Raw genomic sequence first — 54,815 nt, 5'->3', positions numbered from 1 at the left:
CCTTGAGGCGCTCCGGCAGGCTGCCCTCGCCGCTCTTGATGGTGCCGGAAGCGATGTAGCGCAGCTTGGCGCCCTGCTTGTGGATGACGCCAAAGCCGGTGGTGCGCAAGCCGGGGTCGATGCCGAGAATAATCATTCCCGGATTGTAACCGGGAACATTGAATGCTGTATATAAAAACAGTGCGGCGGATGCGTCCGCCGCACTGTGCAAGCTACTCAGGTCTTAATGGCGGAAGTGGCGGGTGCCGGTGTACAGCATGACCACGCCGCGCTCGTCGGCGGCGTCGATCACTTCCTGGTCGCGCATCGAGCCGCCCGGATGGATCACGCAGGTCGCGCCGGCGTCGACCACCACGTCCAGGCCGTCGCGGAACGGGAAGAAGGCGTCCGACGCCACGACCGAACCGGTCAGCGACAGGCCGGCGTTCTGCGCCTTGATCGAAGCGATGCGGGCCGAGTCGATACGGCTCATCTGGCCGGCGCCCACGCCCAGGGTCATGTTGTTACCGCAGAAGACGATGGCGTTGGACTTGACGTACTTGGCCACGCGCCAGGCGAACATCAGGTCCTGCAACTGCTGCTGGGTAGGCTGCAGCTTGCTGACCACTTTCAGGTCGCCGATCAGCACGTTCTTGGAGTCGGCCGACTGCACCAGCAGGCCGCCGCCGACGCGCTTGAAGTCCATCGCGTTGACGCCGTTACCCAGTGGGATTTCCAGCAGGCGCACGTTCTGCTTGGCCGACAGGATCTGCTTGGCTTCGGCGGTGAAGGTCGGCGCGATCAGCACTTCGACGAACAGCTTGGCCAGCTCGGTCGCCGCGGCGGCGTCCACTTCGACGTTGAAGGCGATGATGCCGCCGAACGCCGAGGTCGGATCGGTCTGCAGCGCGCGCTTGTAGGCGTCGGCCGCGTTGGCGCCCAGCGCCACGCCGCACGGATTGGCGTGCTTGACGATCACGCAGGCGGCGCTCTGGTCGAAGCTGCCCATGCTCTTCACGCATTCCCATGCGGCGTCCGCATCGGCGATGTTGTTGAACGACAGTTCCTTGCCCTGCAGCTGGCGGTAGTTGGCCAGCGCGCCTTCGGTCGAGGTGACGTCGCGGTAGAACGCGGCCGACTGGTGCGGGTTTTCGCCGTAGCGCATGTCCTGCACTTTTTCAAACGCCACGTTCAGCGTGTTCGGATAGGTGTTGCGGCTGGCGTGGGCGCGGGTCGCGTCCAGGCTGGTCAGGTAGTTGGCGATGGCGCCGTCGTACTGCGCGGTGTGCGCGTAGACCTTGGTGGCCAGCTTGAAACGGGTATCGTAGCTGACGTAGCCTGGAGCGTTGTCGCTGGCCTTCATTTCAGCCAGCACCACGCCGTAGTCGGCCGGGTCGCAGATGACCACCACGTCCTTGTGGTTCTTGGCGGAGGAACGCAGCATGGCGGGGCCGCCGATGTCGATGTTCTCGATCGCGTCTTCCAGCGTGCAGGTGTCCTTGGCCACGGTGGCCTGGAACGGGTACAGGTTGACCACCACCATGTCGATGGTCGGGATGTTGTGCTCTTCCAACTTGGCCATGTGCTCAGGGAAATCGCGGCGGGCCAGGATGCCGCCGTGGACTTTCGGGTGCAGCGTCTTGACGCGGCCATCGAGCATCTCCGGGAAGCCGGTGTAGTCGGCCACTTCGGTCACGGCGACGCCGTTGTCGGCCAGCAGTTTGGCGGTGCCGCCGGTCGACAGGATGTTGACGCCCATGGCGGACAGCGCGCGGGCGAAGTCCAGCACACCGGTTTTGTCGGAGACGGAGATGAGAGCTTGTTTAATCATGGCTTGAGAGGGGCTAGTGGTTGAATATGAGGGGATGACGTATTCGGTATTGCGGGTGCGGCAACAGCGGCCGTCCCCAGCCACTCATGCCGGAAAAACGCGCGCTGTTACAGCAGGCCGTGTTCTTGCAGTTTTTTGCGCAAGGTATTGCGGTTGATGCCCAGCATCTGCGCGGCATGCGACTGGTTGCCGTCGGCGCGCGTCATGACCACTTCCAGGATCGGTTTCTCCACGGTCAGCACGACCATGTCGTAGATATTCGATGCCTGCTGCTCGCCCAGGTCGTTGAAGTAATCTTCAAGGCTCTTCTGGACTACTTCCTGGATGCTTTCTTTGCTCATTTTATATCGTTCGCTTTTAATCTGTTGACGCTGGTAAATCGCTGCGGGGCTTGTGACCCTGGCGCCTACCCTTCTGATCCGACTTTTTTAGGCTCTCTACGCCGCCTTACGCTGCTTCCAATTCTTCAGGGAGGCGGTATTGTAACCGCTCGCCGTAACTCCACTGGGATTCGAAAAATTGATCGACGGCAATCAGTTGTTCTTCGGTGGACTCCAGCAGGTTCATTTTCTGCCGGAATTCCTCGCCGCCCTGCAGGTCGCGCACATACCAGCCTATGTGTTTGCGCGCGGTGCGCACGCCCAGGAACTCGCCGTAGAAGGCGTAGTGGGCGCGCAGGTGTTCATCCATCAGGGCGCGCACTTCGTCCACATACGGCGCCGGCAGATGGCTGCCGGTGCGCAGGTAATGGTCGATCTCGCGGAAGATCCACGGGCGGCCCTGGGCGGCGCGGCCGACCATGACGGCGTCGGCGCCGGTGTAGTCGAGCACGAACCTGGCCTTCTCCGGCGTGGTGATGTCGCCGTTGGCCACCACCGGAATGGCAACCGAGCGCTTGACCGCCGCGATGGTGTCGTACTCGGCGTCGCCGGTGTAGCCGTCGGCGCGGGTGCGGCCGTGCAGGGTCAGCATGGCGATGCCGGCGTCCTCGGCGATGCGCGCGATGTTCAGCGCGTTTTTATTGGCGCGGTTCCAGCCGGTGCGGAATTTCAGCGTGACGGGCACGTCGACCGCGCCCACCACGGCGTCGAGGATCTGCTTGACCAACAGCTCGTCCTGCAACAAGGCCGAACCGCACCAGGCGTTGCAGACTTTCTTGACCGGACACCCCATGTTGATGTCGATGATCTGGGCGCCGCGCTCGACGTTGAAGCGGGCGCAGTCGGCCAGGTCCTTGGGATCGGCGCCGGCGATCTGCACCGCCTTCGGCTCCATCTCGCCGGTGTGGTCGGTACGGCGCGAACTTTTTTCGGTCGCCCACAAGCGCGGATTCGAGGCCGCCATTTCGGACACCGCATAGCCGGCTCCGAGCTGTTTGCACAGCTGGCGGAAGGGGCGATCGGTGACGCCGGCCATGGGGGCGACGAAAACGTTGTTGCGCAGTAAATGAGGGCCGATTTGCACTGGCGATACCTGGACGGGAAGAAGGAACCCTCTATTTTAACCGAAGGGCTGCTCAAATAATAAGCACTATTTTTTATGGATACGGCACATGTGCAGCCTTGCCGTTATGAACGAACATTTCCATGCATAAACTATAAGCACGGTCGTCAGATAATATCGTCCATCGCGGCCAGGCTCAGGTGGTCGACCTCGCCCCAGCTGGTGAGCGCCAACTTACCGTCGGCCCACGTGAAACGGTTGATGCTGGCGTTCTTGACCTGGAAATCGCGCGGACTGTCGAGCGACATGCCGACCGCCGCCCGGTAGGCGCACTCCAGCACGCCGCCGTGGGCGACGATGGCGATGGTGCGGCCGGGGTGGCGCTGCGCCCACTCGGCGATGCCGTCCGTGGAACGCTGGTAGAACTGGCGGAAGCTTTCCGCCTCCCGCTCGCCGGCCGGCATGACGGCGTCGATATCGCGCGCCTGCCACAACGCGTACTCGGCCGGGTATTGCTGCTCGATCTCGGCGTACAGCATGCCTTCGAACACGCCGTAGCAACGCTCGCGCAGCTGGTCGTCGGTCTGCACGTCCAGGCCGTCGTACTGGTCGGCCACGGCTTGCGCCGTCTGCATCGCCCGTTGCAGGTCGCTGGAGACCAGCACATCGACCTGCTCGGCGGCCAGCGCCTGCGCCAGCACGTTAGCCTGGCGGGCGCCCTCGTCGTTCAGCGGAATGTCGGTATGGCCTTGCAGGCGGCGCACGGCGTTCCAGGAAGTCTCGCCGTGGCGGATCAGCAAAATAATGGTGTTCTTCATGCAATCTTTTTTCTGGACCGGCGCGCCTGGGCGGCCAGGGCCGGGTTCAGGGTGTAGGTGCCGATCAATTGGGCTTCGTCGATGATGTGGCCGTGCAGGGCGTTCAGCAGGTCGGCGCAGCTGAAGCGCCCTTCCAGTTCCAGACGCGGTGTATCCAGCGCATAGAGCCGGAAAATATAGTGGTGCAGGCGCTCATCGTTAAACGGCGGACAGGGGCCATCATACCCGTAATAGTCGCCAGCCATGGCGGGGTCGGCCGAAAACCAGCCGCTGTAGTCGTTGACGCCCTGGCGCAGCGCCAGGCCGTCCAACGCCACGTCCGGGCCGGGCTTGCCGTGCGCGGTCACGCCGCGCGCCAGCGCGCCTTCCGCGATTGTTTGCAGGCCGAGCGGGATGTCGACCAGGCTCCAGTGGAAGAAGTCGCCGCGCGGCTGGCTGTCCGGCAGCGTGCAGCCGGCGCGGTTGACGTTGCTGGCGTCCTGCGGCGCGTCGCCGTCGATGCACAGCAGCGCCAGCGATTCGGTGCCGGCCGGCACGTCGCACCACGCCAGATGGGGGTTGCGGTTGGCGGACAGGACGACTTGCCCGTCCGCGTCCAGCGTGCCAAAGGCGTATTCAGCCGGAATGACGCCGCCATCGCGAAAACTGTCGCTCGAAAGTTTCATGCTCGTCTCCCAACCGCCTGTTTTATTTTGCGTTTGTTTGCAGCCAGAACGTCACCGGACCGTCATTGGTCAAGGTGACCTTCATGTCCGCGCCAAACTGGCCGGTTTCCACTACTTTATGCTTTTGGCGCGCCTGTTCAACAAAATAATTAAACAGGCGCAGACCGTCGGCCGGCGCCGCGGCCGGCGTGAACGAGGGCCGCGTGCCGGATTTGGTGTCGGCCGCCAGCGTGAACTGCGGCACCAGCAACAGGCCGCCCTCGACGTCGGTGACGCTGCGGTTCATCTTGCCGGCCTCGTCGGCGAACACCCGGTAGCCCAGCAATTTGGTCAGCAGCGCATCGGCTTCCTTCTCGGTGTCGCCGCGCTCGGCGCACACCAGCACCATCAGGCCGGCGTCGATGGCGCCGACGGTGGCGCCGTCGACCACCACGGTGGCGCCGTTGACGCGTTGCAGCAACCCTATCATGCGGTCAGCGTGACGCGCGCGAACTTGCGCTTGCCTACTTGCAGCACAAAGGTGCCGGCCTCGATCTTCACCGCCTTGTCGCTGACGACGGCGCCGTCGATGCGCACGCCGCCCTGGTCGATCATGCGGCCCGCTTCCGACACCGATGCGCACAGCCCAGCCGATTTCAGCAACTGCTGGATGCCGGCCGGCGCGCCCGGCAGCGTGATTTCCGCCACGTCGTCCGGAATCCCGCCTTTGGAGCGGTTGACGAAGTCGTTCAGCGCCTCTTCCGCCGCCGCCTGCGAATGGAAGCGGGCGACGATTTCCTGCGCCAGCGCCACTTTGGCGTCGCGCGGGTTGGCGCCGCCGTCGACGGTGGCCTTCAGCGCGGCCAGGTCGGCCAGCGAGCGGAACGACAGCAGTTCGTAATATTTCCACATCATCACGTCGGAAATACTCATGATCTTGGCGAACATGGTGTTGGCCGGCTCGGTGATGCCGATGTAGTTGTTCTTCGACTTGGACATCTTGTCGACGCCGTCCAGGCCTTCCAGCAGCGGCATCGTCAAAATGCACTGCGGTTCCTGGTCGTAGTCCTTCTGCAGCTCACGGCCAACAAGCAAGTTAAATTTCTGGTCTGTTCCACCTAACTCAAGGTCTGCCTTCAAAGCGACCGAATCGTAGCCTTGCATCAATGGATAGAGGAACTCATGGACCGCGATCGGAGTCCCACTCTTGAAGCGCTTGCTGAAATCGTCGCGCTCCATCATGCGGGCCACGGTGTAGTGCGAGGCCAGCTTGATCAGGCCGCGCGCGCCCAGCGGATCGCACCACTCGGAGTTGTAGCGGATTTCGGTCTTGGCCGGGTCCAGCACCAGCGAAGCCTGCTTGAAATAAGTCATGGCGTTCTGCTCGACCTGCTCGCGCGTCAGCGGCGGACGGGTGGCGTTGCGGCCGGACGGGTCGCCGATCATCGACGTGAAATCGCCGATCAGGAAGATCACCTGATGGCCCAGGTCTTGCAGCTGACGCATCTTATTCAACACAACGGTGTGGCCAAGGTGCAGGTCAGGTGCGGTAGGATCCAGGCCCAGCTTGATGCGCAGCGGCACGCCGCTTTGCTCGGAGCGCGCCAGCTTTTGGGCGAACTCGCTTTCAATCAGCAGCTCGTCGACACCGCGCTTGGTGATGGCGAGGGCCTCCAGTACGCTGTCGGTCAACGGCAGAACTTTCGAAGGGGCCGGCGATGTCGAAGAAGAGGTAGTCATAGTTTTTTGCGGTATATTTCAGAAAAAGGCAGGCAGCTTCAGGAGTTTGTTATAATCCTCGATCCATCAATCTTGCCGTACGAAAACGAACTTAAACAATAATTAGAAGAAATAAAACGTTCCTGAATAGTTCAAGCGGCAAATTTTAACTGATTGCATGAACCAAATACATAAATTCACGAGCTCACGCTTGTTCAGTCTGCTAGGTTCCACGCGCAAGGCGCGCATCATCAGCGCGTCCGCATTGTTTCTTGCGGTCTGTGCTTTTGGCGCCGCCGGCGTGGCTCCGCTCGCCCCTGACGCCTCCGACCTGCCGGTCAAATCGGTGCAGGAATCGGTCGCGCTGCCGGACCTCAGCTCGCAGATCTCCGCGCTGGAACAGCAATCCTCCAATGAACACTTCGTCCACGAAGAAAAAATCCGCGCCGGCGATACGCTGGCCGCGCTGCTGACCCGTCTGGGCATCGACGACGACGCGGCCGAGAACTTTATCAAAAAAGATAAAGTCGCGAAAGGCGTGATGCAGCTCAAGACCGGCAAGCGCGTACAGGCGCAGACCGACGACGAGGGCAATCTGCAATGGCTGCGCGCCGTGGTGGTGGATGGCAAGGACAATCCGGTCAAGAACATCAAGGTCACCCGCAAGGGCGACGGTTTTGTCGCGGAAGAAGAAGCGGCCAAGCTGGAACGCCGCGTGGAAATGCATGCGCGCACCATCAGCTCGACCTTGTATGCGGCCACCGATTCGAGCGAAGACGGCGCCAAGCTGCCGGACACCATCGTCAAGCAGATCGTCGAGATGTTCTCGACCAGCATCGACTTCCGCGGCGACCTGAAGCGCGGCGACCATTTCAATGTGGTCTACGAAACGTTCTGGCAGGATGGCGAGTTTGTGCGAGCGGGCCGCATCCTGGCGGGCGAGTTCACCAACAAGGGCACGACGTTCCAGTCGGTCTGGTTCGAAGATCCACAAAGCAAGCAAGGCGGCGGTTACTACAGCTTCGACGGCAAGTCCCTCAAGAAAGCCTTCCTCAAATCCCCGGTTGAATTCTCCCGTATTTCGTCTGGCTTCGCGATGCGCGTGCATCCGATTTCGGGCCAGTGGAAAGCCCACAAAGGCATCGACTTCCCGGCGCCGACCGGCACCCCGATCCGCGCCTCGGGCGATGGCGTGATCGATTTCGCCGGCACCCAGAACGGCTACGGCAACTTCGTCATGATCAAGCACTGGGCCAACTACACCACCGCCTACGCCCACATGAGCCGCTTTGCGCCTGGCCTCAAAAAAGGCAGCAAGGTCAGCCAGGGTGATGTGATCGGCTACGTCGGCACCACCGGCTGGTCGACCGGCGCGCACTTGCATTACGAATTCCGCGTCGGCGGCGAAGCCAAAGATCCAGGCACGCTGAACGTGCAAGCCCAGGCGCCGTTGACGGCAGCCGAGATGTCCCGCTTCAAGTCCTACGCTTCCGACATGTCGCACCGCTTCGCGCTGCTGCAGCCGGGCGGCTCCGGCGGCACCCGCGTCGCGGCGAAGTAAGATTTAATTCAGCTTCATCCAAACAGGTCGCGCCAGCGGCCTGTTTTTTTATGATCATGCGCCGTCAAGGACGCGTCTTCTGTGCGACAGCGCACGCCGACTCAGGCAGAATACGTTTTTGTATTTCTGGATGCAGCTATGTCTCTGTATATCGGTTTGATGTCCGGCACCAGCCTGGACGGCGTGGACGGCGCACTGGCGCGCTTCACCGGCGACGCCATCGACACGCTGGCGGCCGCCTACGTGCCCTTCCCGCCCGCCCTGCGCGCCGACCTGCTGGCCCTGCAGGCCGCCGGCCACAACGAGATCGAGCGCGAGGCGCTGGCTGCCAATCAACTGGCGCGGTTCTACGCCGAGTGCGTCAAGGCGCTGCTGGACGACGCCTCGCTGCAAGCGCAGGACGTGCGCGCGGTGGCGGTGCACGGGCAGACCATCCGCCACCGTCCCGAACTGGGCTTTACGCGCCAGACCAATAACCCCGCCCTGCTGGCCGAACTGTGCGGCATCGACGTGATCGCCGACTTCCGCAGCCGCGACATCGCCGCCGGCGGCCAGGGCGCGCCGCTGGTGCCGGCCTTCCACCAGGCCTTGTTCGGCAAGCCGGGGCAGACGCGGGTGGTAGCCAACATCGGCGGCATCTCGAATATCAGCGTGCTGACGGATGGCAAGGTAATCGGCTTCGACACCGGGCCGGGCAATGTGCTGATGGATGCGTGGATAGTGCGCCACCAGGGCAAGGAATTCGACCAGGACGGCGCCTGGGCGGCCAGCGGCAAGGAAATCCCCGGCCTGCTGGCGAATCTGCTGGCCGAGCCCTATTTCGCGCTGCCGGCGCCCAAGAGCACCGGCCGCGACCTGTTCCACATCAATTGGCTGGACCAGCATCTGGCGGCGTTCGCCGACGCCAGGCCGGAAGACGTACAACGCACGCTGACGCGCCTGACGGCCCTCACGCTGGCGCAGGCGGTCCAGGCCTATGGCGCGGGCACGGACGCGGTCTACGTCTGCGGTGGCGGCGCCTACAACGGCGTGCTGATGGATGAGCTGGGCGCGGCGCTGGGCCGGCAGGTGACGGTGGAATCGACGCAGGCGCTGGGCGTGGCGCCGAACCGGGTCGAGGCGATGGCCTTCGCCTGGCTGGGCTACCGCTACACCGAGCGGCTGGCGGGCAACCTGCCAAGCGTGACGGGCGCCTCGGGCGACCGCGTGCTCGGCGCGCTTTACCCGCGATAAAACAAAAACGGCGGCACAACCGGAGTTGTCCGCCGTTTATCGCAGCCGGCCAGGGCCGGCCGTGCGCGGTTATACCGAGAACGAAGAGCCGCAGCCGCAGGTCGAGGTGGCGGTCGGGTTCTTGATGACGAATTGCGCGCCTTCCAGGTCGTCCTTGTAGTCGATTTCCGCGCCGACCAGGTACTGGTAGCTCATCGAATCGATCAACAGCTGGACGCCGTTCTTGACCATGGTGGTGTCGTCTTCGTTGACGATTTCGTCAAACGTGAAGCCGTACTGGAAGCCGGAGCAGCCGCCACCCTGCACGAATACGCGCAGCTTCAGGTCTGGATTGCCCTCTTCCTCGATCAGTTGGGCGACCTTCTCGGCCGCGCTATCGGTGAAGATAATAGGCGACGGGATTACATCTAGCGATTCGGCGACAGCATTCATTTCAGACTCCTACGTGAAAACATTTGATCCATTATAGACCGTTGGTGTAATTTATGCTCCAGAGACCGCCAAAAGCGGCTCCACGCCGGAGCTGTCGCGATGGGTCAATGTGCCCAACACCTGCGCGCCGCCGTGCATTTCCAGTACTTTGTAACTGACATCCCCAATGATACGGGCACTCGGCTGGATTTCAAGCAAATCCGCGCTGAAAACACAACCCTGGACCTCGCCATTGACCACCAGGTGGTCGCAGCGTATCTCGCCTTCCACACGGGCATGCTCGGCAATGACCAGATAACTGGGATGTCCTGCCTCCGCGACAATATTACCGATGACCTCACCATCAATGCGCATGCCGCCGCGAAACAGCAAATTACCTTGCACGCGGGTGGCGGCGCCGATCAGGCTATCCATATCGATCATCTGCAACTTTCTGCTGGCGGAGTGGGCGGGAATTCCTAATCTACTATCCCCGCCCTGTTGCACTTTGATTTACGGCAGCAGCGCGATCTGGGTCAGGCCGGTGGTTTCCTCCAGGCCGAACATCAGGTTCATGCACTGCACCGCCTGGCCGGACGCGCCCTTGACCAGGTTGTCCTGCACCACCAGCACGATCACGGTGTTGCCGTTGTCCGGGCGATGCAGCGCCAGGCGCAGCATGTTGGAGCCGCGGGTGGAACGGGTTTCCGGATGCGAACCGAACGGCATCACGTCGACGAACGGCGAGTCCTTGTATTGCGCTTCGAACAGCGCTTGCAGCTCTTCATTGCTGACATCCTTGGTCAGGCGGCCGTACAAGGTCGAGTGCATGCCGCGTATCATCGGCACCAGGTGCGGCGTGAACACCAGGCCGACCTTGTCGGCGGTGAACTTCTGCAACTGCGCCGAGGTTTCCGGCGTGTGGCGGTGGCCGGCCACGCCGTAGGCCTTGAAGTTGTCGCTGGATTCAGAGAACAGCGTGCCGATCTCGGCCTTGCGGCCGGCGCCGGACACGCCCGACTTGCAGTCGGCGATCAGCGAGCCGGCATCGATCAGGCCGGCCTTCAGCAGCGGGTAGTAGCCCAGCTGCATGGTGGTCGGGTAGCAACCCGGATTGGCGACCAGGCGCGCGCCCTTGATGGCGTCGCGGTTCAGCTCGGCCAGGCCGTAGGCGGCTTCATCCAGCAGGCCTGGGCAGGTGTGCTCGATCTTGTACCATTTTTCAAAGACCGCCTTGTCCTTGATGCGGAAGTCCGCCGCCAGGTCGATCACCTTGACGCCGGCCGCCAGCAGCGCCGGCGCCTGGACCATGGCCACGCCGTGCGGGGTGGCGAAGAACACCACGTCGCACTTGCTCAGGTCGGCCTTGTCCGGCGACGAGAAGGCGATGTCCACGCGGCCGCGCAGCGAAGGGAACATATCGGCAACCGGCAAGCCATCTTCCTTGCGCGACGTGATAGCCGTCAGCTGCACATCAGGGTGGACTGCCAACAGTCGCAGCAATTCCACTCCGGTATATCCGGTGCCGCCGACGATGCCAACTTTGATCATGTTCTTTCCTTGAATGAGGTAATGCGTAGAGGGGACTGCCATTTTATCAGGCATATGCGACAGACGTGTTACGTGTACCAGATAGCAAAAAAGCCGCCCGACACAGGGCCGGCGGCTTTTTTGAGGATGCGCCGCAAGCAGCGCACCACAGCGTAAAAATTAACGCTTCGAGAATTGCTTTGCGCGACGTGCTTTGCGCAGACCAACTTTTTTACGTTCAACTTCACGTGCATCGCGGGTAACGAAGCCGGCGCGTGCCAGATCCGGTTTCAGCGCTGCATCGTAGTCGATCAGGGCGCGGGTGATGCCGTGACGCACAGCACCTGCCTGGCCGGACTCGCCGCCGCCGTGAACGTTGACTTTGATGTCAAAACGCTCGACGTTGCCGGTCAGTTCCAGTGGTTGACGAATAACCATCAGGCCGGTTTCGCGGGAGAAGTACTCAGCCGCTGGCTTGCCGTTAACGATGATTTGGCCAGTGCCAACTTTGATAAACACACGAGCTACTGCACTCTTGCGACGGCCGGTGCCGTAATTGTAGTTACCGATCATGTCAGTTCCTTAGATTTCGAGTGCTTTAGGTTGCTGAGCAGCGTGCGGGTGCGAACCTTCAGCGTACACTTTCAGCTTCTTGATCATTGCGTAGCCCAGTGGGCCCTTCGGCAGCATGCCCTTGACGGCTTTTTCCAGAGCACGGCCTGGGAAACGCTGTTGCATTTTCAGGAAGTTGGTCTCATAGATGCCACCTGGGTAGCCCGAGTGACGGTAGTAGGTCTTCTCGGTTGCTTTGGTGCCGGTCACGCGCAGTTTGCCTGCATTGACGATGACGATGAAATCGCCGGTATCGACGTGAGGAGTAAATTCTGGCTTGTGTTTGCCGCGCAGTCGGAGTGCCACTTCGCTGGCAACACGTCCGAGGACTTTGTCCGTCGCGTCAATCACGAACCAATCGCGCTGGACTTCATGGCCCTTAGCGGAAAAAGTTTTCATGTTGACTTCCTAAATAATAAAACACGCTCAAATGGTGGTTCCGCCATTGCTTCAGCGGACTCGGCCTTCTTATTTACTTTCCTGAGCGAACGGAAAGCCGACAAGTATAAGCGGGAAGCACCCGCCGAGTCAAGCCGCAATGCCGACAGAATCAGGCTCCGCTGCTCCATAACGGAAAACATTGACCACATTGAAAGTCGTGTCGGGCACGTACAGACGGCCGCGGTCGGCGTAAATGAAGTACGGCATCCAGACGCCGCCGGCGTCCGGGTACTTCTTGAACACGGAAATGCCGGTTTCGTAGGTCAGCGTGTGCTCGCCGATGCGGAACACTTTCAGCGCGCGGTTGACCAGGTCGTTGACGATCAGGCGCTCGCCGTCGATGCAGACGCTGGCCGGCAGCATGAATTTTTCGTAGTCAACGTTGACATCATCGCAATAGCCGAGCTGGCCGTAGCTCCACAGGCTGTTGCCCTCGCGGTCGAACACGCGCAGGCAGTTGTTGAACTGGTCGCAGACGAACAAGCGGTCCCGGTCATCGATGGCGATGTCGCAGGGCGTGAAATCGTCGTCCGACTGCCAGCGGAAATTTTTGCGGAACGCGACGTAGCCGGTCGGCTGGATCTGCCACATCGAGATGCGGTTGTTGAGCGAATCGGCGATGTAGATCTCGCCCTGGCCGTTGATGGCGATGCCCTGCGGCGCCTTCAGCGTGCCGTCGCCGCCTATGCCCTCGCGGCCGAACGGCATGCCGTAGTTGATCAGGTAGCCGGCCGGATTGAACTGGTACATCGTCACCGTGCACAGATTGAAGTTGGTGACGAACACGATCGGCGTGCCGGGACAGACCTGCCCCAGCGGCGGCGTGTGCGGGTAGTAGACGTCCATCGCCAGGTCGCCCGGCACGAAGAAGCCGCGCATAATGTCCTGCAACTGATGGTAGGAATCGCTCTCGGTATTGAAAGTCTTCATGCACCAGTTGCCGGAATCGATGTTCAGCGACGCGTTCGCCATGCGCGCCAGCGGATCGATGCCCATGTGCGTGCGGAACTGGTCGTACCAGTACTTGTAGATGCTGGTCGTCGCCCTGGCCCAGTAGTCGATCCAGTTGCCGCCGGCTAGCGGCTCGCGCGGCGCCATGCGGCGCTCGCGCTTGAAGCCGATCACCGACGTCATGCAATTGAATTGCGAGGTCGAGCGCAGCCGGTTCTGGAGGTTCTGGCCATCGCGCCGGTGGCCGACCGACTCCATCAGCAGCGCATCCTCCTCGCCTTGGACACGCGGAATGCGCACTTTAATCACGCTGGAGGCGAACGGCTCGCTGATGAAATACACGTCCGGCTCGCCTTCCGCTGCGCAGAGCTGGTACGGTCCGACGAACACCACATCCTCCAGCGCGCCGTAGACGAAATCGGACAGGCTGTGCACCGGCTCCAGCGTGTGGTTCCACAAGGGCAGCAGGCCGCCGACCACGCTGACCTTCCGGCCCTCCAGGTCGTACACCGTGATGGCGTTCTCGATATGCCCCGGCACGAACACGCGGTCGCCGATCACGCACACCGAACGCATCACATTGAACTTGCCGATGCCGGTCGGCTTGCCATGCTGGTGCAGCATCACCGCGTCATGCGGCGCCTGCACGCATTCGTCGACGATGGGCCAGTCGGTGCTGATCTTCAGCACTTCGTAGTGGCCGGTGTTGGCGAGGTAGAGATTGCCTTGCGCATCGCTGGCCAGCCCTTGCGGCCACAGCAATTCATGCCGGGCGCCCGGCCCGGCCACGTGGCGAAACTGGCTGATGAACTCGCCGTCCAGCGTGAACTTGACGCAGCGGCTGGCCAGGTCGTCGGCCGTGTGGAAGAACTCGTCGCAGACGTACAGGTAGTCGACGCCGTCGCGCTCGCGCACCACGGTGATGCCGTTCGGATCGGACAGCGGCAGGTAGTGGCCGTCGCCTTCGCCAAAGGCGTGGCTGAACCAGATCTCGTCTTCATCGTAGGCGAAGGCCACCACGCGGCCATGGCCCATGTCGGTGCAGTACATCAGCTGGTGGGTGGGATGGGGGCACAAATGGAAGGGCATCAGCAGGCGCGGCGCATCGGGCGTATCGTCGCCGGGGCCCTCGATCACATGCAACAGCTCGGACAAATCGGCGTTGAAGACCAGCACGCGGCTGTTGCCTGTATCGCACACCCACAGCCTGCCGAAACTATCGGCATGCACGCCGACCGGCGAATTGAGCGTGAAATCGTCGGCCAGCGGCCCCAGGGGCGTGGTGCCCGGCACGGTCAACTCACCATAGGAACAAAGGTATTTGATGGCCTGATTCATCGCAGCCTCCTTGATCTAAGTCATAAAGTATGCGAGTCGTTCGAGGTTGCCGCAAGTAAAAAAACCTCATGCAAGCCAGTCCGGCCGGACTCCTTTACAATATGCGCAACGCTTTTAACGGAGAGAATGATGGAATGCAAAGTCAGCTGGAATGGCCCGTCGGGCATGATTTTCTTGGCCCAGACCGGTTCCGGCCACATGGTCAACATGGATGGCGCGCCCGAGGGCGGCGGCCACAACCTGGCGCCGCGTCCGATGGAGATGGTGTTGCTGGGCACCGGCGGCTGCACGGCCTATGACGTGGTGCTGATCCTGAAGAAGGGCCGCGCCGACATCCGCGGCTGCGAGTGCACGCTGACCGCCGAGCGCGCGGACACGGAGCCGAAGGTGTTCACCAAGATTAACTTCCACTTCACCGTGACCGGCAAGGACTTGAAGCCTGAAGCGGTGGAACGGGCGATCACGCTGTCGCACGACAAGTACTGCTCGGCATCCATCATGCTCGGCAAGACCGCCGAGATCACCCACTCGTTCGAGATTATCGAAGTTTAGATGTAATACGCGGTGCTGGTCATGACCTTGCCCATCACCGCCATCACGGCCTGCACCGGGGCCGGCGTCTGCGAGGCGCCCAGCGCCTGCGCGGCGGCGCCGTGTTCGATCTCATCCTGCCGCATCTGCTCGACGATGGCGCGCGACTTGGCGTCCTGCGGCGGCAGCTGGTCCAGATGGCTGGCCAGATGCGCCTCCACCTGCCGCTCCGTCTCCACCACAAAACCCAGGCTGCGCGCATCGCCCAGCACCGCCGCCACCGTGCCCAGCGCATACGCGCCGGCATAGAACAGCGGATTGAGCACGCTGATATGCGAATTCAATTCGCCCAGCCGCTGCGCGGTCCAGGCCAGATGGTCTTCCTCTTCCCTGCCCGCCTGCTCGAACTGCGCGCGCATCTCTTCGGTCTTGGCGAAGCGGCTCTGCGAGTTGTACAGCGCCTGCGCGCACACCTCGCCCACATGGTTCACCCGCATCAAGCCGGCGCTGTGGCGGGTTTCCGCTTCGCTCATCTGAGCGTCGGCCGCGTGCAGCGCCGGCGTCGGCCGCGATGCCGAGGCGACGCCGGCCATCACGCGCAACGCCTTGTCGGCGCCGGCGATCAATCGGTCCAGCGGAGTGTGGTGATGTGCGGCCATAGGAAAACTCGAATTCGGACGAAAGCAATATTATAGAGGCGTCAGCCTCAGTTTGCCTCGGCCGCTTCGCGCAACTGGCGCTGGCGTTCGATGTAGTCGGCCACCGGACCGCGCACATCGATCTTGGAAATGTCTTTCGCCACGCTCAGGTTCAGGCCCAGCAGGAAGGGGATATTCTCGATCGGAACTTCCGGACAGTGTTCGGCAAACGCACGCAGGAAGCGCTTGGACTCCACCACCGGCACCACCTTCTCCCCGCTCATGTATTGCAGGATGCTAGTGATGCTGTGGCCCTTGCCGATGCTGTGATAGATGAAGCGGTTGAAGTCGCGGTCCAGCTTGGCGAAGTCCAGGGTTTCCTTGGTCATCAGGCCCGACAGGTAAAACAGGCCCAGCGCCACGCGAAAGAAGCCGGTGGACTCGCTACGGTCGACGCCACAATGGGTGACCGCCAGAATTTTTTCCTGCAATTGAGGATTCATTTTTTGTTGTGCTCCCATATCCGACTATAGCAAGACATTTGTGCAGCTAGTAGCTTGCGCGCGAGAATTTTTACATGCTACTCTTGAAATCTTTTTAACAAGGGGCAGAACAATGATCGAGGTCAGGGGTCTCGCCAAGCGTTTTCGCCTGTCGTCGCGTGGCGGCAAGCCGGCCCAGGCGCGCGATCCGCGCGACCACGACGGCTGGTTCCATGCGGTGCGCGATGTCAGCTTCCGCTGCGCGCCCGGTGAAGTGCTGGGCCTGCTTGGTCCCAACGGCGCCGGCAAGACCACCACCTTGCGCCTGCTGTCCACCGCACTGAAACCGGATGCAGGCAGCATACACGCCAACGGCGTCGATCTGCTCAGCGATCCGCTGGCGGCGCGCCAGCACATCGGTTTTTTATCCGGCACCACCGGCCTGTACGGCCGCCTGACCGCGCGCGAAAACGTCGAATACTTCGGCCGCCTGCACGGCATGAGCCCGCCCTACCTGAAGCGCCGCTGCGACGAGCTGTTCGAGCTGCTGCAGATGACCGAGTACGGCAACAAGCGCGCCGACCAGCTGTCCACCGGCATGAAGCAGAAATGCTCGATCGCCCGCACCGTGGTGCACGAGCCGCAGATCGTCATCCTCGACGAACCGACCACCGGCCTGGACGTGATGTCGGCCAAGATCCTGCTGGACTTCATCGCCAGCTACAAGGCGCTGCATGTGCCGCTGATCTTCTCCACCCACCACCTGCACGAAGTGGAAAAGTTGTGCGACCGCGTCTGCATCATCAACCACGGCAAGACCGCCTTCCACGGCACGGTCGGCGAGCTGCGCCACCTGGGCGGCAGCGCCGACCTGTACGACGCCTTCGTCGGCGTCATCAACCAGGAGCCCTGAGCCATGTGGATCATCTACCTCAAGGAGTTGCTGGAGCTGGCGCGCGACCGCCGCACCTTCTTCTTCACCGTGTTCATTCCGGTGTTCGCCATGCCGCTGATCTTCACCGGCTTCGGCTACGTCTCGTCGAGCATGTTCAAGCAGGCCAGCCAGGCCGAGATGACCTACTCCATCTTCGGCAAGGACCACGCGCCCAAGCTGGCCGAACGCTTCGCCAGGGAAAAAGGCTTCCGCGAAGTGGTGCTGGCCAGCCCGGCCGACATCAAGGCCGCCATCGGCGACGACCGCATCAAGTTCGCGCTGGTGATCCCGGCCGGCTTCGAAGCGAGCCTGGCCCAGCAGCAACAAGCGGTGATCGCGCTGCACTACAACAGCGCCGTCACGGTCGACCTGACGCGCAAGCGCGTGATGTCGGTGGTCGGCGGCCAGAACCGCCTGCTGCGCGAACAGGCGCTGTCCGCGCTCAGCCTCAACAAGGAGCAGCTGCGCTTCGCGCTCGACCCGATCACGCTGGAAGACCATTCCACCGCCGACAAGCGCGAGCAGATGGGCGCCGTGGTCGGCGGCATGCTGCCCTACATCCTGCTGATGGTGTGCCTGATGGCGGCCATGTATCCGGCGATCGACACCGGCGCCGGCGAGAAGGAGCGCGGCACCCTGGAAACCCTGCTGCTGGCGCCGGTCTCGCGCACCGCGCTGGTGATGGCCAAGTTCCTGATGCTGTTCACCGTCGGCCTGACCTCGGCACTGCTGATGATAGGCAGCCTGGGCATGCTGCTGACTTTCTTCGGCCCCATGATAGGCGGCGACCTGGTGCAGATGGTGCGCGCCATCGGCCTGCTCGACCTGGCCATGGTGGCGCTGATGCTGGTGCCCACCGCCGCCATCTTCGCCGCCATCCTGCTGTCGATCTCGGTCTACGCCAAGAGCTACAAGGAGGCGGCCGGCCTGATCTCGCCGCTGATCATCGTCACCGTGCTGCCGACGCTGGTGGCGTTGCTGCCCGGCGTCGAGCTGAACTGGAAATGGGCGATGGTGCCGATGACCAATGTCTCGCTGGCGATGAAGGAATTGGTGAAGGGCACGATGGACTACAGCATGTTCTGGGTCATCCTGCTGTCGACCACCTTGACCGCCGGCGCCCTGCTGGCCCTGTGCCGCTGGTGGTTCAACCGGGAGCAGGTTTTGTTTAGAAATTGAACAAGTTGTCTATTCAACTAACCCTGAATGGGGCCGCTGCGCGCCGCCGTCTGGTCGGCCTTTTCTGCACTCTGGCGCGCGGTTTCGGCCGCCTATCGCAATGGCGCCCCACATAGAGGGCAAATTCAATACAATGCCATCATGTGAAAAGTGTATGGCCGTGCAGAAACGCGGCGCAGGCACCGGCAGAATCATTCAGGAGTTAGCATGGAATTACGCATCAGCAACTTGTCTAAAACCTACGGCAATGGCGTCGTAGCGCTGGACAATATCTCGCTCACCATCCCGACCGGGATGTTCGGTTTGCTCGGGCCCAATGGCGCCGGCAAGTCGACGCTGATGCGCACGCTGGCGACCTTGCAGGAATGCGATTCCGGTTCGGTGTTCCTGGACGACATCGACGTGCTGGACGAAAAAGACGAAGTGCGCCGCCTGCTGGGCTACCTGCCACAGGACTTCGGCGTCTACCCGAAGGTGACCGCCTACGAGCTGCTCGACCATTTCGCCGTGCTCAAGGGCCTGTCCAACCGCAACCGCCGGCGCGAGGTGGTCGACGGCCTGCTGCAGCAAACCAATCTGTTCGACGTGCGCAACCAGCGCCTCGGCGGCTTCTCCGGCGGCATGCGCCAGCGCTTCGGCATCGCCCAGGCGCTGCTGGGCGACCCCAAGCTGATCATCGTCGACGAGCCGACCGCCGGCCTCGACCCGCAGGAACGGGTGCGCTTCCACAACCTGCTGTCCGACATCGGCGAAGACAAGACCGTGATCCTGTCGACCCACATCGTCAGCGACGTCGCCGACCTGTGCGCCAACATGGCCATCATCAACAAGGGCCACTTGCTGCTGTGCGGCCCGACCCAGGAATTGATCCACGAGGTGAGCGACAAGATCTGGGCCCGCTTCATCGACAAGCGCGACCTGCAATCGTTCCAGCTGCGCCACCCGGTCATCTCGTCGCGCCTGTTGTCCGGCCGCACCCTCATCCATGTCTACAGCGAGACCGATCCCGGCGACGGCTTTGAAGAAGCCATCGGCGACCTCGAAGATGTCTATTTCGCCACCATCGCCGGCCGCCACAGCGCTGCGGCCACCTGCGATTAAGGCGGCCTGATGTTTTCCATCGCCTACTTTGAAGCGCGCCAGCGCCTCAAGCTGCTGTCCACCTGGGTCTATTTCTTTGGTTTCCTGGCGCTGTCGCTGTTGTGGATGGCCGCCGCCGGCGGCGTCTTCAAGGGCGCCTCGGTCGCCTTCGGCAGCCAGCTGATCAACTCGCCCCGCTCGCTGATGTTCACCACCAGTGTGCTCGCCTCGCTGGGCGTGGTGGTCATGGCCGCCATGATGGGCCGCTCGGTGCAGCAGGATTTCGAATACGACATGCAGCACTTTTTCTTCTCGGCGCCGATCAAGAAGCACCAGTACATGTTCGGCCGCTTCCTCGGCGCCTACCTGACGCTGGCCATCATCTTCACCAGCATCCTGCTGGGCGCCTGGCTGGGCAGCTACATCCCCGGCATCGAGCCGGAGCGGCTGGGCCAGCCCGGCGTGCTGGGCTACCTGATCCCCTACCTGCTGGTCATCCTGCCCGACATCTTCATCTTCGGCGCGGTGTTCTTCATCCTGGCCGCGCTGACGCGGCGCATGCTGCCGGTCTACATCTCCAGCGTGGTCATGCTGATCGGCTACATCGTCGCCCCCGGCCTGGCGCGCGACCTCGACTACAAAACCCTGGCCGCGCTGATCGACCCCTTCGGCACCACCGCCGTGATCCGTCTGACCGAATACTGGCCCATCATCGAGCGCAACAGCCGCATGTTCTGGCCGGAAGGCGTGTACCTGCTCAACCGCGTGCTGTGGTGTTCGTTCGCGCTGGCCGGCCTGCTGCTGGGCTACTGGCGCTTCCACTTCATCGCCACCATCGACAGCGGCGCCGGCAGCACCAGCCGCGGCGAAGGCGAAACGCCGCTGCACCTGTCGGCCCAGTCCACCAGCACCCAGGAAAAGCCGGACTTCCAGTCGCGCAGCCTGGCCGCGCTGCTGTTCAAGATGAGCTGGCTGAACCTGCGCGAAACCACCAAGAACATCTATTTCCTGGTGCTGGTATTGGCCGGCGTGCTGATGATGCTGGCCAGCGCGCTGGACATGGGCTCGATATTCGGCACCAGCACCTACCCGGTCACCTACCTGGTGCTGGAGTCGGTGTCGGAAACCTTCGCCCTGTTCATGTTCGTCATCACCACCTTCTACGCGGGCGAGCTGGTGTGGCGCGAGCGCGAGGCGCGCATGGCGCAGATGCTCGACGCGCTGCCGATCCCGAGCTGGCTGCCGATGCTGTCCAAGCTGATCGCGCTGATCGGCCTGCAAACCCTGCTGATGGTGGTGGTGATGGTGTGCGGCATGGCGATCCAGATCGCCAAAGGCTATTTCATCCTGGAGCCGGGGCTGTACCTGCACCACCTGTTCCTGATCCAGATGCCGGCCTATGCGCTGTCGGCCGTGCTGGCGATCGCGCTGCAAGTGCTGATCAACCAGAAATACCTGGCCTACTTCGCGATGATCGTCTACTACCTGGCCAGCATCACGCTGGGCACGATCGGCGTCGACGACCCCATGCTGGTCTACGGCAACATGCCGAGCTTCATGTATTCCGCCATGAACGGCTACGGCCACTTCCTGGCGCGCGAACGCTGGTTCGAGCTCTACTGGACCGGCGCCGCCTTGCTGCTGGCGGTGCTGTCGCTGCTGTTCTGGGCGCGCGGCACCAACGACGGCTGGCGCCAGCGCCTGCAACTGGCGCGCCACGCGCTGACGGTGCCGGTGCTGAGCACGGTCGCGGCCGGCCTGCTGGTGTTCGTCGGCGCCGGCAGCGTGGTGTTCTACAACACCCACGTCGCCCACTGTTTCAAATCGGCCTACCAGAAGGACGCCGAGCGCGCCGACTACGAGCGCAAGTACAAGAAATTCGCCGTGGTGCCGCAGCCGCGCATCACCGACGTCAAGCTCGACGTCGCCATCGTGCCGGACCAGCGCAGCCTGGTCGTCAAGGGCCGCTACCTGCTGGAGAACAAGACCGCGCAGCCGATCACGGACGTGCTGGTCTACCAGGACAACAGCACCACCCAATTCAAGGCGCGCTTCAGCCAGGACGCGCGGCCGGGCTTCCAGGATGACGATCTCGGCTTCTACAGCTACAAGCTGGCCAAGCCGCTGGCGCCGGGCGCGCAGCTGACCATGGAGTTCGACGTGGTCTACCTGCCCGTAGGCATCTTGGGCATGGGCCAGGACACGCCGGTGATCGGCAACGGCACCTTCTTCAACAACAGCGTGCTGCCGCACATCGGCTACCAGCAGGCGGTGGAACTGAGCGACGTGCGCGACCGCAGGAAGCACAAGCTGCCGGCGCGCGAACGCATGCTGCCGCGCGACGACCCGGCCGGCCTGGCCAACAACTTCGCCAGCAACGACGCCGACTGGATCAGCTTTGACGCCACCATCAGCACCAGCGCCGACCAGATCGCCATCGCGCCGGGCACGCTGGTCAAGGAATGGAGCAAGCAGGGACGACACTACTATCACTACCAGATGGACCAGCCCATCCTGAACTACTACGCCATCCAGTCGGCGCGCTACCTGGTCAAGCGCGACTGGTGGCAGGACGTGGGCATCGAGCTGTACTACCATCCCGGCCATGAGTACAACCTGGACCGCATGGACAAGGGCATCAAGGAAGCGCTGGACTACTACACGCGCAACTTCGGCCCCTACCAGCACAAGCTGGTGCGCATTGTCGAGTTCCCGCGTTACGGCACCTACGCGCAATCGCTGCCGACCACGATACCGTATTCGGAATCGATAGGCTTCATCGCCAAGGTCAACGACAAGAGCCCGAAGGACATCGACTATCCGTTCTACATCACCGCGCACGAAGTGGCGCACCAGTGGTGGGGCCACCAGCTGGTCGGCGGCAACACGCGCGGCGGCTCGGTGCTGAGCGAAACGCTGGCCGAATACTCGGCGCTGATGGTGATGAAGAAGAATTTCGGCGCGGACAAGATGCGCCGCTTCCTGCACTACGACCTGGACCTGTACCTGGTGGGCCGCGCGCTGGAGCGCAAGAAGGAATTGCCGCTGGCCGAAAACGAAAGCCAGAACTACATCCAATACCACAAGGGCAGCCTGGCGATGTACCAGTTGCAGGACATCCTGGGCGAAGCCAAAATCAACACCGCGTTGAAGGAGCTGCTGGCCCAATATGGCCGCAAGACCGGGCCGTATCCGAGCGTCACGGTACTGGTCGAGGCGCTGCGCAAGATCACGCCGCCCGAACAGGCCTACCTGATCGACGACCTGTTCAACAACATCGTGCTGTACGAGAACCATGCCGTCTCGGCCACCGCGCGCAAGCTGGTGGACGGCAAATATGAAGTGACGTTCGCGGTCAGCGCCGCCAAGGTGCGGGCCAACGACCAGGGCGCGGAAAAAGACGCGCCGTTGAAGGACTGGATCGACATCGGCATCGACGACAAGGACGGCAACAGCCTGTACCGCGAGCGCAAGCTGATCGAGCGCAAGGACAATCTGTACACGGTGATCATCAACGGCCGTCCGGGCAAGGCCGGCATCGACCCCGACAACAAGCTCATTGACCGCAAGCCCGACGACAATATGATCAACGTCGAGCTGCTGGCCCAGTAAGGTCAGCCGTTCAGTGGCAAGCGGGGACGTGCCTAGGCCGTGACTTGCAGGGTGCTGACCAGCCCGGCATTGTAGGAATCGGCGATGACGGTGCCGGCCAGGTTGGGATTGGCCTTGAGCAAGTCCGCCCAATTGGCCGATGCCTGCGCGGACAGGCCGCTGACCGTCCCGGCGCCGGTGTAGACGCCCGACGCCGACGGCGCCGAGGCCAGGGAGGAAAGAACGGCCTGATCCTGCGCCTGCTGCGCCGTGGCGGCAGTATCGACCTTGCTGCCGTCGATGGGAACGGTGACCGCCTCGGTCGTCGTGCCGGCCTGCTGCAAGGCATCCAGCAAGCCTGACGGGGTGTAGACCGCCGCGCCGGTCGATCCGCCCAGCGACGCCACCACGGCCGACTCCGCCGACAGGCTGACCGCCTCGGACGACAAGGCCCCCGCCGCCGTACTGGAGACGGAGGGCACATACGGCTGGTAAGCCGGACTTGCGCTAACGGAGTTGAGGGCGACGGTCATAGTACCTTCAATATAGGTGTTCGGCCCCGGCGGTGCAAGCGAAAAAAAGCCGGGCGTTTTGGAGGCGCCCGGCTTGCTTGGGATGTCGACGATCAGATCTTGGCGGCATCATGGTCGCGCTTGACCTGGTCCGCATGGCGTTCCAGCTTCTCGTCGCGGCGCGCCACCTGCTCCTGGTGCTTGTCGACGCTGCGGCGGGCGATCACTTTCTCGTCATGCTTGATGGCCTGCTTCTCCACTTTGATGTTTTGCTGCTCGGCGCGGCGCGCCTGGTCCAGCTGCTGGGCGCCGGCCAGGTCGCCCTTCTTGACGTCGGCGTGTTCGACGCGGGCCAGCGCGTTGCGTTCGCCGCGTTCCGCTTGCAGCTGCTGCTGGCCTGCCGCCACCTGGCTTTGCTTGGCCGCGATCACTACGTTGTCGCGCTGGATCTGGCGGGTATCCTGGTGGATCTCTTTGACGTCCTGGCGGATCTGAGCATTGTCGTGATGGACTTGTGCCACTGGAGCGGTCTGCGCGAAAGCTGCGGCGCTGATCATGGAAAGCACGCCGGCGATCATCAGGGATTTGGTTTTCATGATTGTGTTCCTTTTCTAGTGGTTGGCAGACCGCTGTGCATCAGCGTCTTGAGCAATTAACGCGACCGCCCCGGCGGCAGACGACCACAGTTCAGTAAGAAAAGTTACGAGTTGTATCCTGCCAGCGCGGCCGCCAGTTCGCGCTGCCAGGCGCTGGCCTTGACGCGATTCCACACCAGCGCCACCTGCTCCACGCATTCGAACGCGCAATCGCTCACGTGGATACGGCGCAACTCGGGATCGGCCAGCGCGAAATCCGGCAGGTAGGCCAGCGCCTCGCCCGATTTGACCAGCGCCAGCAGCAGTTGCAGATCGTCGGTCCAGTAGCGGATCTTGCGCGGCAGCTGGTCGTCGCGCCAGCCGTCGGAACGGGCGCCGCGTTGCACGCCGCAAAACAGCGAACGCGACGGGCAAGCGAAATCGTGCGCCAGCACTTGCGCCGTGTCCGCCTTCAGCAGCGGCGTCGGCGGCAACGAGGCCACCAGCGGATGACGCTGCCCCGCCACCAGGTGCAAGGTCACGCTGCCCAGCGGCGTGACCTGCCATTCATCCGACCAGTGCTCGCCGCGTCCCTCGATAACGTCGCCGGTGACGATGGCGGCGTTGATGTCGCCGCGCAGCAGCGCCGCCAGCGCCTCATCCTCGAACATGGCCTGCATGCGCAAGCTCGCTTCCGGGTAGGCGCGCAGCGCTTGCGACAGCATTTGTCCATGCCGCCACAGCAGGATGGCCGGGCCGGCGATGCGGCTGTCCACGGCGGCGCGCTCGCCCATCAGGTCGGCCTTGGCCTGGTCGGCCAGCGCCAACAGGTTCTGGGCGCGGGCCAGCAGCAACTGGCCGCTGTCGTTCAACACCAGCTGCTTGGCGCTGCGGTCGAACAGCGACTTGCCCAGGCTGTCTTCCAGCCGCTTGAGCGCCTTGGACACCGCCGACGGCGTCAAATGCAGCTCCAGCGCGGCCGCGCCCAGCGATGGACGGCGGGCGGCGCTGACGAAAACACGCAGGTCGGAAAGATTCATGATGTCCAAACAGGATACAAATAGTGAATTTAAGTTGCTTTACTGGATACGAAGAGCATCTTACCATCTGCAGCATGACTACTCTCACCCAACAACAATGGATCTACCGCCGGCAGCCGGTCGGCCAGATCACGGCCGAGCACTACGAGCTCGTTGAACAACAACTGTCGACCACGCTCGGCGACGACGAGGTGCTGATCGAAGCACGCTGGTTCAGCGTCGATCCCTATATGCGCATCGGCCAGTCCACCAAACCGACCTACGACAGCGAGCCGCATCCGCTCAACACCGTGCAGCAAGGCGCCGTGGTGGCGCAGGTGCTGGCGTCGAACGCGCCCGGCTTTACGGCCGGCGACTGGGTACAGAGTTACACCGGCTGGCAGACGCATGCGCGCGTCCACGCCAGCGGGCTGAAGCGCATCGACCCGGAACTGGCGCCGGTGACCACCGCGCTCGGCGTGCTGGGCATGCCGGGCCGCACCGCCTGGTTCGGCCTGACGGAATCGGGCAAGCCGCATGCGGGCGAGGTGGTGGTGGTGTCCGGCGCGGCCGGTGCGGTGGGCTCGCTGGTGGTGCAGTTCGCCAAGCGCCACGGCGCGCGCGTGCTGGGCATCGCCGGCGGCCCGGCCAAGTGCGACTGGCTGCGCAATGTGCTGGACGCGGACTGGGCCATCGACTACAAGGCCTACGCCGACGCCGAGTCGCTGGGCGCGGAAATCAAACGGCTGACCGGCGGCGTCGACGTGTATTTCGACAACGTCGGCGGCATGGTGACCGATGCCATCATCCCGCTCATCAACCGCCGTGCGCGCATCGTCATCTGCGGCCAGATCAGCCAGTACAGCGGCGGCCTGGAGACGCCGGAACTGGGGCCGCGCCTGCTGCACCACATGCTGTACCAGCGCGCCACCATCCAGGGCATGCTGGCGCGCGACTACCTGCATCGCATGGACGAGATGATCCACATCGTCGCGCCGTGGGTGAAGGCGGGCGAGATCGTGTTCGAGGAAACCGTGATCGACGGCTTCGCGCAATTGCCGGCAGCGCTCAACTCGCTGTTCACCGGCGAGCATCGCGGCAAGCTGCTGGTGAAGGCATGAAGGCCGCGCTGCTAACGCTCGCCTTGATCGCCGGCGGCGCCGGCGCGGCGGACGCCAGCTACGGCGAGCACGGCATGGCGCTGTTCGGCGGCAAGGAAGGGCTGTACGCATCGCACCTGCCGATGTTCCATGCGCCGCATGATTATCAGGTGATCCTGCAAGTGCATGTGGCCGATGCCGCCACCGACGCCGCGCTGCGCCGTCGCCTCGACGGCAAGACCGCGCTGTGGACCATCGCGCCGGAGAAGTTCGAACTGTCGCGCCTGGCGCCGGCGAGCGCCGCGCCGCTGCGGCAGTTCAAGGCCGACCTGGTGCTGGGCCATTTCGAGCAAGGCGGCAAGACGCAGTTCGCCGCTTCCACCGTCGTGGTCGACAAGGTGCTGATGTACCGCCAGTTATCACCGGCGCAGAAGACCAGCGCCGACGCCAGCTACGTGCAGATCGGCATGGGCAAACAGCGCTACCTGGTCAAGCAGATCGACAGCCGGCCGGATTTCGACCATATCGTTTCCTACGCGGCAGCCGGCGGTGCATCGACTGCTGCCATCACGCTCAACAAGCAAGCCTTGCAGCAGCCGGATGCGCAAGCGCTGGCCGCCGCTCTACATGTGCCCGCCAGCGCGATTCGTGGTACGGTCTATTTTTACACCGACGATTTGAAATGACATGGTTCCAGCAGCATACCAAGGCCTGTGGCGCCGCAGCGGCATCTGGCGCAGCAACGGCAGCAGCGACCTGAGCACGCAAGTATGGTGGTTCCAGGCGGAGCGCTATCACATCGACCTGCGCATTCCCGTCGACCGCAACGGCATCAATGGCTTCGCCGGCGAAACCGTGGTGGAGGGCGAGCGCTGCACCTGGCATCCCGCCATCGCCTACCCCGCCCTCAGCAGCGAGCTCGACGCGGGCTGGATGCGCTTCGACGATGCCGACCACGTCCACGAAACCGGCCTCGACAACAGCTACGAGGAAGACTGGTACCGTGAACCTTCCGGCGCCATGCACGGCCTGCGGCTGGAAGATCCAAACAGCGACCAGCTGGCCTATCTGCTGATCAGCGACGACTGGCTGGCCTGGGCCTGCGGCAGCCCGGACGGCACCTGCGAAATCACCATCTACCGGCACGAACAGGAACAATGGATCGCCATCGCCTCCAACCTGGAAGCCACACACCCGGTCGCGCTCAGCAAGGAAGACGTGCTGCAATGGCAGGCCGGCAAACTGGTCGATATCCCTATGAAGCAGGACAAGACCTGGCGCGTTTAGCTCAAGCGAAAATCCGGCTTCCCCTTCGGATCGATGGCCCCGCTGACACAATCCAGGCGAAGCAGTTCCGGGCGCGACGGCAAATCGGTAGGCAATTTAAGATTCCAGGCCAGTCCGGTGCAGCGCATGGCGCATAGCACCCACCAGCCCGGGTCCCACTCGCCAGCACGCAGGCCTAGGCGGGCGGAGCCGGGGAACGCATGATGGTTGTTGTGCCAGCTCTCGCCCATCGTCAGTAGCGACGTCAGACGAATGTTGTGGCCTTGTACGGCCGCGCCTTGCACTTCATAGTGCATCTCGCCGTGGTTGTGAGCGAAGTAGCCGATCAGCCAGTGGCCAAACACGCCCGCGGTCACCCGCGCGCAAGTGCCGAAGAATACGAACGACCAGCCGCCCCAGCAAAACAGCAGCACAGCTACCGGCAGTTGCTGGAGCATCCAGGTCCGTTCAAGGAATCGATAGAAACGGTCATCGGCGATGCGCGCTTCAATGCGGACTTGCGGCTCGTCGGCCAGGCGCAGTTCACAATTCAACTGCCACCAGGCATCTACCCACGCCGAGCGGCCGTGGCGCAGATAGTCGTGGCAGTCCGGCAAGCGCTGCGCGTAGTCGCGCAGTTCATGCTGACGCAGCAGACCCAACGGCCCTGCCAGCCCGACTTGCACGCCAAGATAGACCAGCAGATATTCCAGCCATTTCGGGCATAGGTAACTATCGTGTATCAACTTGCGATGGCTGCCCAGTGAGTGACCGAACAGCAGCACGACTGCGGTAGACACCAGAAACAGGACCAGGCCAGCCAGCGAAAATGTAGCGTACCCGCCGAACAGCGCAGCCGCAGCCATGCCGAGGAACCACAGCGACTTCAGCGGCGCGTAGCGCACCTCGCCAATCACCACACTGCTGGCAGCGGCTGCACGGACACGATGTTGCTCGATGCTGGAAAACGGACGGGACATGGTGCAACTCCTTTCGGTAGTAGGCGGATCAGGTAGCTTTTTTCTTGCCCAACGCACGCGATTCGCGCTTCAACTTGCCGCCCACCGGGCAGACTTCCAATGCATAACCAGTCAGGGTAGTCACCAGGCTGTCGGCATTGAGCTTGTAGAGCACAAACTGCCCCTTGCGCTCGCTGGTGACAAGGCCTGCATTTTCGAGTATCGACAAATGGCGTGAAATCGCAGGCGCACTCATCTCGAAGCGGGTTGCCAGGTCAGAGGTCGACAACTCAAGCTCCGACAGATACGCCAGGATTTTCCGACGTGGTTTTGAGGCTAAAGCCTCGAATACGCGATCCAAGTCCATAAATTAACCTATTAACGAATAAGTTAATATTTAAATCCTTTTCGGACGGCATGTCCACTACTTTCGGCAAGATCAAGGATCGCGTCCACGCGATATACTAAAGTCACACAAGGACATCAGATTCTGGAGCCAAGCATGTCACCAGCCAAACAACGAGTAATCAGTCTTCTGGAGTCTCTGCCAGATGACTGTTCGCTAGACGATATCCAGTATCATCTTTACGTGCTCGCCAAGATCGAGAAAAGCGACGACCGCGTAAAAGCTGAGGGAACGCTTTCGCAGGAAGATGTCAAACGGCGCCTTAGCAAATGGCTCGAAGGATAGTTTGGTCGGAAGCCGCAACTGAACAGCGGCTTTGCATAGGTCCAGCTTCGACTAGAGGGATTTCATCCAGTAGCCAGGTCGTTTCTTGTCGTGCGCAATCGCAAAGATAATAATCTCGGCCGTCTCTTCGCGGTACACCACCGTAAATGGAAAGCCCTTAACCTTGGTCTTACGCGTACCAGCGGGCCCCAATGGTCCACCTGTAGGGAACTTCAAGATCAGATTGAACGCCGCTTGCACGGCAAGTCGAAAACGCCGGCCGGCTCCGGGTTGCAGCTTCTCGAAATACTCCGTCTCGCGCAAGAACTCGGCGCGGGCTTCGGCTCGTATGCGGAGACGTTTCTGGTTCAAGGTGCTATACGTGCGGCATCATTCATCACGTCATCCACCTCGAATAACTCGCCGTCCCCGCGCTCATGGGAGGCGACGCGACGTTCGATTTCCACCATCCATGCGGCATCGACCTCGCCCAACGCATCGTTATGCAACGACTGGAGAAGTAAGGATAGCAAGCGTAGCCGCTCATGGGCAGGGAGCTCGCAGCCCAAAGCGGCAATTTCAGAAACACGATCGGTCATGATCACTCCTGACGTAGAGATGCGAGCTGAATTGTCTACTCGCCGGCTAAAGGAACTCATTGCAGTATATCTTGAAATAAAAACGGGACCATCAAGGTCCCGTTTTTATTGGCTCCGCTGAATTTACTCAGCGGTGGCGGCAGCTTTCTTAGGCGCTGCTTTTTTTGCTGGCGCTTTCTTGGCCGCCGGCTTTTTGGCTGCCGCCGCCTTGGCCGGAGCCTTGGCTGCGGCCACCTTCTTGGCCGGCGCTTTCTTCGCCGGCGCCGCGTCTTCCGCTGCACCGTCCGCGCCCTCGTCCGCTACCTTGGCCGCTTTGCCTTTGGCCGGAGCCTTGGCCTTGCGCTCTTCGAACTCGAAGCTGATCTTGCCGTCCTTGCCCTTGGTCAGGAAAGCCTTGAACGGACGACGCGTGCGCTGCGAGACAAAGCCAGGCAGCAGGTCGGTCTTGCCATCGTTGAGCAGCTTGACCATTTGCTCCGGCAGGATCTCCTGCTGCAGGATGATGCGGCCGCTGCGGAAGTCGCACGTCTTCGGCTTGGCGACGCTGTTTTCGCACACATACGCCAGGCCCATCTCGTACACGCCGCCGGCGCACTTCGGGCACGGGCCCAAGGCGGTCTGGCCGGTGAAGTCGACCGGCTCGGCATCTTCCGAATCGTCGTTCTGGCCGAAGTCGAACTCCAGCTTGAAGTTCTTGATCTCTTCGTCGCGCACGATGCGCAGGATGGCCGCGAACGGACGTCCCATCTTCGAGCGGAAACCTTGCAGCGGGCCGATGGTCCGGTCCTTCAGCAATTGCTCCACTTCCTCGATTTCAAACTGGCGGCTGCCCGGCGTCTTGCTCATCGAGAATTCGCACTTGGTGCAGGCAAAGCGGCGATAGTTTTCCTTGACCACGCTGCCGCAGTTCGGGCACGGCGTGTGCAGGGTGTGGTAATCACCCGGGATCGTATCGTTGTCGTATTCCTTGGCGCGCTTGACGATGATCTGCGTCATCTGGGCGATTTCACGCATGAACTCCTCACGCGAGATCTTGCCCTTCTCCATCTGCGACAGCTTGTATTCCCACTCGCCGGTCAGTTCCGGCGCGGTCAGTTCGTTCACGCCCAGGCCGCGCAGCAGCGTCATCAGCTGGAACGCTTTGGCGGTCGGCATCAGTTCGCGGCCTTCGCGCAGCAGGTAGCGCTCGGTCAGCAGACCCTCGATGGTGGCGGCGCGCGTCGCTGGCGTGCCCAGGCCCTTGCCGGCCATCGCATCGCGCAGTTCGTCGTCCTCGACCAGCTTGCCCGCGCCTTCCATCGCCGACAGCAGCGTCGCTTCCGTGTAGCGTGCGGGCGGCTTGGTGACCAGGCCGTTGGCGTTGACCGTGTCGGTCAGCACCTTCTCGCCCTTGACCACCGGCACCAGGTTGCCGTTGGCGTTGCCTTCCTTGTCGTCGTCGGTCGAGGCTTCCTTGCCGTAGATCGCCAGCCAGCCCGGGTTGGTCATGACCTTGCCTTCAGTCTTGAACTGATGGCCGGACACTTCGGTGTAGCGGGTGGTGACCTGGAACTCGGCAGGCGGGAAGAACACGGCCATGAAGCGGCGCGTGACCAGGTCGTACAGCTTCTGTTCCGGCTCGGACAAATTCTTCGGCGCGATGGTGGTCGGAATGATCGCGAAGTGATCCGAGATCTTGGTGTTGTCGAAGATGCGCTTGTTCGGCTTGACCCACTTCTTGTCCAGGATCTGCTTGGCGAACTGGTGGTAGTTCGGGTTTTCCTTGACCACTTCCAGCGCCTGCATCACGGTCGGAATGTAATCTTCCGGCAGGTGGCGCGAATCGGTACGCGGGTAGGTCAGCGCCTTGTGCTTTTCGTACAAGGCCTGCGCCAGGCCCAGCGTGTTCTTGGCCGAGAAACCGAAGCGCGAGTTGGCCTCGCGCTGCAGGCTGGTCAAGTCGAACAGCGCGGGCGCCATCGACGTGGTCGGCTTCGATTCTTCGGTGACGGCGCCCTGCTTGCCGCGCACGGCCAGCGCGATGGAGTCGGCCGCGGCCTTGCTCCACAGGCGCTCGGCGCGTTTTTCAGGGTCGGTCTCGTCCTTCTTGAACTTGGTGTCGAGCCAGCGGCCTTCATAGATGCCGGCCGCGCAAACGAACTCGGCGCGCACTTCCCAGAAGTCGCGCGAGACGAATTTCTTGATCTTCTCTTCCCGCTCGACCACGATCGACAGCGTCGGCGTCTGCACGCGGCCCACGGTGGTCAGGTAGAAGCCGCCCTCTTTCGAGTTGAACGCGGTCATCGCGCGGGTGCCGTTGATGCCGATCAGCCAATCGGCCTCCGAGCGGCAACGGGCGGCGTCGGCCAGCGGCATCATGTCTTCGTCGCTGCGCAACTGGGTGAAGCCTTCGCGGATCGCGCCGGGCGTCATCGATTGCAGCCACAGGCGCTTGACCGGTTGCTTGGCCTTGGCGTTCTGCGCGATCAAACGGAAAATCAACTCGCCTTCGCGGCCCGCGTCACATGCGTTGATCAGGGTGGTGACGTCTTTGCGCTTGATCAGCTTGTTGAGCACCTTGAGGCGCGCCTCGGTCTTGGCGATCGGGTTCAGCGCGAAGTACGGCGGGATCATCGGCAGGTGGGCAAAGCTCCATTTGCCGCGCTTGACGTCGTGTTCTTCCGGTACGGCGATTTCCAGCAGGTGACCGACGGCGGAGGACAGCACGTACTCGTCGGATTCAAAGTACTCATCGTGCTTGGTAAAGCCGCCAAGCGTCTTCGCGATGTCGTTCGCGACAGAAGGCTTCTCGGCGATGATGAGGGTTTTGGTCATATTTTGTATCTCGTTTTTTAACACTTGGGATGGGTGCAGCATGCGCATCATACATGGATCGTGTCGCAGTCTGCACTTTTGCGATGCGGATGGCAAGGCCGAGGCGTCACAGTCTTGTCAAAGCGCCAATGATAAGCGCGTTGCCGGCCCGACCGCAAGCAAACAGCGCCACACCGCGGCAATACGGCATATCAGCCGGCGGAATGTTGCTTAAATCATTACATTATGGGGAGTACAGGCCGCTGCGGCGGTCTATATTAGTGCAGCAGGCGGGGCGCCTGGTCCTCGTCGGAACCGAACAGGTCGTCGAACATCAGCGCGTCCGGCTCTTTTCCTTGGCTCCAGAGCAACATCAGGACGATGACCTTGAGCTTGCCCAGCGATACCGGCGCCTCTTCCAGCGCCAGCGCGCGCTCGATGACGATTTCGCGCTGCAACGGCGACAGCACCTTGGCCGACTCCAGGAACTGGATGAAGCCGATCGCGGCCGAACCCAGCACGTCCTGCTCTTCTTCCACGTAGAAACGGGTGCCGGTGGAGGACGCGGTCAGGGTCTGCTCCACCCCGGCGATGGCGTTCAGGTCGGTCAGCCAGACCAGCGCCTCGGAAATCTCGACATCGTCAAAACCGACAGCCGACAGTTTCTTGGCCAATGCGGCCGGTTCCGGGCAGGCATCGGGACGATAATAAGTCTCGTAGAGATAAACAAGGATGTCGAACATGGCTCTACTCTATCAGTTAAAACAGATCGGACACAAGTGCCGGGCAGTTCGCCTTTTCTTCCCACCATCATGCGCGCAAACGCTGAAACATGCCACCTGGCAAACGTTCGACCAGGCCGGCCAGCTCCAGCGCCAGCAACTGCCCCTGCAAGTCGGCGGCGGACTGGTTCAGCCGTAGCGCCAGCAGGTCGGCGCCGGCCGGATGCTCGCCCAGCGCCGCCAGCACGCGGTCGACAAAGGTGTCGTCCAGCGGCGGCCGGGTGCCGCGCGCGCCGGGCTTGAGCAGCTTGAGGTCGGTCAATATGTCGGCCGCCGTCTCGACCAGCTTGGCGCCGCTCTCGCGTATCAGCGCATGGCAGCCCTTGGCCAGCGTGGCATGGATGGAACCGGGGATCGCATACAGCTCCTTGCCCTGGTCGATCGCCAGCTGCGCCGTGATCAGGGAACCGGACTTGGCGGCCGCCTCCACCACCAGCACGCCGCGCGCCAGGCCGCTGATGACGCGGTTGCGGCGCGGAAAGTTGTCGCGCAGCGGCGGCGTGCCCAGCGCGTATTCGCTGACGATGCAGCCCTCCTCGGCGATGCGGCGCGCCAACTCCTTGTTGCGGGCCGGATAAATCCGGTCGGGGCCGGTGCCGATCACGGCGATCGTGCTGCCCGGCCCGTTCAGGCCGCCGGCGTGCGCGGCCGCGTCGATGCCCAGCGCCAGCCCGGAAATGATGGTCAGCCCGGCCTCGGACAGGGCCTGCGCCATGCGGTCGGCGTTCAGCATGCCCTGGGCGCTGGCGTTGCGGGCGCCCACCACCGCCAGCGACGGCCGCCCCAGCAGTTCCGCCCGACCCTTCAGGTACAGCAGCAGCGGCGCGGCGGCGATATGGCGCAGCGCCTCGGGATAGTCGGGATGGTCGTAGCTCAGCAGACGGTTGCCGGGCTGCTGCTGCCAGGCCAGCGTGGCGTCGACCAGGGCGGCCAGCCGGTCCGGCGGCGCTTGCAGCAGGGCATCGGCCTGGCCGGGCTTGACCTCTTCCAGCAGCGCGGCGCGGCCGGCGCCGAAGATCGCCTCGGGCGTGACGAAGCGCTCCAGCAGCCGGTGCGCCGTGCCCAGGCCGACGCCGTCCGTCATCTCCAGACGCAGCCAGCCCGCCAGCGCGGCGGCGCTGATGGGCTGGAACGTGGCGGTAGGGGTATCCGTGGCTTGCACGGCGCGGGTCACTCCGGCGACTTGGCGACGTCGCCCACTTCCACCGGCGCCGACACCTGCATGATCAAGCCGTAGGAAATATGCTTAAACACGCGGAAGATAAACAAGCTGCCCACTTCCTCGTCCGGCAGCTTGACCTGCTGTTCGCGCATGCCCAGCCAGCTTTTGGAGGCGGTGGCGTCGCTGACAGTCTTCCCCGCATGGTACAGCTGCAGCACGGAGCCGATGTCGAGTCCATCAAGCTTTCCGCGATTAATGCTGACAACCTGGTTCTGGCCGGCGTGCGTGACGCCGCCGTAGATCGCCACCACCCGCGCGCCCACCTTCTGCTCGGGCGGATGCGGCACGTAGTTTTGCATCGGCATCGGCGGAATCGCGCGCAGCTGGTCGCCCTTGCCCATCTCCTCCTTGGCGCTGGCGACCACGAAGGTGTGGACGTCGCTGGCGGCGCCGGGCCGGGCTTCGGTCTGCAATTTCAGCGTGCCGAGGTAGAACGCCTCGTAGCCGATCACGGCCTTGGTGATCGGGTCTTTCAGCTGATTGCCGGGTCGGAACACCTGGAACGAGGTGCCGCCCTTCAGATCGCCGCGCACATAAGCCTTGTCGTCCTTGCCCAGGAACACATGGCCGTCCTGCGTAGCCACCACGCGCGGCGCACCGGCCAGCTCATCGTTTTCGATGATCAGCGGCTGGGTCAGGAAGGGTTCGATCACACCGGCCGGTATCGATGTCACGGCATCCTTGCCCAGGCCCTCGGTGCGCAATTGCGGCTTCAGGCGCAGGTTGGAGGCGCTGTTGCTGGCGTCATTGCTGGCGTCGATCTTATTGCCCAGGCGCAGGCGGCCGGCGGCGCGGTCGAACCAGATGATCTGGCCCGGATAAATCCAGTGCGGATTGGCGATTTCCTCGCGGTTCATGCCCCAGACGGTGGGCCAGCACCAGGGGCGTTCGAGGAATTTACCGGAAATATCCCACAGCGTATCGCCCTTGACCACCAGGTGCTGGTCCGGCGCATCGGCGCGAAACTCGCATTTCAGTGGCTCGGCTGAAGCTGCCGTCAAGCCCGAAAAAAGAGCCGCTAATACTAAGCGGGTGCCGACTGTGCTAAAATTTTTCATTAGTAGATCCAGTAAATGCGCCATAAATTGCGCAGGCACACGATAGCAAGAAGCGCCCAATCAACGGAAAAGGCTTGCTAAATTGAATCAAATTCTGCCCATAAAACCCTGAACTAGCAAGAGAAACCGCGCAATGACAGCCCGCGCGGTTGTTGCATTTTTGATCGGGAAAATGACGGCGGCGACGCCCTCGACGCGGCGCGCGTTATCAAGGCACTCACTTAGTTTTCACATAGTTATCAACACAGTTACTGCATATGGCCATCTTAAATATTTTGCGTTACCCCGATCCGCGTCTGCATAAAGTCGCCACCCCAGTCACCGTCTTCGACGCCAAACTGGAACAACTGGTCGCCGACATGGCCGAGACCATGTACGAAGCGCCGGGCATCGGCCTGGCCGCGTCGCAGGTCGACGTCCACGAACAACTGGTCGTGATCGACATCTCCGAGACCAAGGATGCGCTGGTCGCCTACATCAATCCGGAGATCATCTGGGCCAGCGAAGAGAAGCAGATCTACGACGAAGGCTGCCTGTCGGTGCCGGGCATTTACGACGGCGTCGAACGCCACTCCCAGATCAAGGTGCGCGCGCTGGACGTCAAGGGCCAGCCGTTCGAAGTGGAAGCCGACGGCCTGCTGGCGGTCTGCATCCAGCACGAAATGGATCACCTGCTGGGCAAGGTCTTCGTCGAATACCTGTCGCCGCTGAAGCGCAACCGCATCAAGGCCAAGCTCGTCAAGGAAGAGCGCGGCATGGCGCGCGAAGCCCAGTTGCGCGCCGCCGGCCGCCGTTTCTAAGCCGCACAGGGATAACGCATGAAAGTCATCTTCGCCGGCACGCCGGAATTCGCCGCCGTGGCGCTGCAAGCTTTGCACGAGGCGGGCTTCGAGATTCCGCTGGTGCTGACCCAGCCGGACCGCCCGGCCGGACGCGGCATGCATCTGCAGCCATCGGCCGTCAAGCAGTACGCGCTGGCGCAAGGCATCGAGGTGCTGCAGCCGCTGTCGCTGCGCACCGACAGCAAGGACCCGGTGCGCGCCGAGCAGGCGAAGGAAGCGCATGCGCGTTTGCTGTCCACGCCGTATGACGTGATGGTGGTGGCGGCCTATGGCCTGATCCTGCCGCGCGCCACGCTGGACATCAAGCCCTGCCTGAACATCCACGGTTCGCTGCTGCCGCGCTGGCGCGGCGCCGCGCCCATCCACCGCGCCATCGAGGCCGGCGACAGCGAGACCGGCATCACCATCATGGAGATGGAGGAAGGCCTGGACACCGGCCCGATGCTGCTGATCGAGCGCATCGCCATCGGCGAGCAGGACACCACCGGCATGGTGCACGACAAGCTGGCCGCGCTGGGCGGCAAGATGATCGTCGAAGCGCTCAACAAGATGAAGCACGGCCAGCTGGAAGCCGTGCCACAGCCGGAAGCGGGCGTGTGCTACGCCGCCAAGATCAGCAAGGAAGAAGCGGCGCTGGACTTCACGCAATCGGCGCTGGAGATCAGCCGCAAGATCCGCGCCTTCAATCCCTTCCCCGGCGCGCATGGCGCGGTCAACGGCGTCAACGTCAAGCTGTGGGGCGCCGAAGTGCGGGAAGCCGACAGCAAGGCGCCGGCCGGCCAGGTGCTGGCGGCCGATGCGCAGCATGGCATCGTGGTGTCCTGCGGCAGCGGTTCGCTGCGCCTGACGGAACTGCAAAAGCCGGGCGGCAAGCGCTTGCCGGCTGCGGAGTTCATCAAAGGCTTCCCGCTCGAAGGTTTGAGCTTCGCTTGATGATTTAGCTTGCGCATGGCTTGGCCCTGGCCTTACCGCGCGCCGCTTCCTTTCGTATCCAATCCCGCACCACGACCGCATCCGCGCTGAGCGCGCTGCGGGCGATCAGCCAGTACGCGTAGTCGCTGGCCGTCGCCGGTAGCGCGCTGGCCAGTGCCAGCTTGCCCTGCTCCAGCAAGGGCCGCACCAATTCCAGCCGACCCAGCGCCACGCCCTGCCCCGCCAGAGCCGCCTGCACCACCTGATCGTACTGATTGAAGCGCAGCACGCCCTTGGGCTTGACGCCCCCCGCACCGGCGCCGCGCAACCACGCCGGCCATTGCAGCCACGGGCGCGACACGTCGTCAAACTCCAGCAGCACCTGTCGCCGCAACTGCGCCGCATCCTCGATCGCCGCCACCGCCAGCGCCGGATGCGCCACCGGCACCAGCGCCTCGTCGAACAGCCGCAGCGCACCTTCGGGCGCATCCTGCGGCCGGCAATAACGCAGCGACAAATCCACCTGCTCGCGCTCCAGGTCGACGAAGCGGTTGCTGGCCGCCACGCGCACATCGATCTGCGGCGCGGCCTGCTGGAAGGCGTTCAGGCGAGGCAGTATCCACAAGGCCGTCACGCCGATACTGGCGCTGATGGTCACCGCCTGGCGCGCATCGCCGGGCCGCAGGCTGGCGACCACTTCGCCCAATTGCTCCAGCATCGCATCGGCGTGGCGGAACAGCCGCCGCCCCTCGGCAGTGAACTCGATGGAGCGATGGCCGCGCACCAGCACGCGATAGCCCAGCGTGGCCTCCAGCGCCTGGATCTGGCGGCTGAGGGCGGATTGGGTCACGCACATATCCTGCGCGGCGAGCGTGATACTCATGCGCCGGCCGACTGCGACCAGGCTGCGCAGCAAGTCCAGCGGCGGAAGATCCAGGAGACGATTAACCATGCCGTGAATGTATCACGCATGCGTATTGGGAATGCGAAAGCACCAGGAATATCGTTTGAGCGCGGCGTGGCGATCGGATTCAATGGAGCTTTCAAGGAGGATGCGATGACACACACCACCACCGCCACGCTGGAGTACCTGCGGCCGACACCGGACCGGCCATACACCTACATGTACCCGCCGCCGGACGGCCAACCGTGGCAGAACGCCAGCTACCAGCGCATGCCGGTGACGATACGCGACGCCCGCGCCGACAGGCACCTGTCGCTGGACCGCGAAGGCTATCTGCTGCGCCACGTCCCCAGCGCCGTGCACGATTTCACGGACAAGGACGAAGTCGTGCGGCTCTACTATCCCGAAGTCGCCGAGCTGGCCCTGGCGCTGACCGGCGCCAGCCAGGCCTTCGTGTTCGACCACCTGGTCCGCAAGCGCACACCCGGCTCGCCGCAAGCCTTCGGCCGCATCGAAGGCCAGCGTCCCGGCGCGGCGGGCCGCGTGCATTGCGACTTCACGCCCGCATCGGCGCGGCGCAGGCTGGAACTGGAACTGCAAGGTGACACCGCCGACGTTCAGCGCTACAGCATCATCAACCTGTGGCGCTCGATCCGCCATCCGGTGCTCGACGCGCCGTTGGCCGTGTGCGACGCCCGCAGCGCCACGCCCGCCGACCTGGTGGCCAGCGATATTTTTTATCCCGAACGGAACGGTGAAATCTACCAGGCGGTGCACAATACGGATCACGCATGGTCGTACTTCCCGGCGATGACGCGCGACGAGGTACTGGTGTTCAAGCAGTTCGACTCCGCGCCCGGGCCGGTGGCCAGGTACACGCCGCACGCCGCCTTCGAACACGCCGACGCGCCGCCCGATGCACCGCTACGGGAAAGCATAGAAATCCGCTGCCTGCTGATCCACAAAGGGAGATAAAAATGAGGATGGAATTCTGGTTCGACTTCGCCAGCAACTACAGCTACCTGAGCGTGATGCGCATCCGCCAGCTGGCGCCGGACGGCGTGGTGTGGCGGCCCTTCCTGCTCGGCCCCATCTTCAAGGACGCCGGCTGGAACAACTCGCCCTTCGTGCTGCAAAAGGACAAAGGCGCCTACGTGTGGCAGGACATGCCGCGCCAGTGCGCCAAGTACGGCCTGCCGTGGCGGCAGCCGTCCACCTTCCCGCGCAACTCGCTGCTGGCGGCGCGCATCGGCATCCTGTGCGAAGAGCAGCCGTGGATGACCGACTTCTGCGAACGCACCATGCTGGCCAACTTCGCCGAGGACCGCGACATCGCCAGCGAACCATGCATGACGGAGATCTTGTCCGCGCTGGGACAAGACGCCACAGCCATCCTGCGCGCCGCGCAAACAGACGAGAACAAGGCCAGGCTGCGCGAACGCACCGAACAGGCCAAGGCCCGCCACATCTTCGGCGCGCCCACCTTCATGGTCGGCGACGCCATGTTCTGGGGGAACGACCGGCTGGACGACGCGCTGACGATGGCGCTCAGTTCACCGCAAGCTCCGCGCAGAACGGCCGGCTGATACTCTCGTCCTGCAGGATGGCGCGCAGCGCCAGCAGCTCGCGGTGCTGGCTCGCCAGCGCCTCCTGCTGCTCCTCGACTTCGCGCAGGCGGGTTTCGGTACGTTCCAAAATCTCCGTCTTCAGGCATTGGCCGTTGGCGCCAAACATGCCCCGGATAACATCGAGCGAGAATCCCAGGCGCTTCGACACCTGGATCACGTGCAGCCGCTCCATCGCATAGTTGGAGTATTCGCGATAACCAGCGGCGGTGCGCGAAATGGGCGTCAGCAGACCCTGCTCCTCGTAAAACCGGATGGTGGACGGGGTCAAGCCCGTTTTACGGGCCAATTCACCTATTTTCATTTTGCGCCTTGACTCTCAAGTTAGCTTGAAACTTATTATAGATCGGTACTCCAGAGCTTGCTAACTGGGGGCGCATTCACGATTTCACACTGGAGTTCACAAATGACCGATGTAATTGACAAACTGAACTGGCGCTACGCCACCAAGAAGTTCGACCCCGCCAAGCAGGTAAGCGACGAAAAACTGGAACACATCCTGGAAGCGATCCGCCTGGCACCGACCTCCAGCGGCCTGCAGCCGTTCGAAGTGTTCGTCGTCACCAACCCGGACATCCGCGCCAAGATCCAGGCGGCAGGCTGGAACCAGGGGCAAATCAGCGAGAGCTCGCACCTGCTGGTGTTCGCGGCGTGGGACGACATCACCGCCGACCGCGTCAACATGATGTTCGACCTGACCAACGAGCAGCGCGGCTTTATCAACGAAGGCTGGGAAGCGTACCGCCAGCGGCTGCTGGGCATCGTCGCCGCGCGCGGCCAGCAGGGCAATTTCGATTCGGCCGCGCGCCAGGCCTACATCGCGCTGGGCGTGGCCATGGTGGCCGCCGCGTTTGAAGGCGTCGACGCCACGCCGATGGAAGGCTTCGATCCGGCCGCCGTCGACGAGATCCTGTCGCTGAAGGAGCGCAAGCTGCGCAGCGTGGTGATGCTGCCGATCGGCTATCGCCAACCGGAAGGCGACTGGCTGGTCAACCTCAAGAAGGTGCGCCGTTCGCGTCCCAACCTGATCACCGAAGTCGCTTAAGGGGCCCCCGCAGGCGACAAGTCCTGCACGGCCTTCAATGCACCCCAATAGCCGGGCTTGGGGTGCTGTTGGCTATCGAAGAGCAAGGGCGCATCGCTGCGCCACCAGTCCCAGCCCGCGTTGCGGCTGGTATGGGCGTCGGAGATGCCCCACCACGTCACCACCGTCAACTCCGGATGGGAAAGAAAGACTTTCATCAGCGCTTCATAGCGTTGCCCCTGTACCGACAGGAGACGGTCCACGGCATCCGGCAGCAAGTAGGCATGGCGTTGATACAGGCTCATGTCCATTTCGGTAATCTGGTTTTCCAGTCCCAGGCGGGCGAACACCGCCAGCGTTTCATCCACCTCGGCAACCGCAGGTTCGAAAATCGAAATATGCATCTGGTGCCCCACGCCATGGACAGGAACACCGCGCGCCAGCAAGCCTTGCACCACACGCTGCAGGCATGAGCGCTTTGCGGGCAGCGTCGTCGAATAGTCGTTAATCATCAAGCGCGCGTCGGGATCGGCCGCGTGCGCGTAGCGGAAAGCCCAGTCTATATAGTCGGGGCCGACCACTTGCAGCCATTGGTCGTGGCGCAGACAGTCAGGCTGGGCCGGATCAATGACTTCGTTGACCACATCCCAGGTAGAGACCTTGCCCTTGTAGCGGCCCACCACTGTCTCGATATGCTGCCGCAGGCGCGACAACACCAGATCGCGCGACGCCGGTTGGCCGTCCTTGCCGGACCAAAACCAGTCCGGCGTGCGCTTGTACCACAGCAGTGTATGGCCTCTGACCGCCATGCCGTGCTGTTGGGCGAAATCGACGATCGCATCGGCTGGCGCAAAATGGAATTCGTTTTCGCTAGGCTGGATGCGCGAAGGCTTCATGACGTTCTCGGCCACGACGCTATTGAACTGTGCGGCGAGCAGCCGTCCCTCGGGCGTATTCAACTGGCCTGGTTCAACAGCGGCACCGAGCCGCAGCCTGCCGCGATATGCTTGCGCCAGCGACGGTATGCCGGCGGCAGGTTCCGGTGCAGCACAGCCCTGCAGGAACGCGGCGAACAGGGCGGTGAGCAAGGCGGAACGCAAGGCAGGGTAAGCCGTCATGATGACCTCGTTCAACGTGGCAGGACGAGGGCCGCGATCTTTGCCGCCAGCTCGTCTGGAGCTGGATCGCCAGCGTCATTGTTCGCCAGCACGGCGATGAAAATGCCCTCCTGCGGGAAGCGCATCATGTCGGCGCTGAAGCCGCCGATATCGCCACCGTGTTCAATCGCAGCTTTGCCCCGTATGCTGCGGACGAAAAAGCCGTAGCCATAGCCAGTCGCGCGTATGCCGTGCAGGCGGTAACTGGTGGCCATCCGCTGCCAGGATTCGGGTTTCAGCAACTTGCCGTGAACGATGGCCTGGTCCCACAGTGCCAGGTCATCGACACTGGTGCGTAACGCGCCTGCCGCGTAAGGCCAGCGCATGCTGTAATCCGGCGACACGGTCACCTTGCGGCGTTCCTGTGTGTAGCCGATGACGTCGGCAGCAGCGGCGGCGGTTTCGATGCGGGTGTGCGTCAGCTGCAGCGGCTCGAAGACGTTGCGCGCCATGAAGTCCGCGTAAGACATGCCGGACACGCGCTCGATGATGGCCCCCAGCAGGAAGTAGTTGGAATTGCTGTATGCAAAGCGGTCACCTTGGGCAAATTCAGGTTTGGCGTCTTTGAAGAAGGCGATGCCATCCTCCACGCTGACATCCGCGTTCATGCGTTCGACGAAGTGCGGCAGCTCGGTGTAATTCCGGATGCCGGAGGTGTGCGTGAGCAAATGCTCGATCGTGACCGGGCTGTCCGCCCCGGCGAAAACAGGCAGGTATTGCCCGACCTTGTCGGACAGCGCGAGCTTACCTTGCTCAGCCAGCAGTATGATTGCCGCTGCCGTGAATTGCTTGGTGATGGAGCCGACACGCAAGCTCATTCCGGGATCGAGCGCGACATTTTCGCTGACCTTGGCCAGGCCGTAGGCTTTGCGGAACAGCGGCCTGCCATGGTCGGTTACCAATACCACCGCACCCGGTACGCCGGGCTTGAGATAACGCTGCAGCATGGCGTCGATGGCACGCACGCGTTCGGCTGCGCCGTCATTCTGAGCCTGGGCTGGCAGAGCATCGGCGGCGGCCTGTGACGTCGCACAGGCACCAAACAGCGTCATGCCGATGATCAGAGCGCAGCGCGCGGGCGCCATGCGTAGCGGACGGGACATCTTGATGCGCCTCAGTTGCGCTTGCCAGTGGCCTGGTCGCGCTGCTTCTTGTAATCGTCGTAGCTGGTCGAGGAGCGGTTCATGCAAGTGCTGCGGTCAGGGTCGCTCATTGCGCTGCAACGGTCGTGTTCATGGTCTTGCAGGGAGTCATAAATGTTGGCGGTGCTACAGGCCGATAATACCGATGCCAAAGCCAGGGCAGTAAAGAGGATGGAGATGCGCATGTGAATTGGCGTTGATTTAAAGGGTATCAATTATATCAATCAACGCCGGAGCCTGATGAAGGCAAGCTTAAGGTGACCGCTTAAAGCCCACCACCTGCTGGCCTGGGCCGGTAACATTTCGGCATCACCCACGTGGTCGACTTAATCGCGCAGCGACACCACACGGTCGCCCTCGCCCGGCTTGCAGCCAGCGGCGATGGGCGTCCAGCCGCGATGGATGACGATGCGCTCATCGTCGTGGCACAACTCGACGCGTTCGCTGGCCGGATAGCGCTGGTGCACAAACGCCTCCACCGTGGACGGCAGGCTGACACGCAGCTGCATGGCAGAACGGTCCTCGTCCGGATGGTCGTCCAGATGCAGCAGCGGCACGAAGTGCGAAGCCAGCATCAGCAAGCGCGAGCCCACCTGCACCGGTTGCGGCGTATAGCGCGCATCGCGCAGCCAGGTTTGCGCGCGTACGCGCAGGTCGTCGCCGTCGGGCAGATCGCCCCAGCCGGCGGCCAGCATCTCCATCACCCATTGATTGCAATTCTGGTAGCGCACGCTGAACGCGTAGGCGCTGGCGCTGTACTGGGACGCCAGCAGATGCTGCACGCGCGGCCCGTCGAGCAGCGCCGGGCGCAATGCGGCGATCGCCTCGTTCGGCAGGCGCACTACGGAAACATAGCCCAGCGCCGGATCGTCGGTGCCGAGCGCGAAGCCGGCCAGGCCCTGGTCGAAGATGCGGGGACGGCTTTCGTCGCAGGCATAGTACAGCTGGCGCGCGGACCAGGCGCCGGCCTCCGAACGCCACGCCAGCGCCGCATGCGAATAGCGGATATCGAAGCGCGACAAGTCCAGGCCCGAGCGGCTGACCAGCGCCACGCCATCGCCGACGCCGGCCAGTTCCTCGCGCAGCACGGCGGCAAAGCGCAACAAGCGGTCTTGCTCGGCGGCGGACAACGGCTCGCCGCGATCGCAAAACCGGGAAGATCCGGACGAGCCGGCGGCCTGCGCCGCCCCGCCCGCACCGAGCGCCGCGCAGGTCAACGCGACCAGCGCCAGCGCGCGGCCTGGCTTCAAAGGCTGACCGGACGCGAAGCCAGCTCGCCGTACCACTCGTCGGCCAGCACCAGGTAGAACGGCTGATGGGTATCGCCGCGGCCGAACTCGATGCCGTACACGCGGTTCTGCGCATACATCGCATCGCCGACTGCGAGCTGCTGCTTGTCGAAGGTGGTCTGCGGCAGATCCAGCACGATGCGCTGGGCCGGATCGTTGGCCTGCATCGTGATGCGGGTGCGGTCGCTGCGTTCCGGCGTGGCGGCGATCTGGATGATGCGGTACTCGCCGTCGGCGACCTTGCGCTTGTCGCCGCCCGAGCTGTTGCTCGAACCGTTGAGCGAATCGGAAATGCTGCCGCTGGATGCGGAACCGGCACTCGACGCCGACGAGGCGAAACTTTCGGCGTTGGCATGCAGGGCCAGGCCCAGCGCGCCGGCGGCGACGATGAGGCGGAATGGGAGGGAAATAGGCATCGGATATCCTCAGTTTTTTCAAACAGCAAGTATAGATGTTTTCAATTGAACGCGGCCAGCAACTCGTCCGCGCCGTTCCTGATGCCGGCTTTGGACGCATCCATCGGCCCCAGGCTGGCCGAGATATTCATCGGGCTGGGATACTGTTTGGCGACATACGCGCTCACCAGCAGGTTGGTGCTGGCATCGTACAGCTCCACCGCATAGCTCACCGATCCGGTAAAGGTGCCCTCCTTGCCCCGTATGCTCTGCACGATGTTGTACGGGCCGCCGACCAGGTCGAAGCGCGTCACCGTGCTGAGGAAGCGCGTGCTCGACTTGGCGCCGGTCAGCGTCAGTTTCAGGCGCAGCGTTTTCCAACCCGCGTCCCTGCTGATACGCAAGCGGTTGCGCAGCTTGGACTCGAACTCGCCCTGCATGTAGGCGGCCAGCATGTCCTTCTGTTCATCGCTGACCTCCTCGAACTGGCTGTCCTGGCCGCGATAGACCAGCACCGGATCGATGATGATGCTCGAATAGTCGCGCAGCGTCACCGCCGTCGAGTAGCTGTAGGGAACCCGCCCGGACTTGTCGTCCGCGTTCGGGCGCAACTGAGCTGCCGACGCCAGGCCGCCATAAGCGACCGGCTGGGTGCTGGCACAACCGGCGATGGCGCCGCATAGCACCAGCAGGATGGGAAACTGCAATTTGAGGGAGGAGTGCATGGCATGGCCTTATTTGTGAGGGAAGAAGCAACCGTTCAAGATTTCCATAACTGAACACACTGGTACAGTATTGAGTGATTAGCCACCACTGTCAAGCGTGTTTGCGCATAAAATGTACGGTAGCGTTCAGATATGGAGTAGCAATGAAGGTACGTACCGAGGCGCGCCGCCAGGCCATCATCGAGGCAGCCGACGCGCTGTTTCAGGAAGCCGGCTATGACGGCGCGTCGATGAATGAGGTGGCGAAGCGTTGGGGCGGATCGAAAGTCACGCTATACGGCTACTTCCCGTCCAAGGAAGCGCTGTTTGTCGCGGTGGTGCAATCCTGCGCCACCGGCCACCTGGCCGACGCAACGCGGGAACTGTCGACCGCGCCGATGAGCCGCGCCGGGCTGGAGTCGGCGCTGGAGCACTTCGGCCAGCGGATGCTGGGCGTGCTGGCCAACGACAAGAGTGCGCTGGCGGTCTACCGCATGGTGGTGGCTGAAGCGGGCCGCTCCGATGTCGGGCAGCTGTTCTATGACGCCGGTCCGCGCACGTCGGTGGAGACGCTGGCGGCGGTGCTGTCGGGCGCCATGGAACGGGGCGACATCCGCCAGGCCGATCCCAAGGTCACCGCCCAGCAGTTCCTGTCGCTGCTGACGGCGGAAGTGGACGTGCGCCTGTACCAGCGCGACCCGCCGCCGCTGTCGCCGCAGGAAATCCGGCAGGTGGTCAAGCGCGCCACCGACATGTTCTTCGCCGGCGCGACGCCCAGGCCGCTGGCAACTGGGAGTTAGTTGAGTTGCATGCCGGCTTAAGGCTTGTGCATGTGGCTACGCAAGAGCAAATTAATCCGCTGCTGATAGTCCGAGCCCTTACTTTTGAACCACTCATAGATATCGTGGTCCAACAGTACCGTATCTTTTTGCGTCAGCGGCGGCCGCATCTTGGCGTCCTTGCAAAACTCGTCATCGAGCTCGGGAATGTCGCTGAAATCAATAGCCTCGTTCATATCGTTTCTCCTCCGACGGCGACGACCTTTCAAGTATAGAACGCGCCGCGGCATGGCGCTCACCGAAGTATGCGCGTAGCCACGGGAGCTGAAAAAACAGGCAAATTTGGCAGATTGTTGCTGCGCCGCGGCAGTCTGCTGAAGCAAGTTCCGCGATGCCGTATAATTTTAGACCGCCAGCAACTCCCAGCGCGCTCGTCCACGACCACAGAAAGTAACAAATGAATAACAACGTGTCCCGCCCCGTCATGTCCAAGACCGATGCCCAATTGCGCGAGATCCTTGCGCGCCGCATCATGATCCTCGACGGCGCGATGGGCACCATCATCCAGCAGTACAAGCTGGATGAAACCGCGTACCGCGGCGGCCCCAACGGCCGGTTCATCGATTTCGCCGCCCCCGCCGGTTCCGGCGCGCGCGAGCTGTTCGTCAAGGGTAACAACGAGCTGCTGACGCTGACCCAGCCGCACGTGATCCAGGAGATCCACGAGCGCTACCTGGCCGGCGGCGCCGACCTGATCGAGACCAACACCTTCGGCGCCACCACCATCGCCCAGGACGACTACCACATGGGCCACCTGGCCTACGAGATGAACGTGCAAGCAGCCAAGCTAGCGCGCGCCGCCTGCGACAAGTACAGCAGCGCCGACAAGCCGCGCTTCGTCGCCGGCGCGCTCGGACCGACGCCAAAAACCGCGTCGATCTCGCCGGACGTCAACGACCCGGCCGCCCGCAACATCACCTTCGACCAACTGGTCGACGCCTACCACCAGCAGACCAAGGGCCTGATCGAAGGCGGCGTCGATGTGCTGCTGGTCGAGACCATCTTCGATACGCTGAACTGCAAGGCCGCGCTGTTCGCCATCGACAAATTCTACGAAGAGAACCCCGGCGTGCCGCGCCTGCCGCTGATGATCTCCGGCACCGTGACCGACGCCTCCGGCCGCATCCTGTCCGGCCAGACCGTGCCGGCCTTCTGGAACTCGGTGCGCCACGCCAGGCCGCTGACCATCGGCCTCAATTGCGCGCTGGGCGCGGCGCTGATGCGGCCTTACGCCGAAGAGCTGTCGCAGATCGCCGATACCTTCGTCTGCATCTACCCGAACGCCGGCCTGCCCAACCCGATGAGCGACACCGGCTTCGACGAACTGCCGGCCGACACCTCGGCGCTGCTCAAGGAGTTCGCCGAAGCGGGCTTCATCAACATCGCCGGCGGCTGCTGCGGCACCACGCCGGACCACATCCGGGCCATCGGCGAGATCCTCTCCAAGGTCAAGCCGCGCAGCGTGCCGCACGTGCCGGTGGCGCAGCGCCTGTCCGGTCTGGAGCCGTTCACCATCGACGACGACTCGCTGTTCGTCAACGTCGGCGAGCGCACCAACGTCACCGGCTCCAAGGCCTTCGCGCGCATGATCCTGAACGAGCAGTACGACGAAGCGCTCAGCGTGGCCCGCCAGCAGGTGGAAAACGGCGCCCAGGTCATCGACATCAACATGGACGAGGCGATGCTCGATTCGCTGGCGGCCATGACGCGCTTCCTGAACCTGATCGCCTCCGAACCGGACATCTCGCGCGTGCCCATCATGATCGACTCGTCGAAATGGTCGGTGATCGAAGCGGGCCTGAAGTGCGTGCAGGGCAAGTCCATCGTCAACTCGATCTCGATGAAGGAAGGCGAAGAGGAATTCATCCGCCAGGCCAAGCTGTGCCGCAGCTACGGCGCCGCCGTCATCGTCATGGCCTTCGACGAAAAAGGCCAGGCCGACACCTTCGAGCGCAAGACCGAAATCTGCGAGCGCGCCTACAAGCTGCTGGTGAACACCGTCGGCTTCCCGCCGGAAGACATCATCTTCGACCCGAACATCTTCGCCATCGCCACCGGCATCGAAGAGCACAACAACTACGCGGTGGACTTCATCAACGCCACCCGCTGGATCAAGGACAACCTGCCGCACGCGAAGATCTCGGGCGGCGTGTCCAACGTGTCGTTCTCCTTCCGCGGCAACGACCCGGCCCGCGAAGCGATCCACACCGTGTTCCTGTACCACGCGATCAAGGCCGGCATGACCATGGGTATCGTCAACGCCGGCATGGTCGGGGTGTACGACGACCTGCCGGCCGAGCTGCGCGAACGCGTCGAGGACGTGGTGCTGAACCGCCGCGACGATGCCACCGAGCGCATGATCGACATCGCCGGCACCTTGAAGGCCGGCGCCGGCAAGCAGGATGCGCAGAACCTGGAATGGCGCAACGCCCCGGTCGAGAAGCGCCTGGCGCACGCGCTGGTGCACGGCATCACCCAGTTCATCACCGACGACACCGAAGAGATGCGCCAGCAGGTGCTGGCCGCCAACGGCCGCCCGATCCACGTGATCGAAGGCCCGCTGATGGACGGCATGAACATCGTCGGCGACCTGTTCGGACAGGGCAAGATGTTCCTGCCGCAGGTGGTCAAGTCGGCGCGCGTGATGAAGCAGGCCGTGGCCCATCTGATCCCCTACATCGAGGAAGAGAAAAAGGCCGAGGAAGCGCGCACCGGCATCGTCGCCAAGCCGAAGGGCAAGATCGTCATCGCCACCGTCAAGGGCGACGTGCACGACATCGGCAAGAACATCGTCTCGGTGGTCCTGCAGTGTAATAACTTCGAAGTGGTGAACATGGGCGTGATGGTGCCCTGCTCCGAGATCCTGGCGCGCGCCAAGCTGGAAAACGCCGACATCATCGGCCTGTCCGGCCTGATCACGCCGTCGCTGGAAGAGATGGCCCACGTGGCCAAGGAAATGCAGCGCGACGAGCACTTCCGCATGCTGAAGATCCCGCTGCTGATCGGCGGCGCCACCACCAGCCGCGCCCACACCGCCGTCAAGATCGCCCACAACTACGAGGGCCCGGTGGTGTACGTGCCGGATGCATCGCGCTCGGTGTCGGTGGCGCAGTCGCTACTGACGCCGGAAAGCCGCCAGCAGTACATCGACGATATCCAGCAGGATTATGTGCGCATCCGCGAGCAGCACGCCAACAAGAAGGCGCTGCCGATGCTGTCGCTGAAGGACGCGCGCGCCAACAAGATGGTGGTGCCGTTCACCGGCGCGGCCGCGCCGGTGAAGCCGAAGTTCATCGGCCGCCGCGAGTTCAAGAATGTCGACCTGGCGACCATCGCCAAGTACATCGACTGGGGCCCGTTCTTCCAGACCTGGGATCTGGCTGGTCCTTTCCCCGCCATCCTGACCGACGAAGTGGTCGGCGAGGCGGCGACCAAGGTGTTTGCCGAAGGCCAGGCGCTGTTGAAAAAACTGATCGACGGCCGCTGGCTGACCGCCAACGGCGTGGTCTCCCTGCTGCCGGCCAACACGGTCAACGACGACGACATCGAGATCTACACCGACGACAGCCGCGACACCGTGGACTTCACCTACTACGGCCTGCGCCAGCAAGGCGTCAAGCCGGTGGTGGACGGCGTGCAGCGCCCGAATCAGTGCCTGGCCGATTTCATCGCGCCAAAAGCGTCGGGCATCAAGGACTACATCGGCATGTTCACCGTGACCGCCGGCCTGGGCATCGAGAAGTACGAGCAACGCTTTGAAGACGCGCACGACGACTACTCGTCGATCATGCTGAAGTCACTGGCCGACCGCCTGGCCGAAGCCTTCGCCGAATACCTGCACGAGCGCGTGCGTACCGACCTGTGGGGATATGCCACCGGCGAAGCGCTGAGCAACGACGACATGATCGCCGAGAAGTATGTCGGCATCCGTCCGGCGCCGGGCTATCCGGCCTGCCCGGAGCACACCATCAAGCGCGAGATGTTCAACACCATGCAGGCCGAAGACATCGGCATGGTGCTGACGGAATCGTTTGCGATGTATCCCGGCGCGGCGGTGTCGGGCTTCTACTTCGCGCACCCGGAATCGAAGTACTTCGTGGTCGGGAAAATCGGCGAGGACCAGCTGAACGACATGGCCGCTCGCCGTCAGGTGGACAAGGCCGACATGGAGCGCTGGCTGGCCCCTAACCTGTCCTGATTCAGAGCGGCGCCAGCGCCGCCACGGGAGCCGGCGCGCTCGCCGCCGGCTGCCCCATCAGCATGGAGTCCGGCGGCAGGCTGGCCTGGAACAGCTTCAGCGCCTCCGCCGTCAGCGCTACGAAGGCGTTTTGATGCGCCAGCAACTGCTGCGTCATCCACTGCCAGCCTTCCTCGGTTTCATGCAGCCACACCATGCCGTCCGGGAAGGCGTCCGGGATCGCGTCCGGCGGCGCCTGCACGGCGATGCGGCTGTGCGGTCCCCACAGGAAAGCGGGCGGCAACTCGCGCTGCCAGCCATAGCCGTTCTTGACCGCATAAGTGTGGTTGTGGCGGAAAGTCAGGTCGACCACCTCGCGCTCGGCGATCAGGTCGTCGGCCGATTCGATCCAGCAGTGATACGCCCCGCCAACTGGATTGGCGAAGGCGTCGTTGTCCATCATGCGCATCAACTGGCCGCCACCGCAATCGACGGCGGCCAGACCCGCCACCGGCCGGTACACCCGGCCCAGCACGATGCTGATCAGGTTGGAGCCGACGATGGCGTACACATGGCACAGCGAACAATATTGTTCAGGATAGTATTGGCGGATCACCTGGTTCACGCAGTGCGCGATCAGGGCCCTGACGGATTGCGCCATTCAAAAGCTCACGAAAACGGTTTGTATCCTTATGTAACGGGTTGTTTTGCAGAAACTTTAGGCTAATGTTGTGCCTGGTCTGGTTTGATCAACTTTTAGTGGCCCAGTCCTGACCTTGCAGATCGCATCTGACCACCGGCGGCTTGCGCCCCGTTGCGGACGTTCGTTATTCAGTCGAAGCGACGCTCTGGTCAAGTACAGATGACGCCTTTTTATTTGGCCATGCCCAAGTGCTCGTTACAACACAAAATGAAGCCAGACCAAACATAAGCGCAGCTTGAGCCAATTGGTTATGAAAGAGAAAGTACTGTGACGCGTCAAATTTCAGTGTTGACCGCTTTGTCCATGAAACATATCGCTCCATCGACTCCCCTCTCCAATAATCGAGCACATAGCCGCGTGGCGGCGGCTTACCAGCTTCGGCAACTATGCTTGCATCAAATGGTGGAGGCGAAAACATCAGGGGACTACCTTCTGGGAGTGATGCCAAAATGCGAAATTCTTCTTGCGTAGGGAGTCGAGAATTCTTTATATAAAAATCATCAATTAGAGTCACGGCATCTGTAAACTCTCGTTCAATCTCGTGGCTCCTAGCAATACTCCCGTCAATCATAGAAGTGTTGAAGGTTGCGAGTAACATCAGTGCGGGCACAAAGGAAATTACTGCGAGTATCACGCTGATTAGCTTGTTTTGAAGGCGAGCCATTGGATTCCAGTGCATTTAACGTGTTTTTTTGATTGTAGTGAACGGCTGCTGCTGGCCGTGTGCCGTCTGCAACGCTGATCGCCTATTCATATATCTTGCCGCAGTAAAGGAACACTGCAAACTTCTTCCATGGTGACGCTGTTGAAAGCCCCTGGCTAACTCCGAATCCAGAATCCTCGGCCCAGCTACCAGAAGCCTCTAAGAAATCTTCAATTGAATCATTTTCCCAAGCATTGCAATCGGTTCGCCGGTCGCTAGCAAGCGAACGGACAAACTCCAAAAACGTCGCCTCATCAATTACCGCTTCAAGCTGTTCGTGCAACTGCATGTTTCGCTTCCAAGTTAGTGTCGATACGCTCCGCGCCTAACCAACAGCTGAGCATTAGTAAGATTTTCCTACAATCGAATGCCGTAGTTTCTGACACAGAATCGCAAGAGCCACCGAGCCGCCAAGAATCGGAGGAAACACAGAAACAAGTCCGTATAACAAGAAGCTTCTACCTGACTGCTTAGCAGATAGTCCGAGGAGAATGTGAAACGTTATGAACGCCAGAATCTCGAGGGCCTTTACTTGTGAAGTCCACTCTTGCTCAGTTCGAAGTCCAATGAAGTGAAGAATGGCTAACCCCACAAGGGCACTAAAAGCAATGAAGGAAAATTTAAGTGTCTTTTTGGATAAGACGCTGTTTTCAGAGAATATCGCTGGCCTGTCCATTTGAGGGTTGATGCCTTATTGGTGAACGCTGCATTTTACGCCAATGTATTAAAAATGTTTTAACTCGACGGCTAGTAAACACGTGTTGGCATCTGCCTGGGAACGTCAGCTATTGGCCGTACCCGGCCGAAGGCGATCAGGATAGCAGCTTACCCATCTGCAAAACTCCCGAATTTCCACGCAGCGCGGAAACCGCCCGTTGCGGTCATTCGCCTTTCGTGGTGGGGCGTCTGAAAATGAGCAGCAACAGGAGAATCGCAATCATCGTCAGACCAACTAATCCAACTATCACTGCTGGTCCGACCCATGGCACAAAATCACTAAAATAGGTCAGAGCCGACTTTGCATATAGAGCGCTCATAATGCTGCCGAGTAACACACCAGCTACAGCACCGTAGAAATTTCTTCGCGACAGTCCAGGTTCGTATCGATTTGATTTATTCACAGAAACTTTCCGGAAAATTCATACTCACAAAATATACCGCGACCGGCGGCTTCTGGCCGCATACAGTCCAAACCTGCAAATCCATCAGCTGCGGAGCCAATAGTAAAGGTCGTTTTTCGAAGTCATGTGTTGAGGGTGCGCTCCACTATTTTGCGAGTCAGGAACGTCTACCCGACGTTCCCAAAGAGGGAACCAGGCGCTATCACGGACTTCTTCAGCTGCCGGCTCACGGACGTTTTTAGCCATGGCACGGTCACATGCACCAAACTGAATAAAGTTGACCTGAGCTTCTATCAAACTCGCTGGATTCGGACCACCTCCCTGACTGGGGAAGTAGAGTTGGAAGACGTCGTCCTCCCAAAAACAAATCGGGCAAATATCATAGGAGCCAGGAAACTCGCCAAACACCTCATACCCGCAGCAAGGACATGTGAACATAAACGCCTTCAAAAAATACTTGTCACCGTCGGCTTCTGGCCGATAGCAGCACCTATTGCCTAGTCCATCGTCCAATTGTATTCAATAAAAGACCATGCCTCGACCCGTTTTCCATCATCAGTTGCAGGAGAAAATTTACATAGTTCAATTCCATCTTTAACGGCGGAATCCAGTATTGAGAAACCGCTTGACCTTACTAATCGAGTATTGCGTACACCGCCGTTTACGTCGATTAGGAAAGCCATTTTCACGGTTCCGGTATTATTGTTGCGCAATGACTCCTTGGGATAGTGCGGCATGTCGCAAGTTTTCATTTGAATCATGGGGGAAATAAAAGGATAATTGATTTTCCAATCATATTTAAATGAAAACCAAGCATCAACAGCAACTCCCTCGTGCATTGCCGGGATAAATTTACAATCTGTCACTTCGTTCAAAGTCGCACTGTCGAGACCCTGGCTATCAGATGGGCGGGTTATCTGTCCGTCTCCTACGCTGCCATCCGCTCGAACAAGCAATTTCATCTCAACAACTCGAGCCATCTTGTTCGGAGTTGAACTCGGCCAGGCGAGTTTGCAAGGCTCTGTATCATTCATTGCCGCTGGAGGCATAGGGTTCGATGAATTACCTATCTCCGCAGCAACGACGTAATTTGGTAGACATATTGCAAAAAGAAAGGCATAAATTAGTAGCATAGATGGTGCAATGCTCAAATTGTTTATATATCTGAATCTATAAAAATAGATGTTTTGGTTAGCAGTCAGGTTTCGTTCCATATCAAAAATCAACTACGCGACCGGCGGCTTTTGGCCGGTTCCGGCCGATCACACAGAATAGCATCTTGCTCATCTGCAAAATCCACGAATTGTCACGCAAGGCGGAAGTCGCCCCATTGTTTTTGGTCGGGGTGACGGTCAAGCCCGTCAACAGCGCGACTGAATCGATCATGTCAAAGTTGTCAATAACTGGGCGGAGACTCACTGAAATATTATAGAAAGAAAACTCAGACCTTACCCAGTCGCAAGGCGAACTTGAGTGTAGCTTTTCATAACCCTATGCGGAGTTTGGCGCGCCTCTTATATCTCAGACTCTATGAACTTATCTTTGAAGTTTGCAAACAGCATCTGTCGAATTAGCGGGACAGGCGACGGCTTGCGAAGGGGGAGCCAAATACGATGTTCGGCTCCGTAGACCTGAACCGAGAGCTGATAAGCACCACGCCAACGGCTCGGATTTTTGGTGAAAATTACCGAATTTATTTCCGAGGGTGTAAATAATATTGTGTAAACGGTCATTTGGCAGGACACTGCCGCCATCAAGGAGATTTAATGACCGTTGT

59 protein-coding genes (1 of these 59 running past the window's edge) are annotated in these 54,815 nt (G+C 61.9%); 18 read left to right on the top strand and 41 right to left on the bottom strand.

Annotated features, from left to right (window positions below; all coding sequences use genetic code 11):
- From ruvC to tyrS, 8 genes are all read right to left on the bottom strand, one after another.
- Positions 1-136, bottom strand: the 5' portion of a protein-coding gene (ruvC, locus tag AC07OK_RS23790; RefSeq protein ID WP_494692606.1) for a crossover junction endodeoxyribonuclease RuvC. It extends 425 nt beyond the left edge of the window; only the first 136 of its 561 coding nucleotides appear in the window; it begins with the start codon at positions 134-136; the stop codon falls past the left edge of the window.
- Positions 137-223: 87 nt separating this feature from the next.
- Positions 224-1,810: a bifunctional phosphoribosylaminoimidazolecarboxamide formyltransferase/IMP cyclohydrolase gene (gene purH / locus AC07OK_RS23785; RefSeq protein WP_494692605.1), complete on the bottom strand. Its 1,587-nt coding sequence runs from the start codon at positions 1,808-1,810 to the stop codon at positions 224-226.
- Positions 1,811-1,917: 107 nt separating this feature from the next.
- Positions 1,918-2,151, bottom strand: a complete 234-nt coding sequence (locus AC07OK_RS23780) for a helix-turn-helix domain-containing protein (RefSeq protein ID WP_008445162.1) — start codon at positions 2,149-2,151, stop codon at positions 1,918-1,920.
- 106 nt (positions 2,152-2,257) lie between these two features.
- A complete protein-coding gene (gene dusB, locus AC07OK_RS23775; protein ID WP_494692604.1) occupies positions 2,258-3,274 on the bottom strand; it encodes a tRNA dihydrouridine synthase DusB in 1,017 nt (338 codons plus the stop codon).
- A gap of 146 nt (positions 3,275-3,420) precedes the next feature.
- The gene (locus AC07OK_RS23770; protein WP_494692603.1) at positions 3,421-4,071 is read right to left on the bottom strand and encodes a histidine phosphatase family protein; all 651 of its coding nucleotides are present in this window, start codon (positions 4,069-4,071) and stop codon (positions 3,421-3,423) included.
- A complete protein-coding gene (locus AC07OK_RS23765; protein WP_494692602.1) occupies positions 4,068-4,736 on the bottom strand; it encodes a YbhB/YbcL family Raf kinase inhibitor-like protein in 669 nt (222 codons plus the stop codon). The genes AC07OK_RS23770 and AC07OK_RS23765 overlap by 4 nt, the downstream gene beginning before the upstream one ends.
- 22 nt (positions 4,737-4,758) lie before the next feature.
- Positions 4,759-5,205, bottom strand: a complete 447-nt coding sequence (gene dtd / locus AC07OK_RS23760) for a D-aminoacyl-tRNA deacylase (RefSeq protein WP_494692601.1) — start codon at positions 5,203-5,205, stop codon at positions 4,759-4,761.
- Complete coding sequence (gene tyrS / locus AC07OK_RS23755; protein ID WP_494692600.1) at positions 5,202-6,455, bottom strand: tyrosine--tRNA ligase; 1,254 nt, start codon at positions 6,453-6,455, stop codon at positions 5,202-5,204. The genes dtd and tyrS overlap by 4 nt, the downstream gene beginning before the upstream one ends.
- Positions 6,456-6,612: 157 nt before the next feature.
- Between tyrS and AC07OK_RS23750 the strand changes: the two genes are divergently transcribed.
- Both AC07OK_RS23750 and AC07OK_RS23745 read left to right on the top strand, forming a co-directional pair.
- The gene (locus AC07OK_RS23750; RefSeq protein WP_217945079.1) at positions 6,613-7,995 is read left to right on the top strand and encodes a M23 family metallopeptidase; all 1,383 of its coding nucleotides are present in this window, start codon (positions 6,613-6,615) and stop codon (positions 7,993-7,995) included.
- A 138-nt stretch (positions 7,996-8,133) separates the two neighbouring features.
- Positions 8,134-9,228: an anhydro-N-acetylmuramic acid kinase gene (locus AC07OK_RS23745; RefSeq protein WP_494692599.1), complete on the top strand. Its 1,095-nt coding sequence runs from the start codon at positions 8,134-8,136 to the stop codon at positions 9,226-9,228.
- A 69-nt stretch (positions 9,229-9,297) separates the two neighbouring features.
- Here AC07OK_RS23745 and erpA read toward each other — a convergent pair whose 3' ends face one another.
- The 6 genes from erpA to AC07OK_RS23715 form a co-directional block, all read right to left on the bottom strand.
- Complete coding sequence (gene erpA / locus AC07OK_RS23740; RefSeq protein ID WP_008445143.1) at positions 9,298-9,660, bottom strand: iron-sulfur cluster insertion protein ErpA; 363 nt, start codon at positions 9,658-9,660, stop codon at positions 9,298-9,300.
- Between the two features lie 51 nt (positions 9,661-9,711).
- Positions 9,712-10,083: a bactofilin family protein gene (locus AC07OK_RS23735; protein ID WP_494692598.1), complete on the bottom strand. Its 372-nt coding sequence runs from the start codon at positions 10,081-10,083 to the stop codon at positions 9,712-9,714.
- Positions 10,084-10,152: 69 nt separating this feature from the next.
- Complete coding sequence (argC, locus tag AC07OK_RS23730; protein WP_494692597.1) at positions 10,153-11,190, bottom strand: N-acetyl-gamma-glutamyl-phosphate reductase; 1,038 nt, start codon at positions 11,188-11,190, stop codon at positions 10,153-10,155.
- 159 nt (positions 11,191-11,349) lie between these two features.
- Positions 11,350-11,742, bottom strand: a complete 393-nt coding sequence (gene rpsI, locus AC07OK_RS23725; RefSeq protein WP_020704898.1) for a 30S ribosomal protein S9 — start codon at positions 11,740-11,742, stop codon at positions 11,350-11,352.
- A 9-nt stretch (positions 11,743-11,751) separates the two neighbouring features.
- Positions 11,752-12,180 (bottom strand): 50S ribosomal protein L13, encoded by a 429-nt coding sequence (rplM, locus tag AC07OK_RS23720; protein WP_008445136.1) that lies wholly within the window; start codon positions 12,178-12,180, stop codon positions 11,752-11,754.
- Positions 12,181-12,309: 129 nt separating this feature from the next.
- A complete protein-coding gene (locus AC07OK_RS23715; RefSeq protein WP_494692596.1) occupies positions 12,310-14,511 on the bottom strand; it encodes an NHL repeat-containing protein in 2,202 nt (733 codons plus the stop codon).
- Between the two features lie 129 nt (positions 14,512-14,640).
- Between AC07OK_RS23715 and AC07OK_RS23710 the strand changes: the two genes are divergently transcribed.
- Positions 14,641-15,063 (top strand): OsmC family protein, encoded by a 423-nt coding sequence (locus AC07OK_RS23710; RefSeq protein WP_494692595.1) that lies wholly within the window; start codon positions 14,641-14,643, stop codon positions 15,061-15,063.
- On the opposite strand, the gene coq7 is transcribed toward AC07OK_RS23710, so the two are convergent.
- Entirely contained in the window at positions 15,060-15,701 is a 642-nt protein-coding gene (gene coq7 / locus AC07OK_RS23705; protein WP_494692594.1) for a 2-polyprenyl-3-methyl-6-methoxy-1,4-benzoquinone monooxygenase, read from the bottom strand. The genes AC07OK_RS23710 and coq7 overlap by 4 nt on opposite strands.
- A 47-nt stretch (positions 15,702-15,748) precedes the next feature.
- Positions 15,749-16,183: a hypothetical protein gene (locus AC07OK_RS23700; protein ID WP_494692593.1), complete on the bottom strand. Its 435-nt coding sequence runs from the start codon at positions 16,181-16,183 to the stop codon at positions 15,749-15,751.
- Positions 16,184-16,295: 112 nt separating this feature from the next.
- Here AC07OK_RS23700 and AC07OK_RS23695 point away from each other — a divergent pair, with 112 nt between their 5' ends.
- The 4 genes from AC07OK_RS23695 to AC07OK_RS23680 all read left to right on the top strand — a co-directional run bounded on the left by AC07OK_RS23695 (position 16,296) and on the right by AC07OK_RS23680 (position 22,967).
- Complete coding sequence (locus AC07OK_RS23695; protein WP_494692592.1) at positions 16,296-17,075, top strand: ABC transporter ATP-binding protein; 780 nt, start codon at positions 16,296-16,298, stop codon at positions 17,073-17,075.
- Positions 17,076-17,078: 3 nt separating this feature from the next.
- Positions 17,079-18,275: an ABC transporter permease gene (locus AC07OK_RS23690; RefSeq protein WP_494692591.1), complete on the top strand. Its 1,197-nt coding sequence runs from the start codon at positions 17,079-17,081 to the stop codon at positions 18,273-18,275.
- 207 nt (positions 18,276-18,482) lie between these two features.
- The gene (locus AC07OK_RS23685) at positions 18,483-19,376 is read left to right on the top strand and encodes an ABC transporter ATP-binding protein (RefSeq protein WP_116992301.1); all 894 of its coding nucleotides are present in this window, start codon (positions 18,483-18,485) and stop codon (positions 19,374-19,376) included.
- 9 nt (positions 19,377-19,385) lie between these two features.
- Positions 19,386-22,967 (top strand): ABC transporter permease/M1 family aminopeptidase, encoded by a 3,582-nt coding sequence (locus AC07OK_RS23680; RefSeq protein ID WP_494692590.1) that lies wholly within the window; start codon positions 19,386-19,388, stop codon positions 22,965-22,967.
- A gap of 32 nt (positions 22,968-22,999) precedes the next feature.
- On the opposite strand, the gene AC07OK_RS23675 is transcribed toward AC07OK_RS23680, so the two are convergent.
- From AC07OK_RS23675 to AC07OK_RS23665, 3 genes are all read right to left on the bottom strand, one after another.
- Complete coding sequence (locus AC07OK_RS23675) at positions 23,000-23,479, bottom strand: hypothetical protein (RefSeq protein WP_494692589.1); 480 nt, start codon at positions 23,477-23,479, stop codon at positions 23,000-23,002.
- 92 nt (positions 23,480-23,571) lie between these two features.
- Positions 23,572-24,054 (bottom strand): hypothetical protein, encoded by a 483-nt coding sequence (locus tag AC07OK_RS23670; RefSeq protein WP_494692588.1) that lies wholly within the window; start codon positions 24,052-24,054, stop codon positions 23,572-23,574.
- A 104-nt stretch (positions 24,055-24,158) separates the two neighbouring features.
- Positions 24,159-25,073, bottom strand: a complete 915-nt coding sequence (locus AC07OK_RS23665; RefSeq protein WP_494692587.1) for a LysR family transcriptional regulator — start codon at positions 25,071-25,073, stop codon at positions 24,159-24,161.
- Between the two features lie 74 nt (positions 25,074-25,147).
- Between AC07OK_RS23665 and AC07OK_RS23660 the strand changes: the two genes are divergently transcribed.
- From AC07OK_RS23660 to AC07OK_RS23650, 3 genes are read left to right on the top strand one after another with little or no spacing between them, the layout of a single operon-like run.
- Entirely contained in the window at positions 25,148-26,173 is a 1,026-nt protein-coding gene (locus AC07OK_RS23660) for an NADP-dependent oxidoreductase (RefSeq protein WP_494692586.1), read from the top strand.
- Positions 26,170-26,838 carry a hypothetical protein gene (locus tag AC07OK_RS23655; protein WP_494692585.1) on the top strand — a complete coding sequence of 223 codons (669 nt, stop codon included), beginning with the start codon at positions 26,170-26,172 and terminating at the stop codon, positions 26,836-26,838. Before AC07OK_RS23660 ends, AC07OK_RS23655 begins: the two co-directional genes overlap by 4 nt.
- 1 nt (position 26,839) lies before the next feature.
- A complete protein-coding gene (locus AC07OK_RS23650) occupies positions 26,840-27,439 on the top strand; it encodes a hypothetical protein (RefSeq protein WP_494692584.1) in 600 nt (199 codons plus the stop codon).
- Here AC07OK_RS23650 and AC07OK_RS23645 read toward each other — a convergent pair.
- Entirely contained in the window at positions 27,436-28,398 is a 963-nt protein-coding gene (locus tag AC07OK_RS23645; protein WP_494692583.1) for an acyl-CoA desaturase, read from the bottom strand. The genes AC07OK_RS23650 and AC07OK_RS23645 overlap by 4 nt on opposite strands.
- Positions 28,399-28,426: 28 nt before the next feature.
- Positions 28,427-28,744, bottom strand: a complete 318-nt coding sequence (locus AC07OK_RS23640) for a metalloregulator ArsR/SmtB family transcription factor (RefSeq protein WP_494692582.1) — start codon at positions 28,742-28,744, stop codon at positions 28,427-28,429.
- A 135-nt stretch (positions 28,745-28,879) separates the two neighbouring features.
- Here AC07OK_RS23640 and AC07OK_RS23635 point away from each other — a divergent pair, with 135 nt between their 5' ends.
- Positions 28,880-29,068, top strand: a complete 189-nt coding sequence (locus AC07OK_RS23635) for a hypothetical protein (RefSeq protein WP_494692581.1) — start codon at positions 28,880-28,882, stop codon at positions 29,066-29,068.
- Between the two features lie 51 nt (positions 29,069-29,119).
- On the opposite strand, the gene AC07OK_RS23630 is transcribed toward AC07OK_RS23635, so the two are convergent.
- The 6 genes from AC07OK_RS23630 to AC07OK_RS23605 all read right to left on the bottom strand — a co-directional run bounded on the left by AC07OK_RS23630 (position 29,120) and on the right by AC07OK_RS23605 (position 35,501).
- Positions 29,120-29,419 (bottom strand): type II toxin-antitoxin system RelE/ParE family toxin, encoded by a 300-nt coding sequence (locus tag AC07OK_RS23630; RefSeq protein ID WP_494692580.1) that lies wholly within the window; start codon positions 29,417-29,419, stop codon positions 29,120-29,122.
- Complete coding sequence (locus AC07OK_RS23625; protein WP_494692579.1) at positions 29,416-29,646, bottom strand: addiction module protein; 231 nt, start codon at positions 29,644-29,646, stop codon at positions 29,416-29,418. The genes AC07OK_RS23630 and AC07OK_RS23625 overlap by 4 nt, the downstream gene beginning before the upstream one ends.
- Positions 29,647-29,769: 123 nt before the next feature.
- A complete protein-coding gene (locus AC07OK_RS23620) occupies positions 29,770-32,460 on the bottom strand; it encodes a DNA topoisomerase III (protein ID WP_494692578.1) in 2,691 nt (896 codons plus the stop codon).
- Between the two features lie 257 nt (positions 32,461-32,717).
- Positions 32,718-33,182, bottom strand: a complete 465-nt coding sequence (locus AC07OK_RS23615; RefSeq protein ID WP_494692577.1) for a Smg family protein — start codon at positions 33,180-33,182, stop codon at positions 32,718-32,720.
- A 67-nt stretch (positions 33,183-33,249) separates the two neighbouring features.
- A complete protein-coding gene (gene dprA / locus AC07OK_RS23610; protein ID WP_494692576.1) occupies positions 33,250-34,395 on the bottom strand; it encodes a DNA-processing protein DprA in 1,146 nt (381 codons plus the stop codon).
- Positions 34,392-35,501 (bottom strand): LysM peptidoglycan-binding domain-containing protein, encoded by a 1,110-nt coding sequence (locus AC07OK_RS23605; protein ID WP_494692575.1) that lies wholly within the window; start codon positions 35,499-35,501, stop codon positions 34,392-34,394. Before AC07OK_RS23605 ends, dprA begins: the two co-directional genes overlap by 4 nt.
- Before the next feature lie 257 nt (positions 35,502-35,758).
- On the opposite strand from AC07OK_RS23605, the gene def reads away from it, so the two are divergent.
- Both def and fmt read left to right on the top strand, forming a co-directional pair.
- On the top strand, positions 35,759-36,301 hold the full coding sequence (def, locus tag AC07OK_RS23600) for a peptide deformylase (protein WP_494692574.1): 543 nt from the start codon (positions 35,759-35,761) through the stop codon (positions 36,299-36,301).
- Between the two features lie 18 nt (positions 36,302-36,319).
- Positions 36,320-37,276: a methionyl-tRNA formyltransferase gene (gene fmt / locus AC07OK_RS23595; RefSeq protein WP_494692573.1), complete on the top strand. Its 957-nt coding sequence runs from the start codon at positions 36,320-36,322 to the stop codon at positions 37,274-37,276.
- Between the two features lie 4 nt (positions 37,277-37,280).
- On the opposite strand, the gene AC07OK_RS23590 is transcribed toward fmt, so the two are convergent.
- Positions 37,281-38,207: a LysR substrate-binding domain-containing protein gene (locus AC07OK_RS23590; protein WP_494692572.1), complete on the bottom strand. Its 927-nt coding sequence runs from the start codon at positions 38,205-38,207 to the stop codon at positions 37,281-37,283.
- A 105-nt stretch (positions 38,208-38,312) separates the two neighbouring features.
- Here AC07OK_RS23590 and AC07OK_RS23585 point away from each other — a divergent pair, with 105 nt between their 5' ends.
- The gene (locus AC07OK_RS23585; protein ID WP_494692571.1) at positions 38,313-39,134 is read left to right on the top strand and encodes a CmcJ/NvfI family oxidoreductase; all 822 of its coding nucleotides are present in this window, start codon (positions 38,313-38,315) and stop codon (positions 39,132-39,134) included.
- Between the two features lie 2 nt (positions 39,135-39,136).
- Positions 39,137-39,745, top strand: a complete 609-nt coding sequence (locus AC07OK_RS23580) for a 2-hydroxychromene-2-carboxylate isomerase (RefSeq protein ID WP_494692570.1) — start codon at positions 39,137-39,139, stop codon at positions 39,743-39,745.
- Here the strand turns inward: AC07OK_RS23580 and AC07OK_RS23575 are convergent.
- Complete coding sequence (locus tag AC07OK_RS23575) at positions 39,708-40,088, bottom strand: MerR family transcriptional regulator (protein WP_494692569.1); 381 nt, start codon at positions 40,086-40,088, stop codon at positions 39,708-39,710. The genes AC07OK_RS23580 and AC07OK_RS23575 overlap by 38 nt on opposite strands.
- Positions 40,089-40,190: 102 nt before the next feature.
- Here AC07OK_RS23575 and AC07OK_RS23570 point away from each other — a divergent pair, with 102 nt between their 5' ends.
- A complete protein-coding gene (locus tag AC07OK_RS23570) occupies positions 40,191-40,829 on the top strand; it encodes an NAD(P)H-dependent oxidoreductase (RefSeq protein ID WP_494692568.1) in 639 nt (212 codons plus the stop codon).
- On the opposite strand, the gene AC07OK_RS23565 is transcribed toward AC07OK_RS23570, so the two are convergent.
- The 5 genes from AC07OK_RS23565 to AC07OK_RS23545 form a co-directional block, all read right to left on the bottom strand.
- Positions 40,826-41,926 carry an endo-1,4-beta-xylanase gene (locus tag AC07OK_RS23565; protein ID WP_494692567.1) on the bottom strand — a complete coding sequence of 367 codons (1,101 nt, stop codon included), beginning with the start codon at positions 41,924-41,926 and terminating at the stop codon, positions 40,826-40,828. The two genes, AC07OK_RS23570 and AC07OK_RS23565, sit on opposite strands and share 4 nt — an antisense overlap.
- Positions 41,927-41,937: 11 nt before the next feature.
- Positions 41,938-43,068, bottom strand: coding sequence for a serine hydrolase domain-containing protein (locus AC07OK_RS23560; RefSeq protein ID WP_494692566.1), 1,131 nt, complete (start codon positions 43,066-43,068; stop codon positions 41,938-41,940).
- Between the two features lie 365 nt (positions 43,069-43,433).
- Positions 43,434-44,357 carry a DUF2145 domain-containing protein gene (locus AC07OK_RS23555; RefSeq protein WP_494692565.1) on the bottom strand — a complete coding sequence of 308 codons (924 nt, stop codon included), beginning with the start codon at positions 44,355-44,357 and terminating at the stop codon, positions 43,434-43,436.
- Positions 44,354-44,812 (bottom strand): hypothetical protein, encoded by a 459-nt coding sequence (locus AC07OK_RS23550; RefSeq protein WP_494692564.1) that lies wholly within the window; start codon positions 44,810-44,812, stop codon positions 44,354-44,356. Before AC07OK_RS23550 ends, AC07OK_RS23555 begins: the two co-directional genes overlap by 4 nt.
- A gap of 41 nt (positions 44,813-44,853) precedes the next feature.
- Positions 44,854-45,516 (bottom strand): DUF3313 domain-containing protein, encoded by a 663-nt coding sequence (locus tag AC07OK_RS23545; protein ID WP_494692563.1) that lies wholly within the window; start codon positions 45,514-45,516, stop codon positions 44,854-44,856.
- A gap of 143 nt (positions 45,517-45,659) precedes the next feature.
- Between AC07OK_RS23545 and AC07OK_RS23540 the strand changes: the two genes are divergently transcribed.
- Positions 45,660-46,295, top strand: coding sequence for a TetR/AcrR family transcriptional regulator (locus AC07OK_RS23540; protein WP_217945110.1), 636 nt, complete (start codon positions 45,660-45,662; stop codon positions 46,293-46,295).
- Between the two features lie 17 nt (positions 46,296-46,312).
- Here the strand turns inward: AC07OK_RS23540 and AC07OK_RS23535 are convergent, their stop codons facing one another.
- Positions 46,313-46,510, bottom strand: a complete 198-nt coding sequence (locus tag AC07OK_RS23535) for a BrnA antitoxin family protein (protein ID WP_494692562.1) — start codon at positions 46,508-46,510, stop codon at positions 46,313-46,315.
- 248 nt (positions 46,511-46,758) lie between these two features.
- On the opposite strand from AC07OK_RS23535, the gene metH reads away from it, so the two are divergent.
- The gene (gene metH / locus AC07OK_RS23530; protein WP_494692670.1) at positions 46,759-50,532 is read left to right on the top strand and encodes a methionine synthase; all 3,774 of its coding nucleotides are present in this window, start codon (positions 46,759-46,761) and stop codon (positions 50,530-50,532) included.
- 1 nt (position 50,533) lies between these two features.
- On the opposite strand, the gene AC07OK_RS23525 is transcribed toward metH, so the two are convergent.
- The 6 genes from AC07OK_RS23525 to AC07OK_RS23500 form a co-directional block, all read right to left on the bottom strand.
- Entirely contained in the window at positions 50,534-51,172 is a 639-nt protein-coding gene (locus AC07OK_RS23525; RefSeq protein ID WP_494692561.1) for a hypothetical protein, read from the bottom strand.
- Positions 51,173-51,338: 166 nt separating this feature from the next.
- The gene (locus tag AC07OK_RS23520) at positions 51,339-51,878 is read right to left on the bottom strand and encodes a hypothetical protein (RefSeq protein ID WP_494692560.1); all 540 of its coding nucleotides are present in this window, start codon (positions 51,876-51,878) and stop codon (positions 51,339-51,341) included.
- 82 nt (positions 51,879-51,960) lie between these two features.
- Positions 51,961-52,206 carry a DUF7660 family protein gene (locus AC07OK_RS23515; RefSeq protein WP_494692559.1) on the bottom strand — a complete coding sequence of 82 codons (246 nt, stop codon included), beginning with the start codon at positions 52,204-52,206 and terminating at the stop codon, positions 51,961-51,963.
- Between the two features lie 916 nt (positions 52,207-53,122).
- A complete protein-coding gene (locus AC07OK_RS23510) occupies positions 53,123-53,476 on the bottom strand; it encodes a CPCC family cysteine-rich protein (protein ID WP_494692669.1) in 354 nt (117 codons plus the stop codon).
- A 59-nt stretch (positions 53,477-53,535) separates the two neighbouring features.
- Complete coding sequence (locus AC07OK_RS23505) at positions 53,536-54,252, bottom strand: energy transducer TonB (RefSeq protein WP_494692558.1); 717 nt, start codon at positions 54,250-54,252, stop codon at positions 53,536-53,538.
- Position 54,253: 1 nt separating this feature from the next.
- Entirely contained in the window at positions 54,254-54,424 is a 171-nt protein-coding gene (locus AC07OK_RS23500) for a hypothetical protein (protein WP_494692557.1), read from the bottom strand.
- Positions 54,425-54,815: the final 391 nt, after the last annotated feature.

Source organism: Duganella sp. GW821-FHT07G03 (assembly GCF_059418605.1).
The sequence above is the reverse complement of the archived record's forward strand: the minus strand, read 5'-3'. Positions and strand labels throughout refer to the sequence as shown.

What these genes read in the sequence shown, in the direction of transcription:
- dtd (WP_494692601.1), bottom strand. Translation starts at nt 5,205, where the DNA reads ATGATAGGGTTGCTGCAACGCGTCAACGGCGCCACCGTGGTGGTCGAC.
- AC07OK_RS23520 (WP_494692560.1), bottom strand. Translation starts at nt 51,878, where the DNA reads ATGGCTCGCCTTCAAAACAAGCTAATCAGCGTGATACTCGCAGTAATT.
- AC07OK_RS23770 (WP_494692603.1), bottom strand. Translation starts at nt 4,071, where the DNA reads ATGAAGAACACCATTATTTTGCTGATCCGCCACGGCGAGACTTCCTGG.
- AC07OK_RS23550 (WP_494692564.1), bottom strand. Translation starts at nt 44,812, where the DNA reads ATGCCTATTTCCCTCCCATTCCGCCTCATCGTCGCCGCCGGCGCGCTG.
- AC07OK_RS23525 (WP_494692561.1), bottom strand. Translation starts at nt 51,172, where the DNA reads ATGGCGCAATCCGTCAGGGCCCTGATCGCGCACTGCGTGAACCAGGTG.
- AC07OK_RS23570 (WP_494692568.1), top strand. Translation starts at nt 40,191, where the DNA reads ATGACCGATGTAATTGACAAACTGAACTGGCGCTACGCCACCAAGAAG.
- AC07OK_RS23665 (WP_494692587.1), bottom strand. Translation starts at nt 25,073, where the DNA reads ATGAATCTTTCCGACCTGCGTGTTTTCGTCAGCGCCGCCCGCCGTCCA.
- AC07OK_RS23545 (WP_494692563.1), bottom strand. Translation starts at nt 45,516, where the DNA reads ATGCACTCCTCCCTCAAATTGCAGTTTCCCATCCTGCTGGTGCTATGC.
- AC07OK_RS23515 (WP_494692559.1), bottom strand. Translation starts at nt 52,206, where the DNA reads ATGCAGTTGCACGAACAGCTTGAAGCGGTAATTGATGAGGCGACGTTT.
- AC07OK_RS23635 (WP_494692581.1), top strand. Translation starts at nt 28,880, where the DNA reads ATGTCACCAGCCAAACAACGAGTAATCAGTCTTCTGGAGTCTCTGCCA.
- AC07OK_RS23625 (WP_494692579.1), bottom strand. Translation starts at nt 29,646, where the DNA reads ATGACCGATCGTGTTTCTGAAATTGCCGCTTTGGGCTGCGAGCTCCCT.
- AC07OK_RS23500 (WP_494692557.1), bottom strand. Translation starts at nt 54,424, where the DNA reads ATGATCGATTCAGTCGCGCTGTTGACGGGCTTGACCGTCACCCCGACC.
- AC07OK_RS23660 (WP_494692586.1), top strand. Translation starts at nt 25,148, where the DNA reads ATGACTACTCTCACCCAACAACAATGGATCTACCGCCGGCAGCCGGTC.
- AC07OK_RS23655 (WP_494692585.1), top strand. Translation starts at nt 26,170, where the DNA reads ATGAAGGCCGCGCTGCTAACGCTCGCCTTGATCGCCGGCGGCGCCGGC.
- rplM (WP_008445136.1), bottom strand. Translation starts at nt 12,180, where the DNA reads ATGAAAACTTTTTCCGCTAAGGGCCATGAAGTCCAGCGCGATTGGTTC.
- AC07OK_RS23650 (WP_494692584.1), top strand. Translation starts at nt 26,840, where the DNA reads ATGGTTCCAGCAGCATACCAAGGCCTGTGGCGCCGCAGCGGCATCTGG.
- AC07OK_RS23710 (WP_494692595.1), top strand. Translation starts at nt 14,641, where the DNA reads ATGGAATGCAAAGTCAGCTGGAATGGCCCGTCGGGCATGATTTTCTTG.
- AC07OK_RS23695 (WP_494692592.1), top strand. Translation starts at nt 16,296, where the DNA reads ATGATCGAGGTCAGGGGTCTCGCCAAGCGTTTTCGCCTGTCGTCGCGT.
- AC07OK_RS23505 (WP_494692558.1), bottom strand. Translation starts at nt 54,252, where the DNA reads ATGGAACGAAACCTGACTGCTAACCAAAACATCTATTTTTATAGATTC.
- AC07OK_RS23685 (WP_116992301.1), top strand. Translation starts at nt 18,483, where the DNA reads ATGGAATTACGCATCAGCAACTTGTCTAAAACCTACGGCAATGGCGTC.
- AC07OK_RS23675 (WP_494692589.1), bottom strand. Translation starts at nt 23,479, where the DNA reads ATGACCGTCGCCCTCAACTCCGTTAGCGCAAGTCCGGCTTACCAGCCG.
- AC07OK_RS23540 (WP_217945110.1), top strand. Translation starts at nt 45,660, where the DNA reads ATGAAGGTACGTACCGAGGCGCGCCGCCAGGCCATCATCGAGGCAGCC.
- argC (WP_494692597.1), bottom strand. Translation starts at nt 11,190, where the DNA reads ATGATCAAAGTTGGCATCGTCGGCGGCACCGGATATACCGGAGTGGAA.
- AC07OK_RS23510 (WP_494692669.1), bottom strand. Translation starts at nt 53,476, where the DNA reads ATGTTCACATGTCCTTGCTGCGGGTATGAGGTGTTTGGCGAGTTTCCT.
- AC07OK_RS23565 (WP_494692567.1), bottom strand. Translation starts at nt 41,926, where the DNA reads ATGACGGCTTACCCTGCCTTGCGTTCCGCCTTGCTCACCGCCCTGTTC.
- AC07OK_RS23715 (WP_494692596.1), bottom strand. Translation starts at nt 14,511, where the DNA reads ATGAATCAGGCCATCAAATACCTTTGTTCCTATGGTGAGTTGACCGTG.
- AC07OK_RS23580 (WP_494692570.1), top strand. Translation starts at nt 39,137, where the DNA reads ATGAGGATGGAATTCTGGTTCGACTTCGCCAGCAACTACAGCTACCTG.
- AC07OK_RS23645 (WP_494692583.1), bottom strand. Translation starts at nt 28,398, where the DNA reads ATGTCCCGTCCGTTTTCCAGCATCGAGCAACATCGTGTCCGTGCAGCC.
- AC07OK_RS23735 (WP_494692598.1), bottom strand. Translation starts at nt 10,083, where the DNA reads ATGATCGATATGGATAGCCTGATCGGCGCCGCCACCCGCGTGCAAGGT.
- AC07OK_RS23700 (WP_494692593.1), bottom strand. Translation starts at nt 16,183, where the DNA reads ATGAATCCTCAATTGCAGGAAAAAATTCTGGCGGTCACCCATTGTGGC.
- AC07OK_RS23640 (WP_494692582.1), bottom strand. Translation starts at nt 28,744, where the DNA reads ATGGACTTGGATCGCGTATTCGAGGCTTTAGCCTCAAAACCACGTCGG.
- AC07OK_RS23680 (WP_494692590.1), top strand. Translation starts at nt 19,386, where the DNA reads ATGTTTTCCATCGCCTACTTTGAAGCGCGCCAGCGCCTCAAGCTGCTG.
- def (WP_494692574.1), top strand. Translation starts at nt 35,759, where the DNA reads ATGGCCATCTTAAATATTTTGCGTTACCCCGATCCGCGTCTGCATAAA.
- AC07OK_RS23605 (WP_494692575.1), bottom strand. Translation starts at nt 35,501, where the DNA reads ATGAAAAATTTTAGCACAGTCGGCACCCGCTTAGTATTAGCGGCTCTT.
- AC07OK_RS23750 (WP_217945079.1), top strand. Translation starts at nt 6,613, where the DNA reads ATGAACCAAATACATAAATTCACGAGCTCACGCTTGTTCAGTCTGCTA.
- AC07OK_RS23745 (WP_494692599.1), top strand. Translation starts at nt 8,134, where the DNA reads ATGTCTCTGTATATCGGTTTGATGTCCGGCACCAGCCTGGACGGCGTG.
- coq7 (WP_494692594.1), bottom strand. Translation starts at nt 15,701, where the DNA reads ATGGCCGCACATCACCACACTCCGCTGGACCGATTGATCGCCGGCGCC.
- AC07OK_RS23585 (WP_494692571.1), top strand. Translation starts at nt 38,313, where the DNA reads ATGACACACACCACCACCGCCACGCTGGAGTACCTGCGGCCGACACCG.
- AC07OK_RS23590 (WP_494692572.1), bottom strand. Translation starts at nt 38,207, where the DNA reads ATGGTTAATCGTCTCCTGGATCTTCCGCCGCTGGACTTGCTGCGCAGC.
- fmt (WP_494692573.1), top strand. Translation starts at nt 36,320, where the DNA reads ATGAAAGTCATCTTCGCCGGCACGCCGGAATTCGCCGCCGTGGCGCTG.
- AC07OK_RS23560 (WP_494692566.1), bottom strand. Translation starts at nt 43,068, where the DNA reads ATGTCCCGTCCGCTACGCATGGCGCCCGCGCGCTGCGCTCTGATCATC.
- rpsI (WP_020704898.1), bottom strand. Translation starts at nt 11,742, where the DNA reads ATGATCGGTAACTACAATTACGGCACCGGCCGTCGCAAGAGTGCAGTA.
- AC07OK_RS23620 (WP_494692578.1), bottom strand. Translation starts at nt 32,460, where the DNA reads ATGACCAAAACCCTCATCATCGCCGAGAAGCCTTCTGTCGCGAACGAC.
- AC07OK_RS23615 (WP_494692577.1), bottom strand. Translation starts at nt 33,182, where the DNA reads ATGTTCGACATCCTTGTTTATCTCTACGAGACTTATTATCGTCCCGAT.
- AC07OK_RS23780 (WP_008445162.1), bottom strand. Translation starts at nt 2,151, where the DNA reads ATGAGCAAAGAAAGCATCCAGGAAGTAGTCCAGAAGAGCCTTGAAGAT.
- tyrS (WP_494692600.1), bottom strand. Translation starts at nt 6,455, where the DNA reads ATGACTACCTCTTCTTCGACATCGCCGGCCCCTTCGAAAGTTCTGCCG.
- AC07OK_RS23765 (WP_494692602.1), bottom strand. Translation starts at nt 4,736, where the DNA reads ATGAAACTTTCGAGCGACAGTTTTCGCGATGGCGGCGTCATTCCGGCT.
- erpA (WP_008445143.1), bottom strand. Translation starts at nt 9,660, where the DNA reads ATGAATGCTGTCGCCGAATCGCTAGATGTAATCCCGTCGCCTATTATC.
- purH (WP_494692605.1), bottom strand. Translation starts at nt 1,810, where the DNA reads ATGATTAAACAAGCTCTCATCTCCGTCTCCGACAAAACCGGTGTGCTG.
- AC07OK_RS23690 (WP_494692591.1), top strand. Translation starts at nt 17,079, where the DNA reads ATGTGGATCATCTACCTCAAGGAGTTGCTGGAGCTGGCGCGCGACCGC.
- AC07OK_RS23575 (WP_494692569.1), bottom strand. Translation starts at nt 40,088, where the DNA reads ATGAAAATAGGTGAATTGGCCCGTAAAACGGGCTTGACCCCGTCCACC.
- AC07OK_RS23535 (WP_494692562.1), bottom strand. Translation starts at nt 46,510, where the DNA reads ATGAACGAGGCTATTGATTTCAGCGACATTCCCGAGCTCGATGACGAG.
- AC07OK_RS23670 (WP_494692588.1), bottom strand. Translation starts at nt 24,054, where the DNA reads ATGAAAACCAAATCCCTGATGATCGCCGGCGTGCTTTCCATGATCAGC.
- metH (WP_494692670.1), top strand. Translation starts at nt 46,759, where the DNA reads ATGTCCAAGACCGATGCCCAATTGCGCGAGATCCTTGCGCGCCGCATC.